The organism is Ideonella sp. P3_A4, assembly GCF_056403075.1.
In genome coordinates this window covers 1-55,144 of record NZ_JBFUGE010000003.1, presented here as the reverse complement: position 1 = coordinate 55,144, position 55,144 = coordinate 1, and the positions used below count along the sequence as shown (strand labels likewise).

Below are 55,144 nucleotides of genomic sequence, written 5' to 3'. Positions count from 1 at the left end.
AGCGAGGCGACGACACGCAAGGTCTTCGAGCCCTTCTTCACCACCAAACCAGCCGGTGTCGGCAGCGGGCTCGGCCTGTCGATCGTCTACGGCTTCGTCAAACAAAGCGGGGGCGACATCACGCTGAACAGCCAACCCGGCGCCGGCACCTGCGTGACGCTGCGTTTCCCGGCCGCCCCGCGCCCGATCGAGACCCCCGACGCGGGAGACAGCGCCGTAGGCGGCCAGGCCGACCTGCGCGGCCACCGCGTGCTGCTCGTCGACGACGACGTCGCGCTGCGCCAGACGCTGACCGAAGAGCTCGAAGCCGCTGGCGCCGAAGTGCGCGGCGCCGGCAACGTGGCCGAGGCCGAGGCGCTGCTCGACGCCGGTCCGTGGGCCACCGTGTTGCTGTCGGACATCTGCCTCGGCGCGGGCCTGAGCGGTCTCGCGCTGGCTCAGGCAGTGGCCGCGAAACAAGACGGGCTGCGAGTCGTGCTGATGTCCGGCCTGCCGCCGGAGCTGTCTGCCACGTCGAGCCAGGGCTGGCCTGCCGGCGTGCCGTTCCTGCAGAAACCGTTTGCCGCGCCAGCGCTGCGCCAGGCGCTGGGTGATGTGCCGGCCGACGAGGCGCCACCCAGCGCCCCGCGTGTTTCATCGGTTGGTCAACATTCGTAATCGGCCGTTCATCCCGGCCGGGTGAGATGGCGACCAGTGCAAAGGCCGGGAGCATTCCTTGCCGCGCGCTTCGAACGAACGACGACACAAGGAGACCTCCCCCATGCGCACATCGGGCCACTGGATTCGAACCGGCATCGCCCTCGCGCTGGCCACCGCCGGCGCGACCGGCCATGCCGCATCGATCAAGATCTCGTGCGGCTCGGTCGGCCAGGAGCTGGAGCTATGCAAACGCTCGGCCGAGGCTTGGGCCAAGCAGACCGGGAACCAGGTGCAGGTCGTCGCGACGCCGAACGACGCCAGCGAGCGACTCGCGCTGTACCAGCAGGTGCTGGGTGCTGGCTCCGACAAGATCGACGTGTTCCAGATCGACGTCGTCTGGCCCGGCCTTTTGGCCAGCCACCTGCAGGACCTGAAGCCCGCCAGCCGCGGTGCCGAAGGCCAGCACTTCCCGGCCTTCGTCGCCAACAACACGRTCGGTGGCCGCCTGGTCGCGATGCCATGGTTCGTCAACGCCGGGCTGCTGTTCTATCGCAAGGACCTGCTCGACAAGCACAAGCTCGCGGTGCCGACGACCTGGACCGAGCTGACCACCAGCGCGCGCCGCATTCAAGACGCCGAGCGCGCCGCCGGCAACGACAGGATGTGGGGCTACGTCTGGCAGGGCCGCGCGTACGAAGGCCTGACCTGCAACGCGCTCGAATGGTCGGTCAGCCATGGCGGCGGCAGCATCGTCGAAAGCGACGGCCGCATCAGCGCACGCAACCCGAAACTGGCCGACGCGCTGAAGACCGCCGCCGGCTGGGTCGGCACCATCTCGCCGACCGCCGTGCTGAACTACGCCGAAGAAGAATCGCGCGGCGTGTTCCAGGCCGGCAACGCGGTCTTCATGCGCAACTGGCCGTACGCCTGGTCGCTGGCGCAGTCCGATGGCAGCACGATCAAAGGCAAGATCGGCGTCTCGCCGCTGCCGGCCGGCCCGGGCGGCAAGCCCGCGGCCACGCTGGGCGGCGAATCGCTGGCGGTGTCGAAGTACTCGCGCAACGCGGCGCTGGCGACCGAGCTGGTGCTGTACATGACCAGCGCCGCGGTGCAGAAGGAGCGCGCACTGACCGGCTCGTTCAACCCGACGCGGCCGGCGCTTTACGAAGACGCCGAGGTGCTGAAGGCCAACCCGTTCATGGGCGACCTGGTCGGCGCATTCACCAGCGCCGTCGCGCGGCCAACCGCCGCCACCGGCTCGCAGTACAACAAGGTCAGCAACGAGTTCTGGAATGCCACGCACGACGTGCTGGCCGGCAGCGCCAAGCCCGACGAAGCGCTGGTCAAGCTCGAAAGCAACCTGAAGCGCGCCAGCCGCGGTGGGCGATGGAACTGAAGCTGCGCTCGCGCACTGCGGCCGAAGCCGCGGCAGCCGCTGTGCCACGCCCACGCGGGCTGGCCCGCCAGCGCCGCCGCTGGGCGCTGTGGATGCTGGCGCCGCTGCTCGTCACACTGGCCGGCGTGGCCGGCTGGCCACTGGTGCGCACGATCTGGCTCAGCTTCACCGATGCGCGCCTGTCCGAGCCGACGCGCCGCTTCGTCGGCCTCGAAAACTACATCGGCGAATACGGTCTGTGGGGGGACCCGGATTGGTGGAGCGCCGTCGGCAACACGCTTGTCTTCGCGACCGCCTCGGTGACGCTCGAAACGCTGCTCGGCCTGGGCATCGCGCTGCTGATCAACCAGCCGTCGCGCATCCGCCTGCTGCTGCGCACTGCGATGCTGGTGCCGTGGGCCGTGCCGACGGTCGTCTCGGCCAAGATGTGGAGCTGGATGCTGCACGATCAGTTCGGTGTCGTGAACCACTACCTGCTGGCCGCCGGCCTGATCAGCGCGCCGCTGGCCTTCACCGCCGATCCGGCGCTGTCGCTGGCCACCGTCGTCGCGGTCGATGTGTGGAAGACCACGCCGTTCATGGCGCTGCTGATCCTGGCCTCGCTGCAGATGGTGCCGGGCGATTGCCTCGAAGCCGCGCGGGTCGACGGCGTGCCGCCCATCGCCACGTTCCGCCGCATCACGCTGCCGCTGATCCTGCCAGGTGTGATGGTCGCTGTTGTCTTCCGCATGCTGGACGCGCTGCGGGTCTTCGACGTGATCTACGTGATGACCTCGAACAGCCGCGACACGCGCAGCATGTCGGTCTTCGTGCGCGAACAGTTGATCGACTTCCAGCAGGTCGGCTACGGCTCGGCCGCGGCGACGACGCTGTTCTTCATCATCGCGCTGCTGACGATCGGCGCGATGGCGCTGATGCGCCGCCATGAAAGGCGGACGCAATGAGCCGTACCTTGAATCGTTGGCTGGGTCGCACCGGTTATGCGCTGGCCTCGGCGCTGCTGTTGTTCGTCACGCTGGCGCCGCTGGTGGTCGCCGTTTCCAGCTCGTTCAAGCAACGTGAAGGCTTGTTCTCGCCCCAGCTGTGGCCAGACAAACCGACGCTCGACAACTACCTGACGCTGTTCCGCGACCAACCGTTCGCACACAACCTGATGAACTCAGCGCTGGTCGCGATCGGTGTGGTCGGCTTGTCGATGCTGCTCGGGTTGATGGCCGCATGGGCGCTGGCGCGGGTCGACTTCCGCGGTCGTGGGCTGCTGCTGCTGACGATCCTGGCCGCGTCGATGTTTCCGCAGGTCGCGGTGCTGTCGGGCATGTTCGAACTGGTGCGCGTGCTTGGCCTGTACGACTCGCTCGGCGCGCTGCTGCTGGCCGACCTGATGCTGACCTTGCCGTTCACCGTGTGGGTGCTGGTCACCTTCACGCGCCAGCTGCCGCGCGAGCTGGAAGAGGCCGCGGCGATGGACGGCATCGGCCCGCTGACGCTGATCTTCCGCATCTTCGCGCCGTTGCTGGCACCGGCGATGGTCGCGACCGGGCTGCTCGCCTTCATCGCCGCGTGGAACGAGTTCCTGTTCGCGCTGACCTTCACCTTGTCGACCGAGCAGCGCACGATCCCGGTGGCGATCGCATTGATCAGCGCACCGAGCAAGTTCGAACTGCCGTGGGGCGCGCTGATGGCCGCTTCGGTGATCGTCACGCTGCCGTTGTTGTTGCTGGTGCTGGTGTTCCAGCGCCGCATCGTCTCTGGGCTGACCCAGGGTGCCGTCAAAGGCTAAGGAGAACCACATGAGCCGCATCGAACTGCGAGGCGTGCAAAAGCGCTTCGGCGACCAGCATGTGCTGCGCGACATCGACCTGGTGATCGAGCCGGGCGAGTTCTGCGTCTTCGTCGGGCCCTCGGGCTGCGGCAAGTCGACATTGCTGCGGCTGCTGGCCGGGCTGGACGAGCCGAGCGAGGGCGCGATCTCGATCGCCGGCCGGCGCGTCGAGCACACGCCGCCGGCCGAGCGCGATGTGGCGATGGTGTTCCAGAGCTACGCGCTGTACCCGCACATGACGGCCTACGAGAACATGGCCTTCGGCCTGCGTTACCGCAAGCTGGCCGAGGCCGAGATCCACCGCCGCGTGCGCGAAGCGGCGCGCATGCTCGACATGGAGAACCTGCTGCAGCGCAAGCCGCGCGACCTGTCCGGTGGCCAGCGCCAGCGGGTCGCGATCGGCCGCGCCGTCGTGCGCCAACCCAGCGTGTTCCTGTTCGACGAACCGCTGTCTAACCTCGATGCTGCACTGCGCGTTCGCACCCGCGTCGAGCTGGCGCGGCTGCACCGCGCGCTCGGCTCGGCCAGCATGGTCTACGTGACGCACGACCAGGTCGAGGCGATGACCTTGGCCGACAAGATCGTGCTGCTGCGGCCCGCCGCCGAGCGCGGCGAGTTGCCGAGCATCGCGCAGTGCGGCCACCCGCTCGAGCTGTACCACCACCCGGCCAACAGCTTCGTTGCCGGCTTCATCGGTTCGCCGGGCATGAACTTCCTGCCCGCCACCGTGCAGGCGCTGGCCGACAGCGGCGTGACGCTGCGCACCGCCGCGCAACCATGCGAAGCGCGTGTGGCCGCCGCTGGGCTGGCCGCGGGCGAGCCCGTGACGATCGGCATCCGCCCCGAGCATGTGCGGCTCGGCGAAGGCCCGGGCAGTGGCCGCGTCTCGCACGTCGAACAACTGGGCGAATACGCCTACGTCTACCTCGCCGGCCACGACGGGCCCTTGGCCAACGGCATCACGCCGAAGGGTGGGGCGCTGGCGCCGGAGCCCGCGCTGCTGGTGAAGACCACGCGCGACGACCTGCAAGTGGGTGACCGCCTGGCCTACACGCTGCCGCCCGAGGCGCTGCACCTGTTCCGCCAGGACGGCCGCGCGCAACCGCGGCTCGCCGCCGCGCACTGATCTTCTTCTCCCAACGCCGTACCGCGATGAACGCCGCCGACCCTGCCCTTGCGCCGCTGTGTGCCCCCGAACCCTGGGGCCTGACAGAAACCTCGTTCGACCCGCAGCGGGTGGCGCTGGCCGAGACGCTGTTCGCGCTCGGCAACGGCCGCATCGGCCTGCGCGGCGCGCACGACGAGCCGCTGCCGCCGGGCCGCAGCACATCGCAAGACGGCAACTTCCTCAACGGGCTGTACGAGCGTGAACCGATCCATTACCCGGAAGACGCGTTCGGCCTGGCGCGGCACAACGAGTTCCAGCTCAAGCTGCCGAACGGCAAGGCAATCGAGCTGACGCTGGGCGACGAGTGCGTCGACCTGACGCAGGGCCAGGTCGTGGCCTACGAGCGCCGGCTCGACTTTCGCCGTGGCGTGCTGACGCGCCATGTGCAGTGGCGCTCGCCGCGCGGCCGCGTGGTCGCGATCACCAGCGAGCGCATCGTCAGCTTCACCCGGCCAGACATCTACGCGGTGCGTTACCACGTGACCGCGCTCGACGCCGGCGGCCCCGTGCGGCTGTTGTCGACGCTCGACGCCTGCACCCCCAACGTCGGCGCAGCGAATGACCCGCGCGTCGGCGCCGCGCGCCCGTCGCCGCTGCTGTGGCAGGCCAGCCGCCAGGCCGGCAGCACGATGCTGCTGATGCAGCGCACCGAGCACAGCGGGCTGGCGCTGGTCAGTGCACTCGACCATGTCGTCGACAGTCCCGAAGGCTTCGACGCGCGGCCCGACATGCCGCGCGCCGGCGAGCGCTTGTCGCACCAGGTCTCCGGTGAGCTGCGGCTGGGCCAGAGCGTGACGCTGACCAAGTTCGGCTGCTACCTGCACGGCCCGCAGGCCGAGCAAGAGGCCTTGGCCGAGCTCGCGCTGGCGCAACTGGCCAACGCGCGCCGCGCGGGCTTCGACACGCTGTGCGAAGAGCAGGCGGCGTGGCTTGCCGACTACTGGCAGCACGCCGATGTCGAGGTCGGCGGCGACGATCGGGTGCAGCAGTCGCTGCGCTTCGGCCTGTTCCACCTGCTGCAAGCGGCCGGCCGCGACGGCGCGACCAACATTGCGGCCAAAGGCTTGACCGGTGAAGGCTACGAAGGCCACAGCTTTTGGGACACCGAGATCTACGTGCTGCCAGTGATGCTGTGGACGGCACCGGTGATCGCCCGCGCGCTACTCGAGTACCGCTGGCGTGCGCTGCCGGCGGCGCGCCAACGCGCCCGCGAGATGGCGCATGCCAAGGGCGCGCTGTTCCCGTGGCGCACGATCACCGGCGGTACCGAAAGCTCAGCCTACTTCCCGGCCGGCACCGCGCAGGCCCACATCAACGCCGACATCGCGCACGCAGTCAAGCAATACGCCCAGGCCACCGGCGACACGGCCTTCATGACGGCGATGGGCGCCGAGCTGGTGCTCGACACCGCGCGCATCTGGCTCGACCTGGGCCACCACGACCCGCGCCGCGGCGGCGCCTTCTGCATCCACGAGGTGACCGGACCCGACGAATACACCGCGATGGTGGACAACAACTTCTACACCAACGCGATGGCGCAGCAACACCTGGCCTACGCCGCCGAGCTGGCCGGCTGGCTGGCCGCCGAGCATCCGGTGGAGCACGCGCGCATCGCCGCGGTGATCGGCCTGGGCGCCGACGAGCCTGCGCGTTGGCGCGCTGCTGCCACACAGATGTACCTGCCGGTCGATGCCGCCACCGGTGTGCACCCGCAAGACGACGGTTTCCTGCACAAGCCGCGCTGGCCGTTTTCGAACGGCAACGCGGTCAGCGGAAATAACCGACCACTTCTGTTGCACTACCACCCGCTGGTGATCTACCGCCACCAGGTCTGCAAGCAGGCCGACGTGGTGCTGGCGCTGCTGCTGCGCGGCGAGCAGTTCACCTTCGAGCAGAAATGCCGCGATTTCGACTACTACGAGCCGCTGACCACGCACGACTCGTCGCTGTCGGCCTGTGTCTACGGCATCGTCGCGGCCGAGATCGGCCGCATCGACACCGCGTTCGACTACTTCATGCGCGGTGCTCGCACCGACCTGGACAACACCCATGGCAACACCCAGCACGGCGTGCACACCGCAGCGCTGGCTGGCGCCTGGCTCGGCCTGGCGCAAGGCTTTGGTGGCCTGCGACTGTTCGACGGGCGGCTGCACTTCGCGCCCTGCCTGCCGGCCGCGTGGACGCACTTCCGATTCCGCCTGCACTGGCAAGGCGCGCGACTGGAGGTCACGGTGCACCCCGACGCCGCCGAGTACCGCCTGACCGACGGCGCCGAAATCACGCTGTGGCACCACGGCCTGGGCGTGACCCTGTGTGCCGAAGCACCCAGCGTGCGTCTGCCATGGGCCGCGTCCAACTCTTTCATCTCCCCAGCGACCGACACCCCATGCCCCCCCCCGACCCCTGCCGCGCCGTCATCTTCGATCTCGACGGCGTCCTGACCGACACCGCGCACCTGCACTTCCTGGCCTGGCGCGCGCTGGCCGAATCACTCGGGCTGCCGTTCGACGAAGCGTTCAACGAGCGTTTGAAGGGCGTCGACCGAATGGGCTCGCTGGCGCTGATCCTCGCGCAGGACCCGACGCRCCGCTGGAACGAGACCGAGCGCATCGCGTTGGCCACGCGCAAGAACGCGCACTACCAGCGGCTGCTCGGTGGTCTCGGCCCCGGTGACCTGCTGCCGGGCGCGGCCGAAGCCCTCGCCACCTGCCGAGCAGCGGGGCTGCGCATCGCGCTGGCCTCGGTCAGCCACAACGCACCGACCGTGCTGCAGCGCCTGGGCATCACCGACCGCTTCGACCACGTCGTCGACGCACGAACCCTGCGCTGCAGCAAACCCGACCCCGAGATCTTCCTGCGCGCCGCCGCTGCGCTGGGCGTGCCGCCGGTCGAGTGCATCGGCGTCGAAGACGCGCAGGCTGGCATCGATGCGATCAAGGCGGCGGGGATGTATGCGATCGGCGTGGGAACGGCTGGCGTGCTCAAGAGAGCGGACGAGGTGATCGTCGATTTGCGGGCGTTGGACTTGGACGCTACGCGCAACGGAATTTCGCCAACGCTCGTGATTCAGTAGAAAGGGCAATGGCTGGGCACGGCTGAGCAGTCATCTAAGGTGCCTGCTCATGGTCAGCATCGACTGCCCTGGCGACGACGACCGCAACGTCGTCCTGCAACGATCCGTTCTTCAAGCGCGCTGACTCGATCAACGCCGCGGCGCAGCCTTGCAGTGACGAAGCTGCCAGCAATTCACGGATGCGGGCGGCGCTCACATAGTTTGTGAGTCCATCGCTTGCCAGCAAAAGCGTGCCCGTCAGTTCAATGGGGCCAAACTCGACGCCCACTGCGCCGTCTCCCACCATGGGCCTGCGGCCTTGGCCCATGGAGAGGTCTCTGACCGTGCCGCGGTCGACGAGCCAAGCCACAGAGTCGCCCGCGATGATCCCCCTGATCAAACCGGCAACAACCGTCACGATGACGACCGTCGTTCGCCCGCCCAATGCCGAGACCTTGCGATCGAGTTCGAGCAAGGCAGTTGCCAGCGTCCCGAACTCACCCTTTGAGAACGCGCATGCAACCTCTAGAGCAAGGTCCGCGGCCTGCCCCCCGCTGCCTGTGCCACCGGCACCATCCGCCAACACATAAAGCGTGCCCCCGCCATAGCGAAAAGACGCCGCACGGTCCTGGCCCTTCTCTTGAGCCTGACAGACCTCAACGGCGGCCTCAAGCTTCATGGGCACCCAACCCTGGACGCGTTATGACTTGCATGCTTTTCACACTTGATGGCAGCTCTGGCGACGTGTTCCGTTGCGCCCCTTCAGCTTGATCCTACTGTCGGCGCCCGTTTCCGTCGCCTGCTCGCGCTCAATCGACTTGCCCCGGCGGCGGCTGAGTCAACCGCCCGGCAGGCCACGGTCGCCACGAAGCCGCTGACCAGCAGCATCGCCGCACTGTGGACACCGACCGCGGCAACCGCCACGGCCAGTGAGCCCGTGGCCTGCCGGCCCGGCAAGCCAGAGGCGCAAAGTGGGATCAGCGCCGGCACCAGCATCAGCCCGGCGCCGTGGCCGGTGGACACGATGAACGACCACAGCGTCAGGCCGAGATGGCCCGTCGGCAGCCGGGGCCGCGCGCGGCCTCGTCCGGCCAGGTGCCGCCATCCGACGCCCACCAGCAACGCGCCCGCCAGCACCTGCAGCCACGTGCGATCAAGTTGCGCGCCGAGGGCCACCGCACCGGCCACGAGCCCTACCGACACGACGTGACCCAGCGCAATCGGCATCAGTGCTCGCCACGCGAACCTGCGATCGTGTGCCTGCACGCCCCATGCGGCGGCCAGCAGCCAACCGCCGGCGGGGTTCAGCCCGTGCAGCGCGCCGACCGCTGCCACGGCGAGCCACGGCCAAACGCTTTCCATGTCGCCACGCCAGTGCGTCGACGCAGAGGACCGCTCAGCCGCGCGCCGCGCAGCACGAGGCCGTCGGAGTCTTCTCGACCACCGTCGACTCGTAGCGGTCGTGGTGGCGAACCCACTCCATCGTGTAGCCCAGGCCGTCCTCGTCGCGCCCCTTTGGGGCGATGTCGAGGAAATCGTAGGTGCCCATCATCAGCTCGACGCCGCGGCCGTAGGTCGAGTAGGTGTGGAACACGCTGCCGTCGTCGCCGCGGTAGAACGCACTGACGCCGGGCGCCTCTTCGAGCGGGAAGGGCTGCCAGCCAAAGTTGTAGAAGACTTCGCCCTTGGCCCGCTCTTCGGCCGTGAAGCTGACGCCGAAGTCGTGGTTGAAGTCGGTGCCGTTCGACGAAACCCATGGGAACTGCCAGCCCATGCGCTGGCGAAAACGCTCGATGTCGGCCAGCGGTGCCCGCGAGACGGCGACGAACGTCACGTCGCGTTGCGCCAGGTGCAGCTTCGCACCGTCGACGTGGTCGGCCATGAACGAGCAGCTCTTGCAGCCAGCCTCCCAGCCCGGCGCAAACATGAAGTGCTGCACCACCAGCTGGCGGCGGCCGTCGAACAGCTCGGCCAGCGAGCGGCGGCCCTCGGGCGCGTCGAACACATAGGGCTTGTCGATGCGCACCCAGGGCAGTGCGCGGCGCTCGCTGGCGATCTGGTCGCGCAGGTGGGTCAGCTCCTTTTCGCGGGCCAGCAGCGCGCGGCGTTGTTCGAGCCAGCGGTCGGGCGTGACGACGGGGTGGTGGGTCAGGTCGGTGTGGGCGGTGTTCATGTGATGCTCCTTGGCTGCGAGAAAAGGGGTCAGGTGAGTCGAGGCGCCCACCGTGGGGCAGGCGCGGGTCTTCGGTCGGAAACCGAATCCGGTGAGTGATGGCAGGGGCGAGCGACAGCCGGCCTCGGGCGTTTCAGCCCGATGCAGCAGGTGTGCTCGGCGGGTGTGAGGCCGGACTTAGGACCCGGCGGCGCGGGTGTCTACGCCGCGGCGGTGGCCCGCTTCGGGCGTCGCACCGCGCGGACCTTGCCGCTCGATCCGCCGCCGCAGTAGAAAAGGCCGGCGCCGTCGGACTCGAGCCCGCTGACGCCCGTGCCGTGCGGCATCTCGAGCCGCTCGAGCACGGCGCCGCTCGCCGGGTCGATGCGGCGCAACTCGCTCTCTTCGCCTTCCCAGGTGCCGTGCCACAGGTCGCCATCGACCCAGGTCACGCCGGTGACGAAGCGGTTCGTTTCGATCGTGCGCAGCACCTGGCCGGTGGCCGGGTCGATCTGCAGGATCTGGCGGTCGCGGTACTGGCCGACCCACAGGCTGCCCTCGGCCCAGGCCAGGCCTGAGTCGCGGCCGTGGCCCGGCGCGGCGATCGTCGCGACCACCTTCCCGGTCGCGGGGTCGATCTTGTCGATGCGGGCTTCGGTGATCTGGTACAGGTGCGTGCCGTCGAAGGCCGTGCCAGCGTCGCCGGCACAGTCGATCGTGCGCGCCAGCTGCCCGCTGTCGGGGTCGATCGCAATTAGCTGCGCACCGACGGCGGCCCAGACGTTGTGGCCATCGTGGGTGACGCCATTGATCTTGTCGGCGCCGGCGAACGGGCCGTACTCGCGCACGATCTCGGCCGCATGGACGGCGGGGGCCTTTTCGCCGGAGGGGGTCTTGCTGTGTGTCATGTCGGTTCCTCGTGGTGTACCGGTTGTCGGTGCGATGGACCGCAATCTACCCAGGTGGCAGCGAAGCGGGGAGTAACAAGATCGTCGTGAATCCGGCCAGCGGCGGCGCCAGCCAGCGCATCGCGCGGGCCTTGCCGATCGAGCGCACCCGGCCATCGACTTCCAGCTCGGCCAGCGCGCGCTGCACGGTGCGCTGGTTGACGCCCAGTGCGAGCGCCAGCGCCGAGGTGGACCAGGCCGCACCATCGGCCAGCAGCGCCTGCAGCGACGCCTGCTCGCCATCGATCGGCGGCATCAGCACGGCGACCGCTTTCTCATCATGCGGCGTGAGCGCGAAGCCACGCGCAGTGGCTTCGATACGCGCGAACGGCGCGGCGAGCGAGCGCAAACGGCCGATCTCGACGCGCAGGCGCGCGCGGTGCGTCTCGTCAGGGCGACGGGTGCGAAAGGCGCGCGCGATCAGCGTGTGGCGATCGACATCGCCGGGCCACGCCTCGGCCAGCGCCTGCGCCAGCACGAACAGCACCGGCCGACGCGCCAGCGGCAGCCAAGCCTGGCCCGCGCGCAAGCCGCGGCGGCAGGCATCGAGCACCAGCGCACCCGAGGCCTGCAGCGCTTCGACCTCGTCCAGGCGCAGAGGCTGTTCGTGGCCGGCGTGGACGCGGCGCGCAGCGGGCCGATCGAACGCGGCACGGGCCTCTTCGACCTCGGCCGCGAGGGCCGGGATGCGCGCACGTTCGGCCGCCTCGCTGGCACGTGCCAACGCCGCGTGGGCGGTCGCCGTGCGCAGTGAACGCAGCGCCACTTCGGCCGCCGCCAGCTCGGCAACGGCTTGCAGCGAAGGCGGTGCACCGTGCGTGTCGAGACGCGCCAACTCGGTTGCCGCTTCGTCGATGCGACCGAGCAAGATCATTTGCCGAACAGCGATCAGGCGGGCCTGCAGCGCGTTCGCCCGATCGCCACGCGCTTCAAGCGTGGCTGCAGCGCTCGTCAACGTGCGCGGCTGGCCGCCAAGGTCTCGCAACGCGAGCGCGACCTCCGCCTCGGCGACGATGCAGCGCGCTCGCGCCAGATCCTCGTGGGCACCAAAGGCCTTGGCGGCGTTGCGCAACAGCTCGCGGGCTCTGGCGTGCTCGCCCAATTGCGCCATCGCGATCCCGCGCAGCGCCAGCGCCGGCGGGTCATCGCGCAGCGCGACGCGCTTGAGCGCACCAAGCGTGTCGCCAACGACCAGGGCTCGCGCGGCGGCGGCGATCAGGGAGTCCATGGCGACAGCGTACCGCGAGGTGGGCTGCATGGAGCCGTCCCAGGACGCCCGCCGGTCCGCCTTCGGTATGCTGCGGCCCCTGCTATCCCTGGCCAACACGCCCAACCCGTGCACGCACACCCATCGGCATGAGCCCTGACCTTTCTCCATTGCTGGACCGGTTCGACAGCACGGTCGACTGTTTACGCGCCGAACACGCGCCGGACGGACCGGGCTTCAGCGCGGCGCTGGTGGTCGACGGGCAGGCGCTGCGGCATGTGCACCACGGCATGGCGCAGCTGGAGTGGCGGCAACCGCTGGCCGGCGACACGCGCTACTACCTGGCTTCGGAGTCCAAGCCCTGGGTCGCCGCGCTGGTGCTGGACGCGATCGCCGACGGCCGGTTGGCCCTGGACACGGACCTGCGGCCACAGCTGCCGGCACTGGCGTCTTACGAGCAGCCCCTCTGCGTGGGCCATCTGCTGCGACACACCAGTGGCATCGCCGACTACCTGTTCCTGTGGGGTGCACAGCTCGGCCGCCATGACAACGATGTGGTCACGCAAGCGCAGGCGCTGGACCTGATCCGGCGGGCCGACGACGTCTCCTTCGCCCCCGGGTCGCGCCACGACTACAGCAACAGCAACTACGTCCTGTTGGCCGAGTGGCTGCAGCAAGACGCTGGATGCCGTCTCGACGAGCTGGCACGCCGCCGGTTCTTCGAACCCTGGGGCCTGCGCCACACCAGCTTCGAGGACCAGCCGTGGCGTGTGCTGCCTCGCCGCGCGCGCAGCTATGGCCGGGTAACGCCCGAGGCTGGTGAGTGGCACGAACTGCCGGTGCCATTGGCCACCTGGGGCGATGGTGGGCTGTGGTCGACGCTTGACGACCTGGTCCTGGCGGAAGGACGGTGGCTCGATGACTGGCGCCGTCACGGCGATCACAGCCTGCTGGCCCGCTGCTGCGCCGAGGACGCACGCTTTGGCTCTGTCGACGAACCGTATCGCTTCGGGCTGGAACTGATGCCTCATGCCGGCCGCCGGTTCATGTTCCACGGCGGCAGGTATGCCGGCTTCACCTCGCTGGTGTTGCGCTGTCCGGACCACGGACTTTCGCTGGTGCTGTTGAGCAATGCGCAGGGGTTCGATTCTTCCGCCGCGACCTGGGTCGATCGGCTGTGGGGCCCTGATCCGACGGCCATCGATGCAGGCGCGCAACCGCACGTATAGCGTCACGCCTCTTCAAATCCAATCTCATTGCCATGTCCCGTTTACGCGGCCTGCTCGCGCTGGCCTTGCTCACGCTCCTGCCCTTGGCTACCACCGCCGGCGAGCCGGCCCCCACGGCCTACGCGTTACCTGACACCGCCGTTCATGTGCTGCGCGCCACACGTCTGCAACGCGACTACGAGCTGTACGTCGCGCTGCCGAAGTCATATGAGAAGTCGCCGGGCCGCAGCTACCCGGTGGTCTTCGTCACCGATGCGCCGTATGCCTTCCCGCTCACACGCGCTATCGCTGCACGCGTCGGCGGGCACAGTGACGCACTGCCGGAGTTCATCCTGGTCGGGCTGGGGTATGCGAAGGGCGACACGCCCGAGTTCAGCCGCCGGCGCGACTACACGCCGACGCCGAACGGTGGCGCGAATGTCGTGTCCGACATGCCCGGCCGCACGCCGGTGTTCGGCGAGGCAGCAGGCTTTCGGCGCTTCATCGCCGACGAGGTGTTCGCGTTCATTGCCGCACACTACCGGGCCGATCTGTCGCGCAAGGTCTTTGCCGGCCATTCGTATGGCGCACTGCTCGGTGCCGACGTGCTGACCCATGAACCCGACCTGTTCCAGGGTTATGTGCTGGGCAGTCCGTCGCTGTGGTTCGACCACCGTGCCCTGTTCGCGCGCCAGAAGGAGTGGGCGGTTGATGCCAAGGCGCCGCTGCAGGCCGACGTCTACCTCGGGGTCGGTGAGTACGAAGGCCGCGCGCCGAAGGGTGCGCGAGATCCGGGCCGTTATGCCAGCGAGGGCGACATGGTGGCCGACGTCCGCGCGTTCGCTTCTGCACTGCAGGCACGGCAAGTGCGCGGGCTGCGCCTACGCGCCGACGTGATCGCGGGGGAAGACCACCTGACGGTTGCGCCGATCCTGATCACGCGCGGCCTGAAGTGGGCGTTGGGTCCGCGCTAGTACGGAGCGTCGGCTGAGGCATCGGCAAACGACGGCTCAGCCCATCCCATCGGCCGCCAAGGTCTGCTCGATCCACCTGGTAAGGGCCTGCACCTCGACCCGCTGTTCGGACCGTTCCGACACCAGCAGCAGGTAGTCCAACCCATTGGCCTGCACCTCGGGCAGCACCACCTGCAACTGCCCCGCGCGCAAACACGGCAGCACCAGCGGTGCGCGCCCGATGGCGATGCCGGCGCCTTCGATCGCGGCCTTGATCACGTGCTCGTACTGCGAGAACTGCAGCAGCGGCTGGTCGGCGCGCTGCGCCAGGCCGAGTTGGCTGAACCAGTGCGACCAGCTCATCCACGGGTGGCGCTGCACCGCGTGGTGAAACACCAGCAACGGCAGGCGCAACAGATCCTCTGCGCTGCGCACACGCGCAGCCAATGACGGCGCGGCGACGAGCATCAAGCGCTCTTGCGCCAAGCGTCGGCACAGCGGATCGGATTCAGCGCCCCCTTCGCCGGGCTGTGCCAAGCGCACGGCGATATCAAAACCTTCGCGCTCCAGCGCCAGGTTCGACTCTGCCGCATCAACGCGCACATCGATCGACGGGTGTTCGCGGTGGAACGCAGCGAGCCGGGGCGCCAGCCATAGCGACGCAAACGACGGCGTCACGGTGATCGACACAGTCTGCCGCTCGCGATTCACCAGCGGCTCCAACGCTTGCGCCAACTGCTGCAGCGCCGGGGCCACGCCGCTGTAGAGCGCGCGGCCTTCGGGCGTCAGGCTCAGACCACGGGCGCCGCGCACGAACAGCGTCTGGCCGATCGCTTCTTCGAGCGCCTTGATCTGCTTGCTGACAGCTGACTGGGTGAGGCATAACTCTTCGGCTGCGAACGTGAAATTCAAGCGGCGCGCGGCGACTTCGAAGCCGCGCAACGCATCGAGCGACAGCGTTCTGAGCAAGCGGGCGGCGGCACTGTCGGCGGGATGAGGCATGAGGCGGCGGAATGCCTGATGTGACGAAGATTCGCACCGCGGCAAGGGGTGCGTGCCGATGATGCCCGAACCGCCATTTGAAGCCACCCAGGAGCCCGCATGCCCCCACTCGTTCTCGCCGACCGCGACGGCCCGCACACGGTGCTAACACTGAACCGCCCGGCCAAGCTGAACGCGCTCAGCTATGCACTGATCGACGAGCTGATGGAGCAGCTCGCGCGCATCGAGGCCGACGACTCGGTGCGCGCCGTCGTGCTGACCGGCGCGGGCGCCCAAGCCTTCAGCGCCGGTGCCGACATCGACGGCTTTGCACCGGACCTCGCTGCATCACCTGAGGCCGCCTACCGCAACTTCGTCAGCCGCGGCCAAGGCATGACTCGGCGCATCGAGTCGTTCGCCAAGCCCATCATCGCCGCCGTCAACGGCCTGGCGTTCGGCGGTGGTTGCGAAACGATCGAGGCCTGCGCGCTGGCGCTGGCCGCGCCGCACGCCATGTTCGCGAAGCCCGAGATCAAGCTCGGCTTTCCGCCACCGTTCGGCGGCACGCAGCGGCTGCCGCGTCACATCGGCCGCAAGCGCGCGCTGGAGATGATCCTGACCGGCGAGGCGATCACCGCCGAGCGCGCCGCCACGCTGGGGCTGGTGAACCGCGTGGTCGACAGCGGCCGCCTGATCGACGAATGCCTCGCGCTGGCCCGCCTGATCACGCGCCATTCGGCGGTCGCGGTGACCACCTCGCTGCGCGCCGTGACGCGCGGCATCAACCTGCCGATCGACGAGGCGCTGCAGATCGAGGCCGCGCAGTTCATGATCGCCGCCGCGTCGGCCGAGGCACGTGAGGCGACGCAGGCGTTCGGGCGGAGAACGCGGACCGGCTGAACGCCTGCTTTGGCCGGAAGTGCGGGTTAGGGCAGCTGCGACCGACGAGCTTGCAGCGCATCCCACTGCGGCACGCGCGCCCGCATGCTGCGCTCGAAGGCTTGCCAGGTGAGTGCGCGCAGGCGCGGGACATCGGCAGCAGCTGCCGCAACACTGCGCGCGCGGAAGGCCGGCAACGCGGCCTCTTCTGCTGCCACTTGCGCATCGAGCTTCACCAGTGCGCGGGCCGTCAGCGGCAGCGCGGTGCCGAGCGCGAGACGCGAGTAGACGTCGTTGCGGTTGTCGTCGCCGCCGCCGGACTTGGCGAAGAAGGGCACGAAGACCGGGCCGATGCTGGTCAGGCCTTCGTAGTCGCCGACGAAGAGGCCGCCGGCAAAGGGCGCACGTGCCAAGTCAAATGGCGATGCGACGCGGCTCTCGCGCCAGGTGACGCCGTCGCGTGAACGGACGAGCCAGGTGTCGGTCGGCAGTGTGTTGGGGTCGGAGGTGTTGCTGCGCAGGTCGTAGTAGCTGACGCCGACGGTGCCGTCACGGCGCACGTGCACGCTCGGCGTGAAGGCCTGGACCGACAGCTCGCGGTTGATCTGCACCGGCTTGCTCCAGGTCAGGCCCCCGTCGCTCGACTGGCTGAGTGCAACGCCATCGATCACGCCGCCGGAGAACCGGCCGTCTTGCCAGACCGTGTAGATCGTGCCGCTTGGCGAGATCGCGAGTTGGGCCAGGATCGCGCCGTCGCGGATCGGCGTGCCGGTGTCAGGGTCTGACGCGCCGATCGGCAGCAGGTCTGCCACCATGATCGGGTCGGACCAGGTGTCGCCCTTGTCGGTTGAGCGGATCACGCGCAGCGTCAACGCGCCGGTGATGAAGTCGATGTGGGTGAACAGGTTGACCAGCGTGCCATCGGGCAGCACCTCGATGCGGTTGCCGATGGTCTGCGCGTCCAGACCAGGGTCGTAGATGATGCGCGTCGGTTCCCAGCTGACGCCGTTGTCGATGCTGCGGGCCAGCAACGTCGGGCCGGCGCCTTCACCCGGCACGGTGCTCAGGCGGTCCCAGACGCCGTAGACGTAGCGCGCGTCGGTCGGGTCGGCTGTGAGCGAGTTCTTGTCGTTGAAGCGCTCAGGCGTGTCKGCCTGCAGCGTGACGGCCTGACTCCAGGTGTGGCCACCATCGGTCGAGCGGCTGGCGAGCAGCGCGCTGCCGATCTCGCCATCACCGGCACTGAAACTGAGCGACAACACCATCTGATGCACGACGCCGTTGGGCGAGAAACTCACCCAGGGGTCGGAGCCGCGCTCGAAGTCGCCGCCGTTGGCCGGTGAGCCGCCGGCGCAGCGGGTGTAGGGCTGGAAGACGCGGTGCCAGTGGATGCCGCCGTCGAACGAGTAGGCGGTGCCCAGACCTTGTGAACCGCCGTTGGACCAGCGGTCTTGTTGCCAGACGCCGACCAGGTTCAGAGGGTTGCGCGGGTTGGCGGCGACGAACGGCTCGACTTCGGCGTTCGGGTAGAGCGTGCCGGTTTGCGGCACGCCATTGCAGTCGGGAAGGTAGGGCGTGGGGCCGGACGCGCGAAACGTCAACGCGTCGGCACGGGCGTCGACAGCGACGCCGAAGACCAGTACAGCCAGGCTTGCAGTCACAAGGGATCGAGGGATCATGACGAGCTCCTTGACGGTTGTTGCGGCAGAGTTGCCGCACGCGACCGTAGACGCTGGCACCGAAGCCCGGCATGACAAGGTGTGACGCCCGGTAACGCGGCACGACGCGCCAAGGTTGAAAACCATGGGCGGCACACCGCTTGCTGCTTGGTCTGATGATGCAAAGGACCACCATGCCCCATCTGAAAGAACGCCAGATCGCCACGCTGCAGGAACAATTGGCTGCGCGCGAGGCCGAGTTGCGCGCCGAAGTGCACACGATCGACGAAGAGAAGGAAGACACGCCGGGCAGGGTGCCGATGAGCCATGTCGACGACCTGGGCGCGCTGGGCGAGCAGCGCACGCGCGAGGCGATCCGGCATGCGGAGCAGGCACGCGACATTGAGGAGCTGCGCGAGATTGCTGCCGCGCAGGCTCGCATCGACAAGGGCCTGTACGGACAGTGCGCCGACTGCGGCGAAGACATTGCGCTGGCCCGGCTGCTGGCGCAGCCCGCAGCACTGCGTTGCATACCTTGCCAGGAGCGCTACGAAGCCTCGCACCGCAGCGTGTTGCGGGTCGACCTGCCGCCAGGCGAGTGAGCTCAGCCGGCTCGCCGCAGCGTCAGGTTGAAGCGGCAGCGTCCGGTCGCGGCGTGCTCGCCGTCGGCCAACGGCGACACGCCGTGGTACACCAGCCGAGAGGGGCCGCCCCAGACGACGACATCGCCGTGGATGAGCGGCATGCGCTGTGGGCGTTCGTTGCGCTTGGCCCCGCCGAACAAGAAGGTCGCGGGCAAGCCCAATGAAATCGAGACGATCGGCTGGCGCTTGTCGCGCTCGTCGCGGTCCTGGTGCAGCGTCAGGCGAGCGCCGGGTTCGTAGCGGTTGATCAAGCAGGCATCGGGTTCGAAGGCTTCGAAACCGGCCTGTGATGCGGCCTCGGCCGCCACGGCGCGGAACGATGCCGGCATCGCCGGCCAGGGCTGGCCGCTCAGCGGGTCGGTGGCGGTGTAGCGGTAGCCGCTCTCGTCGCTGACCCAGCCGAGCGGGCCGCAGTTGCTCATCGCCACCGACATGCGAAAGCCGCCGGGCGCGATGAGGTGGCGCAGCGGTGCGGCGCTGATCACTTGCGCGATGTCGGCCAGCAGTTGCGTGGCGTCGGCCAGCGCGAAGCCGTGCAGCAGCACCGCGCCGGGCGCCAGCGGCTGCCGCGCGGGGCGCTCGAAAAGGTCGAGGCTGTGCAGGTCAGGCGGCATCGTGGAAGACGATCCCCGCAGTGTGGCGCCGGCCCGAGTGCAGCCGGCTGACGCCGTGACGCAGGTTGACGCGGTAGCTGCCGCGCGTGCCCGGCACCGGGCGGTGGTGCACGGCGATCACGACCGCATCGCCCTGGCGTAGCGGCAACACCATCGGGCGCGACTGCATGCGTGGGCGCTGCTCGGTCATCACGAACTCGCCGCCTTCGAAGTCGCGCCCGGGCTCGGACAACAGCAGCACGACCTGCAGCGGGAAGACCTGATCGCCGTACAGATCCTGGTGCAGGCAGTTGTAGTCGCCTTCGCCGTACTGCAGCAGCAAGGGCGTGGGCCGCTGCTGGCCCGCCGCGTGGCAACGCGCCAGGAACTCGGCGTGCTGATCGGGGAAGCGTGTCGCGATGCCCATGGCCTCATGCCAGTCGTTGGCGATCGGCGCCAGCCGGGCATAGAGCGCCTCGCGCAGCCCGCCGATCAGCGGTGGCAGCGGGTACGCGAAGTACTTGTATTCGCCGCGGCCGAAGCCGTGGCGTGCCATCACGACGCGGCTGCGGAAGGTCGCCCCGTCATCGGCGTAGAGCGCAGCCAGCTCGGTGCACTCGGCGGGTGTCAGCAGACTTTGAATGCGCGCCCAGCCTTCGGCGTTCAACGCGCTCGCCATGGCCTGATCGTCGATGGCCGCGATGCGCGCGTCGATGCTGCCGGCGGGATGCGCCAATGGGGCCGCACGTTCGGGCGCGTTCATGCCTGGCCCTCGCGCTCGAGCAACGCTCGCTTGCGCTCGACGCCCCAGCGGTAGCCCGACAACGCGCCGTCGCTGCGCACGACGCGGTGGCAGGGGATCGCCACGGCCAGCGCGTTCGCACCGCACGCCTGCGCGACTGCGCGCACCGCTGTCGGAGCCCCGATGCGCTCGGCCAGCTCGGCATAACTCAGCGTCTGGCCGGCAGGGATCTGGCGCAGCGCCTGCCAGACACGTTGCTGGAAAGCGGTGCCGCGCACGTCCAGCGGCAGGTCCAGCCCGAGCTGCGGCGCTTCGACCAGGCCGACGACCTGCGCGACCAGGCGCTCGAACGATGCGTCGCCACCGATCAACCTGGCTTGCGGGAAACGGTCTTGCAGCTCGCGCCCCAGCACCTGCGGGTCGTCGCCCAGCGCGATCGCGCAGACGCCGCGTGGGCTGCGCGCCACGAGGATCGCGCCGAGCGAACACTGACCAATCGCGAAGTGAATCTCGGTGTCGACACCGCCGGCACGAAAGCGCGTCGGCGTCATGCCCAGCACCTGATCGGCCTGCTCGTAGAAGCGGCTGCCTGAGTTGTAGCCGGCGCCGTAGATGGCCTCGGTCACCGTGTCGGCGGCGGTCAGCTCGCGGCGCACACGCTCGGCCCGCTGGGCGCGGGCATAGGCACGCGGCGTGACGCCGGTGACGGCCTTGAACACGCGGTGCAGGTGGAAGGGGCTCAAGGCCACGCGCGCGGCCAGCTCATCCAGCGTCGGTGGCTGCTCGGCCTGTTCGATGTGGCGGCACAGGTCGGCCACCATCGCCGCTTGCTGCGCGGCGAGGCTGGGCTGGTCGGGCTTGCAACGGCGGCACGGGCGAAAGCCGGCGCGCTCAGCGTCGGCCATCGTGGCGTGGAAGGCCACGTTCTCGGGCCGCGGCGTGCGCGCACCGCAGCTCGGCTGGCAGAACACGCCCGTCGTGCGGACGGAGTAGAAGAACTGCCCATCGGCGTGCGCATCACGCGCTGCCACCGCGGCCCAGCGCGGGTCGGCCACGGTGGCCGCCGCCTGCAGCGCGCGCATTTCGGTCTTGGTGCTCATGGTCATCAGGGGCCTCGCATCGTTGGATTCGATGTGAGCAGCGTACGGATCGTGGCACAAGCGAGCACTCCGGCGCTTGCGGTCGAATTCGAACCCCTGCAGCCTCAAAGAGCCCCCAATGAAAAGGGCCCTGCGCCGATGAGCGGGCAGGGCCGTGAAACAAGCCGGTGGTACGTGCGGCTTGAGGAGACTCCCGTGCGTTCAGAACACGAAGCCGATCGACAACTCGTAGGCCGGGCCCATCAGCGGGCGGCCCATGAAGACACCGCTGTCGCTGACCCCCGTGCCGGCCAGGCGCGGGTTGCCTTCGGTGATGCCCAGCGTATTGGTCACGTTGGTGCCAGTCAGCCGCAGGTCGATGCCGTTGGCCAGATGGGCCACCGCGCCGAGGTCGAGCGTGTTGTACGACGGCAGGGTCTGCAGGTTGGCGTGGTCGCCATAGCGGTCGCCGACATGCGTCCAGGTCGCATAGACCTTGAAGTCGCCCATCTCGGTCGGGATCTTGTAGCTCGGCGTGAAGCGGAACTGGGCCTTGGGCTGACGCGAGACCGAGTTGCCGGTGTTGTCGCCGAAGTTCACGTACTTGGCGCGCTGCAAGTTGCCGGTCAGTGACAACTCGAGGTTCTGGATCGGCCGCAGCGCGGTTTCGAACTCGAGGCCGGTGGTGTCGGAGCCGCCGTGCGAGACCTCGTTGCCCTGGTTGGTGAAGACCTGGAACTGCGAGTTGCGCAGCTTGTTGGTGTAGACKGTGACGAAGGCGGTGTACAGCGGGGTCGCGGTCTTCAGGCCGACCTCGTACTGGTCGATGTGCTCGGTGCCGTCCTTGCCGTCGCGCAGGTCGTCGAAGCTGGGGAACTTGTGGCCCGAGTTGGCGCGCACGAAGGCGCTCAGCGTGCGGCTGAAGTTGTAGTTGCCGCCCAGCGTCCACGAGGTCGCGTCGCCCTTGTAGTGCAGCTGGCGGTAGCTGCCGTTGAAGTACGACAGGTTGTTGTCGTAGAAGGTCAGCGGGTTGCCGTCGAGGTCGCCGGCGCTGGTGTTTTCCAGCGTGCCGTCGATGCGCTGGCTTTCGTGGCGCACGCCGGCGTCGATGCTCAGCGCGTCGCTCAGCTTCCACTCATCAGCCAGGAACAGCGCCTGGTTGCGGCCGTTGTAGTCGGCGTTGACGTAATACGTCCACGGCGGCGCAACGTAGCCGTGGCGCGAGGCCAGCACGCCGTTGTCCAACGCTACATCGACCAGGCGCGCATGGTGCTCGGCCGTCATCAACACGGTGTGGTTCAGGTACCAGAGGTCGTGCGACGAGTAGTCAGCCATGTAGAGGCCGCCGGTCAGCGTGTTGCCCTTGAACAGGTCGCGCGACAGGCGCGTCTCGTTGCTGAAGGACTTGAGCTTCTTGTCGACCGTCCACAGGCCGGCGGTGATCACCGCACGGTCCATGTCGGTGAGCGCCTGGCCACCGTTGACGAAGCTGGCGCTGCCGCCGGTGGCCGGGCCGCCGGCCGCGGCCACAACCGCCGGGCTGGCGTTCGCTGCGGTGACCTGGCTGGTGATGAACTCGCCCAGCGCCTGCGGGTTGCCGCCGGTGAAGAGGGCGTAGGTCGGTGCATCGGCGCTGGTGACGTGGAGCTTGTTCGACAGCGTCCATTCGTCGAAGCGCTTGTCGATCGATGCGCCCAGCATCGTGGCGCGCGCACCGCGGCCGTCGGCCAGGTCGCGCTTCACGTAGCCGTTGTCGCCCTTGCCGTCGTTCGGCGCCACTTCGAGCGAGATGCCGCGCAGCTCGTTGCTGTAGAAGGTGCCGGTGCCGGGGTCGAAGCCGGGGTAGGCCGAGAGCTTCTTGCCGCCATCGCTGGACAGCAGCGGCACGCCGGTGAAGAAGGCGTTCTTGTCGTCGAGGATGCGGGCCGAGAAGCTGATCTCGCCATCGTCGAGCTTGCGCGTCAGCAGTGCGCTCAACTGGCCACCGCGGTCGGCCGGGAACTCGGTGTCGCGCACGCCGTTGGCGCTGCGGTAGAAGCCACCGACGCTCAGGTACCACTTGTCGGCCAGCTTGCCGGCGAAGAAGCCGTCGACGCGGCGCAGCGCGCCGGTGCCGGTGGTCAGGCGCAGGCCGCCTTCGGCCGTGTCACCGCCTTTCTTCTGGATGAAGTTGACGGTGATGCCGGGCTGGCCGCTGCCGTAGATCGGGCTGGAGCCGCCGCGCAGCACTTCGACGCGGTCAATCGTGTCGTCGAGCCGGAACAGGCCCGAGTTGTCGAAGAAGCTCAGCGTGGGCACCGGGTAGACCGGCGCGCCGTTGAGCTGGATCGTCGTGTACGGCGCGTCGCCGTCCATCGGGAAGCCGCGCACGCGGATGTTGGCGCCGCCGCCGTTGCCGCCGGTGGTTTCGGCGAACACGCCGGGCACGATCTTCAGCAGGTCGGCGGCGGTCGACGGAGCGGCTTCCTTGATCTGCTCTTCGCTCGCAGTGGTGATCGACATCGGCGCTTCGAGCTTGCGTTTGCCCGAGCGGTTGGCGGTGCCGGTGACGACGATGGTGTCGACTTGGGTGTTATCGACAGCCGGCTTGGCCTCGGCCGCTTCGGCGGGTGGCGGCGCACTGGCCGCGGGGGCAGGCGCCGGCGCGGCGTCCTGCGCCCAGGTGGCCGTCGGGTTCATGATCGCCGCGAGCGCGGCCAGGGCCAGCAGGGTCTTGCCGGGTCGTGTCGGGTGACGGTTCATGGCGTGTTGCCCCATCCTCGTTGTGTGGACCATGGCACCGCTCTTGGAGAGCGGCCACCTCGGTTTGCCTCCGGTCAGGCCGGCTGCCAGCATCGCCGCACGCCCACCTGCCCACCAGGCCGGTGGGGCTTGTCGCCGCACCGGTTGAGCGCAATGTAGGAAGCCGCCACGAATTGGCGATTTTGAAGATGACGCGGCCGCTGAAACCTGCGGCCGGCGAGTCTGGAAAGTTGCAACAGTTGAAATCTGCTGCGGCGCGGCGAGTGACCTTCGCCCTGCCGCGGGTGCGGTATTTAGTTGACGTTCAAGTTAACTATTAACAGAATCGGACCATCGGCTCAGGCGTGGTCAACGTGTTGATCCACGCGCCTCGGCCCCACGAAAGGAACGAGACCACGATGATGAACCCGCAGCAAAACGTCGAGCGCCGGCAGGCCGTCGTCTGGGGCCCCGGCGAGGGCCGCCACTACGCGATGGGCGGCATGAGTGCCGTCTTCAAGGCCGATGGCGACGAGACCCAGGGCAGCTGCTCGATCTCCGAGTGGTGGCTGGAGCCGATGGCCAAGGGGCCCGGCCCGCACTCGCACGCGGAAGACGATGTGTTCTACGTCATCGAGGGCACGGTGTCGGTGCTGGTCGATGACCACTGGGTCGATGCGCCGCGAGGTGCGTTCGTGCTGGTGCCCGGCGGCGTCACGCACGACTTCGAGAACCGCACGCCGGCGCGCGCCGGGCTGCTGAATGTCTCGACCCCCGGCAACTTCGAGAAAGACATGCCGAGCATCGTCGAGTGGTTCCGCGTCCATGGCCATGGCCACGGCTGAACCCGCCACCTCACATCCAATCCACCCCGCCCGAGGAGGCTGCATGAAACCCACCCCCGCCGATTGGCCCCGCATCTCGTCGGGCCTGAGTTACCGCGACGCGGCGAAAGCGATCGACTGGCTGTGCGAGGCCTTTGGCTTCGAGGTGCGGTTGAAGGTCGAAGGCGAAGGCGGTCGGATCGAGCACAGCGAGCTGACCTATGGTGAAGGCTTGATCATGGTCGGCCAGGAGCGCGACGAGATCGCGCGCTTCGGGACCAAGATGCTGAGCCCGCTGACCGCCGGTGGCGTGACGCAGTCGCTGATGATCTATGTCGACGATGTCGACGCGCATTGCGAGCGCGCGCGCAAGGCCGGCGCAAAGATCGTCAGCGAGCCGGCGGTGCACGACTACGGCGACGACTACTGGGCCGACCGCAGCTACGGCGCGCTCGACCTGGAAGGCCACATGTGGTGGGTCAGCCAGCGCATCCGCGGATGAGCGGCGACATCGACGCAGCACTCAGCGCGCTGGCCGACCCGACGCGGCGCGCGGTGGTCGAGCTGCTGCGTGCTGGCCCGCACCGCGCCGGCGAGCTGGCCGATGCGCTGGCGATGACGCCGCCGGCGCTGAGCCGCCACCTGCGCGTGCTGCGCCGCTCCGGCCTGATCACCGACGACGAGCCCGACCATGACGCGCGGGTGCGCCTGTACCGACTGGAGCCGACCGGTTTTGCGCCGCTGCGCGACTGGCTGCAGGAGCTGGAGGCTTTCTGGGACGACCAGCTGCTGGCGTTCAAGGCGCATGCCGAAGCGGTGGCGGCAGCGCCCGCGCCGAAAACCGCACCGAAGACCGGACCACGCCGCCGCACGGCGGCAGTGAAAGGACGGCGATGAGTGCCACGCAGGTGTCGCCACCCGGCGATCGGGCCCGTGCAATGGTGGGCGTCGCAGTTGCGCCCGAGGCCGCGTTTCGCCTGTTCACAGAACAGATGGACCTGTGGTGGCGGCGCGGCCGGCGCTTTCGCATCGCACCCGGAGACCGGGGCCTGATGGCGATGGAGCCGGGCGTCGGCGGCCGCGTCTTCGAGTCGTGGCATGACGAACAGGGCACCGAGCGCGTGCACGAGATCGGCCGCGTGCAGGTCTGGGAGCCGCCGCGCCGGTTGGTCTTCAGCTGGCGTGGGATCAACTTCGCGGCCGAAGAGATAACCGAGGTCGAGGTGTTGTTCGCGCGCACCGAATCGGGCCACACGCAGGTCAGCGTCGAGCACCGCGGCTGGGCCGCGCTGCGACCTGACCATCCGGTGCGCCATGGCCAGGAGGTGCCGGCGTTCATCCGCATGATGGGCCTGTGGTGGGGCGACCAGCTGACGTCGCTGCGCGTTCGGGGGACGAAGCCCCCGGGCTGAAACGTCTTCTTCTGAAGGCCAAAGCGTCGGCGACGCGCAGACGGCCGTCGATGCGTGCACACTGGGGTGATGCCAGCTTCTGCCCCCACCGTCCGCCTCAAGCTCGAAATCGAGCTCAACTACCACGTGGGTGAGCACGGCGCTGATTTCATCTGGAACATCCACGCCGCGCCCACGCCGTGCCAGACCGTGTCGGCCGAACGGCTGTACCTCAGCCAGCCGGTGATGTCGCGGCTGGACACCGACCCTTTCTCGGGCAACCGCTATCTGCGGCTGCATGCGATGCCCGGCCCCTTGTCGCTGGTCTATGGCGCCACGGTGGACCTGGCGCACCACCGTGCCGATCCGGCGACACTGGGCGAGGTGGCGGTACAGCATCTGCCGCCCGAGGTGCTGGGTTACCTGTACCCCAGCCGCTACTGCCAGTCGGACCGGCTGGTGCGCACGGCGATCGCCGAGTTCGGTGCGCTGTGGCAGGGCCACAGCCGGGTGCAGGCGATCATGCAGTGGGTGCAAAGCCGCGTCAGCTTCACGTCGAACACGTCGGACTCCAGCACCTCGGCGGTCGACACGCTGATCGCGCGCCAGGGCGTGTGCCGCGACTTTGCCCACCTGATGATCGCGCTGTGCCGCGCGGTCAACATCCCGGCCCGTTTTGCGACCGGCACCGACTACGGCGCCGACCCGGTGCTGGGCCCGCCGGACTTCCACGCCTATGTCGAGGTCTACCTGGGCGACCGCTGGTACATCTTCGACCCGTCGGGCACGGCGATCCCGATGGGTTTCGTGCGGCTGGGCACCGGGCGCGACGCCGCGGATGTGGCGATCGCGACGATCTTCGGCGCGGTCACCGCACAGCCGCCAGTGATCCGTACGTACCCGGAGGTCGACGCGGCGCGAGGCCTGGTCGAGCCGCAGCACTGCGAGTGGGCACTGTCGACCAGCTGAGCGATGGACGCTCGGCGGCTGGCGCTTACCCGCGCCGCGCAGGCGACAAGGCCCACGTGGCCACCTGAGCCGCTGGCATCGCCCCGCTGACACGCTCGACCTCGCGGCCGCCGTGCAGCTTGACCAGCGTCGGGATGCTGCGGATGGCGAACTGGGCCGACGTGCGCGGGTTGTCGTCGCTGTTGACCTTGACGAACAGCGCCCGGCCCTTGAGCTGCGTGGCGGCTTGCGCAAACTGCGGCGCCATCGTGCGGCAGGGGCCGCACCACGGGGCCCAGAAATCCACCACGACAGGCAGGCCGCTGGCGCGGGTCACACGCTCGAAGTTGGCATCCGTCAGCTCGATCGGCTGGCCGCTCAGCAGCTCGGCGCCGCAGCGGCCGCAGACCGGGTCATCGGCGAGGCGGGCACTGGGCACCCGGTTGGTCGCGCCGCAGGACGGGCAGGCGACATGGGTCAGGTCGGCGGGCGTGTTCATCTCGCCCAAATGAGGGCAAGTGGCGATCCGTCAAGTGGAGGGTCGCGGGCTCGACGCGCTCAGCTGCGCAAAAGCGCCGCAGCCGTCATAGCCCTCGAAGCCACGCTGCCAGGCGTCGTGCTTGCGGGCCCATTCACAGACCGATTCGCCGGTGACCCGTGGCGCGTGGTCTTGCCGGAGGTAGGGGTTGGAATGCCAGGGCTGGCCGGCGGCAGCGGCTTGCGCTCCGCAGGCGGCCAACGCGTTGTCAGATTCCTTGGGCAAGGGCATCAGCACCGTCTCTTCAGTCCATGGGCGCTGACGGCGTCAACGCGGCCGGTACATCGCCATCGGGCGACGACGGCAGCGGGCAAACTGCACCGACCACGGCAACGTCAGGTGGTGGTCCAGTGCTGGACTTGTTGCCGGGTCACGTTTTCGCCGGTGAGGGTCAGACGCAAGGTGCCGCCGTGCCACTCGAGCCAGTTCAACGCGACGTAGTCATCGATGTCGTTGGTCGGGATCTCGCCGGCGCGGCGGCGCTGCAGCAGGCCGGCGTTTTCGGCCAGCGACCGTCTTAGCACATCGATTCGAGCGGGGGGAAGACGAGAGCCCAACATGGCGTTCCTTGGCAATGCGCCCGGACAAGCAGCTTGGAAGAGGGCGAGACTCCAAGGAGAGTGGCGGCGTCAGGCGCAACCGTCGAACGCCACATGCATCAGGCCGGAGCCTGCCGACGCATCGTACTCGCCTGCCGGGGGGCCGGGTGAAAGCAAATTTTGCGCTTCGCTCAGCTCGTAGCCGTCGCCTGCAGCCAGGCCAGGCCTTGCTCGGTGGCGTACTGGCGGGCGCCGGCACGGGTCTGGAACTGAGGCACGAAGCGGAAGATGCGGTCGTGGGTGGCACTGCCGCTGCCGCTGCGGATCGAGACCGAGGCGGCGTATTCGCCGTTGTCGGTGCGACTCGTCAGCGGCGAGAGCAGGTATTTGCCAATCGAGAGGGTTTTTTCGCGGGTGATCATCATGAGAAGGCGCCGCCAACTAAGCGCGCGCAGTGAAAGTGGGGTGCCGCCGGAAGGCGAGCGTCAAGGAGGTCGGGCGCACCGTCAATGGTGCGCGTCAACACGAGGGGAGGAAGGATCGACCGCGGCGAACAAAGCGCCGAGCGGGTCGAACAAGCATGACCGCCGGTGGGTGGCGATAGTCACGCCCAAGTCAAACCTGAATCCGGCTTTGCCAGCGGGGCGTGCGGTCAGGTGGTGCGCGCGTCGGTTGGAGCGAGGCGCCAGCGTAGTGTAGTCGATCGGCGCAGAGGGGTTCTGTCAAGCGCCTACCTGGCCTTGAAATTCAAAGGCTTAGCGCCTGAAACTCAACCCCCGTAGAGGCGCAGCCGGGCCGCAATCTCGTCGCCCACATGCTGCATGAAGACCCGCACGCGCGCGGTGTCGCGCAGGTCCGGGTGGGTCAGCATCCAGACCGGCACGGTCATTTCGGGGATCACCTCGGACACCGCGATCAGCTCGGGGTGGCTGGCCTCCATGAAGCACGGCAGCACGCCCACGCCGATGCCGGTGCGCAGCATCGCCGCCACCGCATTGAAGATGTCGACCCGCACCTTCACGCGCGCCTGCGCCAGGTACTGGCGCATCCAGCGGTCGTAGACACGGGTGCGCGCATCGCGCTCGAAAGCGATCCAGGGAGCGTCTTTCAACAGCTCGGCCAGTGGCGTCACCGCCTGCGGCAGGTCGGGCGCGTCGCGCAGCGCGTAGACGCGGCAGGGCGCGTCGCCGAGCGGCCGGCCGACCAGGTGCTCGGCCACCGTGCTGGACAGGCGCAGTGCCACATCGGCCTGGCGCTGCGACCAGCTGGTCGACGACTCGGGCGTGCGGCGGGCCAGGTCGACCAGGAAGGCGTTTTCCAGCACCTCGACCTCGATGCCGGGGTAGGCGCGGGCAAAGCTGGCCAGAGGCGCGGGCAGCAGGTGCTCCATCACGACGAAGGCAGTCGTCAACCGCAACTGGCCGGTCAGCTCGCGGTCGCGGCCCTGCACCCGGCGCTCGATCTCGTCGACCTGGTCGGCCATGCGCCGGGCCTGTTCCAGCAGCAGCGCGCCGGCCTCGGTGGGGTGGTAACCCTGGCGCTGGCGCTCGAACAAGCGTGCGCCCAGGCGGGCCTCCAGCGCATCGAGCCGGCGCAGCACCGTCGTGTGGTTGACGCCCAGTTGGCGGGCTGCAGCCGCCAGCGAGCCCCCTTGGCCGATGGCCAGCGCGTAGCGCAAATCGCTCCAGTCGAGATCGGCCATCGCGGCAGTGTCGCCGATGGCTGCAAATTCGCAAACTGCTATTGCGCACGACCACATTGCAGGCGAATGTGCGGCGGTCTACATTGGGCTGGCCCCCTGCTTCTGCGGGTAAACACCCAATCTATGAACGCCACGCCCCGTCCCCTGCACAGCCTGGATGCCTGGCCCGGCGAAAGCCCGCGGCCGCCGCTGCGGCTGCTGGAAGCGCCGCAGGCCCGCGCCGGCAGCGGCGCCGCCAGCACCGGCCGCCCGCTGACCACCGGTTGGCTGCAGCGCCTGCGCCGCGCGTTGGCACGCTGAGCGGCGTCGCCACGCGTTCAATCGCCCGGTCCTGTTCTACGGGGCCGACAGGCCGGCGAAATGTGCGTTGAAAAGCGCGTTGAAGTGCGCGCCGGTCGAGCCTTTGCCGCGATCAGCACCGACGCAGACGGTGGGTCGCTGCTGGATGACCTCTGGCTCAGCGTCGTTCGCCGCGGAACGTTTCCATCGGCAAGGTGACCGAGTAGTCACTCGGAGCCGCGCCACCGCGCCCTGATGGCTGGGCGGATCCCGCCGGCGTGGACGCCGCCACCGGCGCTGCGCCGATGCTGCCGGGACGGGTGGAGCTGCCCCCACCGCCGCCGGCCAGCGAGCCGGGCCCGGAGTGGGTCGAGCGCCGACCGTCCTGGCGTGCCCGCTCGATCTCGGTTTCCAGCGCCTTGATCTGCTCAGCGTGCGCTTTGTTGAGCCCGTCGACCTGCTCGACCAGCGTGTTCATCAGGTGAGACAGCTCACCGGCATGGGCCTGGCGCAATTCTTCGAGCTCACGTTCCTGGCGCAGGCGGTCGCTCTGGCGTTCCTGCTCACGCTCCTGCGCTTGGCGCGAGTTCGATTCGGCCAGCGATTTCTGCTGCGTGTTCAGACGCAGGTTTTCCGCCCGCAACCTTTCGAGCAGCCGCTGCTGCGGCGTCGAATCACGCCCGCCTTCGCCCGCGGCGTGGGCCGGCAGGGCCGACATCGGCCCATGGTCCTGCCCGCCAGAGTCGCGCACGGCCGCATGGCCCGGCCTGCGCCCACGCTGGCGCATGGCGCCGAGCACCACGCCCGCCGCCAACCCAATCACCACGGCCACAAGGGGCCAGATCCATCCCGCCATATCGTTCATCATATTGAGACTCCGTCGCCAAGATGTGCGAACTTGCACGTCCAGCGGTGGAAATTGACCAGTCCATTGTGAGGCCAATAAACAGCCGGCGCCATCCTCGTGATACAGGAGGTGGCGCCCAAGAAACGAAGGGCGCTCGGGAGCCGCTCCTAGAATCGCGGCCCATGCCTTCGTCCCCCTCGCCGGGCCCGCGCCCGCACCCGCTCGGCGTGTTGCACCGCCTGGTCGTCATCACGCTGCTGGGGTTTGCCTCGGGGTTGCCGCTGGCCTTGACCGGCCAGGCGATGCAGGCCTGGCTCAGCCTGGACGGACTGGACCTGAAGACGATCGGCTTTCTGAGCCTGGTCGGCCTGCCCTACACCTTCAAGTTCCTTTGGGCGCCGTTGATGGACCGCTTCGACCTGCCGGTCCTCGGCCGGCGGCGCGGCTGGCTGGTGCTGACGCAGCTGGCGCTGGCGGGCGCGCTGTGGCTGATGGCCGAGGTCTCGCCGCGCACTGAGCTGGCGCTGTTCGGGCTGGTGGCCGTGGCGGTGGCCTTCTTGTCGGCGTCGCAGGACGCCGTCTACGACGCCTACCGCAGCGACCTGCTGCCACCGCGCGAACGTGGCATGGGCGCGTCACTGAACACGATGGGCTACCGGATGGCGATGGTGGTCTCCGGCGGCGTCGCGATGATCTGGACCGATCCGCTGCAAGGCAATGGCTGGACCTGGCCGCAGGTCTACCAGCTGATGGCCGGCTTGATGGCCGGCGCTGCGGTGCTGAGCGCCTTCGCACTGCCGCGCCTGGCGATGCCACMGGTGGCGCCGACGCCGATGCGGCGCGACCTGCTGGGTTTTTTGGCGGTGGCGGTGGCCGTGGCCGCGGGTTATCTGCTGACCAACCGCCTGTTTGCCGTAGCCCACAGCGCCTTGGCAGGGCCGTTGACCGCGCATCCGGGCGCCCGCGGCTGGCTGGACCTGGGGCTGTTGCTGGTCGGCATCGGGATCACCTTGCCGCTGGCCGCGTGGGCGGCGCGCAAGGCCCGCTTCGAGACCCTGCTGTCGAGCCTGTCGAACTACTTCTCGCAACCGGGTGCCGCTGCGCTGCTGGTGCTGATCGTGCTCTACAAGCTCGGCGACGCGTTTGCCAGCTCGCTGATGACGCCGTTCCTGCTGCAGAGCATGGCCTACACCCCGGCTGAGGTCGGTGTCGTCAACAAGGTGCTCGGGCTGTGGCTGACGGTGTTGGGCGCGCTGCTGGGTGGCGCGCTGATGCTGCGCCTGGGGCTGTGGCGCGCGCTGCTGATCTTCGGTGTGCTGCAGATGCTGAGCAACCTCGGCTTCTGGTGGCTGGCGGTGAACGGGCAGGGCGCGCTGCCGGGTTTGACACTGCCGGCGTTCGACCTGGGCTTCGTCAAACTGGCGCAGCCCACGCCTGTCGACGGCGGGTTGCTGCTGGTGATCGCGCTCGAGAACCTCACTGGTGGCATGGGCACCGCGGCCTTCGTTGCGTTCCTGATGAGCCTGACCAACCAGCGCTTCTCGGCCACCCAGTACGCGCTGCTGTCGGCCTTTGCCTCGGTCGGTCGGGTCTGGGTCGGGCCATTGGCGGGTGTGCTGGCCAGCTCGATCGGTTGGCCGACCTTCTTCATCATCTCGACGGTCTTCGCGCTGCCGGCGCTGGTGATGCTGTGGGTGATGCGGGCCAGCGTGAAGGCGCTGGAGGTGGACCCGGCCACCGTCGGCGCCACGGACGACTGACGCCACCGCGTCGCCCGCGACGAGCGGGTTCAAGCCGATCGCGGAGGGCGCGGCAGCGGCTCACAATGGTCTGGTCCGTCTTTTCGAGCCGCCCATGCCGTACGACCTGCCGCTTGACTTGCCGCCGCTCGCCCTGCATGACACAGGCTGCGCTTGCTGGCGGCACCAGCGCCGGCGCGTCGGCGGGTGGCTGCTGGCGGGCACCGCGTTGCTGCCRGCGCTGAGCCAAGCCCAGGACGGCGTGCGTGCCGACGTCGGCCGCGAATCGCGCTTCACCCGCTTCATCTCGGCCGACCAGATCGAGCAATCGGCCACGCAGCAGTACGGCTACCTCAAGCGCGAGGCCAACGGCAAGGCGGTGCTGGCCGGTGATGACGAGCCGCAGCTGGTCCGGCTGCGTGCGATCGCGCAGCGCATCATCCCCTTCGCCTCGTCGTGGAACAGCCGCGCGGCGCAGTGGCGCTGGGAGGTCAACCTGTTCCACAAGAAAGACCTCAACGCCTTCTGCATGCCGGGCGGCAAGATCGCCTTCTACGACGGCCTGTTGCTACGGCTGCAGCTGAGCGACGACGAGGTCGCGATGATCATGGGCCACGAGATGGCCCACGCACTGCGCGAGCACGCCCGCGAGCGCGTGGGCAAGACGGTCGCCACGCGCGTCGGCGCCGGCCTGATCAGCTCGCTGTTCGGCCTGGGCGACCTGGGCGACGCCGCGCTGAACGTCGGCGCGCAGCTGCTGACCTTGCGTTTTTCCCGCGAGGACGAATCCGAGGCCGACCTGATCGGGCTCGACCTGGCATCACGTGCCGGCTACGACCCCAAGGCCGGCGTGACGCTGTGGCAGAAGATGATGAAAGCCGCCGAAAGCGCCCCACCCGAGTTCATCTCCACCCACCCAGCAGGCCCGACACGCGTGCGCGACATGGAAGCCGCGTTGCCGAAAGTGCAGCCGCTGTATGCCGCCGCCCCTCGGCCGCCCAAGGTCTACGGCCCTCCTCCCGCCACCACGCCGAATTGACGGCGCTCCGCAGGAGCCGCCGCCTTCAAGTGGCGTGCGCGGATCTGGCTTTGCCAGTCCGCTGCGCGAGCCCCCTTTGGGGGGCAGGCCCCGGAAGGGGCCGTGGGGGCCAACATTCACCAGCGCATGGGTAAGCGGCTCTTCAGCCGCAGTCCCTTGCCCTCGACGCTCACGTGGCCGCCGTCCTGCAGGTCTTTCATCAAGCGGCTGACCATCTCGCGCGAGCAGCCCAAGTAGTGGGCCATCTGCTGGTGGGTCAGCCGTTCGGCGATCCACAGGCTGCCGTCGGGCTGCGGCACGGCGCTGCCTTCCAGCAGCAGCTTGAGCCGGCCGTAGACATCGTTCAGGGCCAGCTGCTTGGCCGACACGGTGGCGGCGCGGGCGCRGCGGATGACCTTGGACAACAGCTCGAAAGCGAAGGTTGGCTCGTCGGCGATGTGGCGCTCGAGCGTCGCGCGGGTGACCACGGCGCAGACCGTGGCTTCGAGGGTTTCGACGCTGGCCGAGCGCGGCCCGCCGTCCAGGCTCATCTCGCCGATGAACTCGCCTTCGCCATAAGAGCCGTAGGTGATCTCGCGCCCGTTGTCGCCTTGGGCAAACGCGCGCAGCCGGCCTTGCAAGACGATGTAGAGCGTGTCGCCCTGGTCACCTTCCTGGATCAGCAGCATGCCCTTGCGATAACGCCGCACCTCGCCGCGCGCCGCCAGCGCGGCCACGCTGGGCGAGACCGCCGCCAGCCGGGCCAGCAACTCGTCAGCCCCGTCAGGGGAAGCGGAAGGCGACGCCATGGCCGCGATGCTAGCAAGCACCCTGAGGCGGCCGCGTCATCGATGACGCTATGCCGCCGAAATAGCGCGCTAGATGGCAGGCCGGCGTGGCCCGCACACCACGCGGGCCGACGCGCCCCGGGGGCCGCCCCGGGGCGCGCCGCCGCTCAGGCGGTCATCAGGCTCGCGCCAAAGCCCGAGCCGAGTGTCGGCACCTCGGYCTGGCGCCGCAGCGCACCGACCATCGGCGGCAGCACCGCCACCTGCTGCACCAGCTCGCGGATGCTGTCGGCGCCGGTCTTGGCGCGGATGTTGGCGATCTGCGTGCGCACGGTGGCGATCTTCACGCCATGCCGCTCGGCGATCTCGTTCGGGCAGCAGCCTTCGCACAGCGCGCTCAGCACCTGGGCCTCGCTTGGCGACAGCCGGTACTCGCGGGCGAAGCCCTGCACCGACAAACCGCCGCAGACCTCGCGCCGGCCCAGCACCAACAAGGTCGCCGGCACCGTCGGCGCCGCCGCGGCGTGATGACCCGGCGTGGCCAGCAGCGGCACGATCGCGATGCCGGCGCGCTGGGCGCCTTCACCGACCGTCATCAGCTTGCGCAGGCCGCGGCTGGCGGCCGCATGCAGCGCCTGGTGCAAGGGCGCCGCGTCCTTTTGCAGCCGGGTGCGCAGCTCGTGGCCCTGCAACTGCAGCGGGTGCAGCGGCGCGCCCAGGCTGGTACGAGCTGCATGGTTGGCATGCAGCACGCGACCGCCGTCACCCAGCAGCAGCAAGCCGTAGTCGATCTCGTCCAGCATCAAGGTCATCAGCCGGGTCAGCAGCGCAGCACCACCGCGCCGCYCGGGCCCGTGGTAACCCAATGCCTGGCCGAGGGCCGAGATGCTGGAGCCCAAGACGGCGGCGCTGGCCCGGGCGATGCCGTCTTCTTTGGCGAGAGCCGGGCGAACTGCTGCCAGGCCGGGAGCGGAAAGGGCCGGTGAAACGCAAAGTTCCATGGTCAACCTCCTTGCACACCGGAGTTCGTGACTTGGGGCCCGCGACCGCGGGGGCGACACGTGGTTCCAGTGAGGTCTGAAGCTTAGGCACGTGCCTTGCTCCTGTGCGGCCACTTTGAGTGTCACTGTTTGTGACAAATTCACCACCAACGTTGGGGGGTTAGCAGGCGCCCCCAGGGCCCAACTGGACGCCGCCAGCAGCGGCGGCGGCTCAGGTGCCGGCGACGAAGGGGTTGCTGCGGCGCTCGTGGCCGAAGCTGCTTTCCGGGCCGTGGCCGGGGATGAAGACAGTCTCGTCACCCATCGGCCACAGGCGCTGGGTGATGCTGGCAATCAAGGTCGCGTGGTCGCCGCCGGGGAAATCGGTGCGGCCGATCGAGCCGGCGAACAGCACGTCGCCGACGAAACAGCGCTGCGCCTCGGCACTGTGGAAGACGACATGGCCCGGCGTGTGGCCCGGGCAGTGGCGCACGGCCAGCGTGCTGCGACCCAGCGTCACGGTGTCGCCGTCGTCGAGCCAACGGGTCGGCGCGAAGGGCTCGGCGGCCGGGAAGCCGAACATCTTGCTTTGCTGCGGCAGCCCGTCGATCCAGAACTGGTCACCCGGGTGCGGGCCGATGATCGGCAGGCCCAGCTCGCGCGCCAGCGTGCCGGTGCCACCGGCGTGGTCGATGTGCGCATGGGTCAACCACAGCGCAACCAGCTTCAGCTGGCGTTCGGCCACCGCAGCCTTCAGCCGTTCGACCTCGCCGCCGGGGTCGATCAGCGCGGCCTCATGGGTCTGGTCGCACCAGACGAGCGAACAGTTTTGCTGGAAGGGGGTGACGGGGACGGTGTGGTAACGCAGCACGCCACGATGTTCGCATGGCGCTCGCCGACGCCCGGGCGGCTCAGAGCCTGAGAGTTTTTCGGGCGCGTCCGAGCAGGGCGCCAGGGCGCCCCCGGTTTAGGCGCAAAGCACAGTCATAGCTCGTGCTATGGCGAGCATTTGCAACAACAACCGGGGGGTGTTCTGGCGTGATGAGCGGGCGTGGCTGAAAGGCTCTCAGGCTCTTAGGCCTGGCGGACCGTGGCGCGGCCTTCGCGCTTGGCGGCGTACATCGCCTCGTCGGCGCGGGCGATCAGCTCTTCGGCGCTGGCTTCACCGGTGCCGAACTCGACCACCCCGATGCTGGCGCTGACGCCCGATTCACCACCCGGCACGGGCACCGGCGCGGCCAAGGCCTGCAACAGCTTTTGCGCCACCGCCTGCGCCGCGTCGTCCGGGCCGATCACCGGCAGCAGCACGATGAATTCGTCACCACCAACGCGCGACACGGTGTCGCTCGCCCGCACCGCGCCCTGCATGCGCTGCGCGGCGGCCAGCAGCACCGCGTCGCCCGTGGCATGCCCGTACAGGTCGTTGATCTGCTTGAAGCGGTCGAGGTCGATGAAGAGCAGGGCGCCGCGGCTGCCCGCGCGGTCGGTCGCGTTCAGCGCCATGCGCAGCCGGTCCAGCAGCAGCGCGCGCGTGGGCAGGCCGGTGAGGTGGTCGTGCATCGCGCGCTGGATCAGCTTCTGCTCGACGCGTTTGCGGTGGGCCGCGTACTGCAGCGCACGCCGCAGCAGGCCAGCATCGAAGCGGCCCTTGACCAGGTAGTCCTGCGCGCCGTTGACCACGGCAGACAGGCCGACCTCCTCGTCGTCGTTGCCCGACAGCACGATGATCGGCACCTGCTCGGTCTGGTCGCGCAACATCGCCAGGGCTTCGACGCCGGCGCAGTCAGGCAGGCCCAGGTCGAGCAACACCGCCGCACAGCCCGGCTCGCGGCTCAGGCGCTCACTGGCAGCGCGCACGGTCTGGTCCCAGCGCAGCTCGGGCAGGGTGCCCGGCGAAGCGTCTTCGAACATCGTGCGAACGAGCCGGGCGTCGCCCGGGTTGTCTTCGACCAGCAGAACGTAGGAAGCATCAGCCATCAGAACAACAAGGTGGCAGATTTACGGCGAAGCGGGTTCGGTCGGGGCGGCGAGGGTGAAGAAGAAACTGGTTCGCTGGCCGGGCTGGCTTTCGGCCCAGACGCGGCCACCGTGCCGCTCGACGATGCGCCGAACCGTCGCCAAGCCGACACCGGTGCCCTCGAAACCCTCGCTGGAGGCGAGTCGCTGGAATGGCTGGAACAGCTTGGCGCTGGCCCGCATGTCGAATCCTACGCCGTTGTCCTGCACCACGAACACGGTCTCGCGCCCGTCGGCCAGTGCCAGGCCGACATGCAGCCAGGGCTGGGCGCAACGGCCGGTGTACTTCCAGGCATTGCCGAGCAGGTTGGCCAGCACATCGCGCACCAGCGCCGGGTCACCCTCGGCCTGCAGGCCAGGGTCGATCACGACCTCGACCCGGCGCCCGGGCTCGGTCATCTGCAACTGCTCGATGACCGACCGGGCCTGCGCCGACAGGTCCAGCGCCACCCGCCGCGCCGGCGCATGGTCCAGTTGCGACAGCGACAGCAGGCCGCCCACCAGTTCGTCCATGTCCTGCGCGCTGCCCTTGAGGACTTGCAGATGCTGCTGCCCCGTGGGCGAGAGCTTGGCCCCCTCCTCGTGCGCCAGCAACGAGGCGTAGCCGACGACCGCGTTCAAGGGCGTGCGCAGGTCGTGCGCAATGGCGTGGTTGAACAGCGTCAACTCGGCGTTGGCGGCCTCCAGCTGCGCGGTGCGCTGGGCCACGCGCTCTTCGAGCCCGCGCGCCAGGCGGGCCAGGTCCTGCTCGGCCAGCATGCGGCCGGTGACGTCGCTGAGCATCACGACCAGGCCGTAGGCCTCGCTGCCGAAGGCGTGGACCGAGCCCGCGGCCATCAAGGCCCAGCGCGGGGCTCCGTCGTCGCGCCGGAACCTGACCTCCATCGTGCGCCGCTCGCCCATCGCGCACAGCGCCAGCAGCTTGATCGCCGCCTCGGCCTGGCTGGGGTCGACCAGCTCCTCGAAGCGCCGGCCCAGCAACTGGTCGGGCGGGCGCGAGATCATGCTCGCCATGCGGCTGTTGACGAAGCAGATGGTGCGGCGCTCGTCGAGCTGCAGGATGCCCTCTTCAGCGGTCTCGACGATGGTGCGGTACAGCGCCTCGCTTTCACGCAAGGCTTTCTCGACCCTTCGCCGCTCGACCGCGTGGCGCATGCTGCGGGCCAGTGCCACACCGTCGGCGTGCTGTTTGGCGAGATAGTCTTCGGCACCGGCGCGGACGGCGTCGAGCGCGAGTTCGTCATCGTCGTGCCCGCTCAGGATCACGACCGGCGTGCCGGGGGCGTGCGCATGGATCGAGAAGAAGGTCTCCAGGCCCTGGCTGTCGGGCAGCGACAAGTCGAGCAGGATCAGGTCGGCGGTCTGCGTGTTGAGCCAGCGCAGGCCGCTGTCCAGCGAATCGGCCTGGTGCAGGCGGCAGGCGTCGCCGAAACGGTCGCTCAGGTGTTCGCGCACCAGGCGTGCATCGCCCGGGTTGTCTTCGATCAGCAGCACGGAGGCGAGGCCTTGGCTCATGGTCATCAACCCGCGCGCGAGGGCAACAGCACGGCGCCACCCAGCCAATAGGCCTGGATGCGGTCGACCAGCTCGAGGTAGTCCTCGAAGTCAGCCGGCTTGACCATGTAGGCGTTGCCGTGGGCGCGGTAGGTGTCGAGCACGTCCTGGCGCGCCGACGACGAGGTCAGGACCACCACCGGGATGCTGCTCAGCCGGGGGTCGCGCTTGATCTCGCTGAGCACCTCTTTGCCGCCGATGCCGGGCAGGTTCAGGTCCAGCAGCACCAGGTCGGGCACCGGGGCTTTTTCGTGGCCACCGCTGCGGTGCAGGAAATCCAGCGCCGCGCTGCCATCGGTCACCCAGTGCAAGGCAACAGGTGCCTCGCACTCGGTCATGGCTTCTCGCACCAGGCGCATGTCGGCCGGGTTGTCTTCGACGAGCAGGATGTTCATGACCTGGTGTCGAGTGCACGGTGCATGTCCGGCACTTCTGCCTCCGCTGCAGCGATGGTAAAGAAAAAGGTCGAACCCTGGCCAACTATCGACTCGACGCCGATGCGCCCGCCGTGGCGTTCGACCACCTTCTTGCAGATGGCCAGCCCGATGCCGGTGCCGGGGATCTCGGCCCGGTGCAGGCGCTGGAAGATCGTGAAGATCTGCTCGTGGAAGCGCGGCTCGATGCCGATGCCGTTGTCGGTCACGTCGATGCGCCACGCGCCATCGGCTTCACGCCGGGCCGACAGGTGCACGRCCAGCGGCACGCCCGGCCGGCGGAACTTGATCGCGTTGTCGATGAGGTTCTGCAACAGCTGCAGCAGTTGCGCGCGGTCGCCCAGCACCCAGGGCAAGGCCTCGCTGCTGAGTTCGGCCTGGCTGTCCTGCAGAGCGGTGGCCAGCAGGCGGCGGGCCTCGTCGAGCACCTCCTGCAGCGGCACCGGGCTCAGCGGCCCGGCACTGCTGTCGAGCCGGGCCAGGCTCAGCAGGTCCGACACCAGCGCCTGGGCCCGCTTGGCACCTTCGCCGATGAGCTGGACGAACTCCTGCCCTTCGGGGCTCAGCTGGGCCTGGTGGCGGCGCGACAACAGCTGGCTGTAGCTGGCCACGGTGCGCAGCGGCTCCTTCAGGTCGTGCGAGGCGACGTAGGCGAACTGCGCCAGCTCGGCATTCGAACGCTGCAAGGCTTCGGTCTTGGCCTTCAGCTCGGTGTCGGCCGCCACCCGCTGGCTGATGTCGCGGATGATGCCGCTGTAGAAGCGCCCGCCGGCGCTGTCCCACCCGGCCAGCGACAGCTCGATCGGGAACTCGTGCCCGTCGGCGCGCAGGCCCGTCAGCTGCACCGTCTGGCCCCATGCAGGCGTGGGGCCGCCGGCCTGCACCCGCGCCAGGCCGGCGCGGTACTCCGCGCGAAAACGCTCGGGCATCAGGCGGATCAGGCTCTTGCCCAGAATCTCGGCCTCCGTGTGGCCGAAGATGGCCGCCGCGGCGCGGTTCCACGAGCGCACCCGGCCATCGGCATCGGCAATCACGATCGCCTCGCTGGCTGATTCGGCCAATGAGCGGAACTGGGCCTGCGAATCGCGCACCGCGGCGTTCATGTCCTCGGCCAGCAGCAGTGCACGCTCACGCGTCAGGGTCAGCGCCCGCACCAGGGCAAACAGCAGCAGGCTCAGGCCCACGCCGGCGATCAGCACGATCTGGGCCTTCTGCAGATCGATCTGGGCTTCGAACTGCGGCAGCCCTTGCACCAGCAGCGTCCACTCCTGGCCGGACAGCGACAGTGTGCTGCCGCTGCGAAAGACGGTGCTGCCCGTCGGCTGGCCCGCGGCGCTGTCAAACATCAGCCGTTCTGGGTCGCTGGTCGAGCGGCCGCCGTACAGCCGCACCGCCACGCCTTCCAGCTCGGCCACTGGGCCCAGGGCGCCGCGCATCAGGTTGTCCAGCCGCAAGGCGATGCAGACGAAGCCGCGCAGTTGGGCACGACGGCGCTCCACCGTGTCGACCGCCTGGCCGCGCTGGAAGACCGGCAAGCACATCAGCGCGCCGACCTGGACGTCGACGCCGTTTTCCTGCACCAGCGCGACCTTGCCGGACAGCGTCGGCTCATCGGTGTCGCGCGCCCGCTCCAACGCGGCGCGGCGCACCGCTTCGCTGAAGATGTCGAAGCCGACGGCGCGCCGGTTGCGTTCATCGAACGGTTCGATGTAGGCCACCGGGCTGTGGCCGGCGCGCTCACCCGGCGGGTGCACCACATAGTCCGCCAGACCCTCCGCCCGCACCGCTTGCTGATGGGCGACGAGTTCGTCCGGCCGCAGCCACGGCGCAAAGCTGACCCCCTGGATGCCCGGATAGTGGCGCGCCAGCTCCAGCTGCTGCACATAGGCTCGCCACTGATCGCGCCGGACCTCGTTCGCGGCGGCGAACAGACCGGCCGCGCCGCGCAAGACCTGTTCGTTGGCGACCATCCGGGTGGCCACACGGTCGCGGATGTCGGCGGCGACGAAGCCGAAGCGCTCGTGCGCCCGTCGTTCGGTGTCCGAGGCCATCAGGTGCCAGCCGACCACCGCCACGCCCAGGCAACCCAGCAGCACGGCCCAGGGCACCGCCAGGTCGCGCGTGACCGCTCCCTGGCGCCCCAATTGCTGCCGTTCGCGCCGGTCGGCGGCCAGCACCAGGCCGGTCACGGCGGCCAGACCGACAAAGGTCTGCAGCACGATCAGCGCATCGTTCAGGTGGCCGTGAGAGAACGGGCCCAGCCCGCGCGTGGTGCCCCAGACCGCCAGGCTGGCCGTCAGCAAGGTGGCCGCGGCCACGCCGAGCGGGCCGTGGCGGTAGGCCGCCCAGGCGATGCAAGGCATGAACAGCCAGACCATCCGGCGATCGGCGGTCGGGGCGCTGGCCGGGAAAGCGAACACCAGCGTACCCAGCACGGCCACCACGCTAAGCCAGCCCAAGGCCGGCAGCATCGCTTTCAGCGACCAGCCCGGGGTGGTGCTGCGGCCCAAGGCGATGACCAACGGGGCGACGACCAGGATGCCGGTGGTGTCGCCTGTCCACCAGGTCCACGCGACGGTGGCGGTGGCAGCTGAGGGGATGACGCCGCCGACAAGCAAGGTGGCGGTGCCGATCGCCGCGCTGGTGACGCTGGCCAGCGCGGCGACGATGATGAACTTGGCCACATCCGCCAGGCGTTCGAACGGACTGGGCTTGCCGACCCATTTGCGCAGCAGCGTGGCCCCAAGCCACGCTTCGAGTGAATTGCCAACGGTGATCGCCAGCGAGGCGCCCAGCACAACTGGCCACGCGGCGCCGTTGGCGGCGAAGACCACAGCATTGGCGGCGAAGGCGCCCACGGCCACACCGGGCAGCAGGCGCCGGCCGCCCCAGACCAGCGCCGCCAGCGCGATGCCCGACGGCGGCCACACCGGTGACGCGTTGCTGCCTTCGAAGGCCAGCAGCAGCCCCAGGCGCCCAGCGGCGTAATAGACCAAAGCCAGCCCCAGCACCGACAGCCACCAGCTGCGACGCCGCGAAAGCGTCATGGCGCAGACTCCAGCGTCAGGTCGCCACTGCCGCTCACCTCATCTGCCACGGCGCTCAGCGTGAACCAGAAGGTCGACCCGCGACCCGGCGCGGCGTCGACCCCGATCTGCCCACCGTGGCGCTCGACCACCTTCTTGCAGATCGCCAGGCCGATGCCGGTGCCGGGGTACTCGTCGCGCAGATGCAGGCGCTGGAACATCGCGAACACCCGCTGGTGGAACTTGGGCTCGATGCCGATGCCGTTGTCGGCCACGCTGATGCGCCAGCGCCCGTCGGGCTCGCGTCGCGCGCCCACATGCACCCGCGGCGGCTCGATGCTGCGGAACTTCAGCGCGTTGGCCAGCAGGTTCTGCATCAGCTGGCCGAGCTGGCGCTTGTCGGCCCAGACGGTGGGCAGCGCGTCGTCATGCGTGACCTGCGCCTGGCTGTCCTGGATCAACAGACGCAGACCCCACAGCACCTCGTCGAGCACCGTCTGCAGCGGCACCGCGGCCATCGGCTTGCCCTGGCTGTTGACCCGAGCCAGGCTGAGCAGATCGCCGATCAGGGCCTGGGCGCGCTTGCCGCCATCCTCGACGAAAGCCATGAACTCGCGCGCCTCGGTCGGCAACTGCTCACCGTGGCGCCGCAGGATCAGCTGGGTGTAGCTGGTGACCATGCGCAGCGGCTCTTGCAGGTCGTGCGAGGCGACGTAGGCAAACTGCTCCAGCTCGGCGTTCGAGCGCGCCAGCTCCTGGCTGCGGGCGGCCAGTTCGGCGTCGAGCTGGCGGCGGGCAGTGATGTCCTCGACGGTGCCGATGTAGCCGATGACCCGATGGCCTTCGCGCAAGGCCACGCCGTGCGCGCGCACCCACACCTCATGACCGTCAGGGCGCAAGTAGCGGTGTTCGGAGGCGATCACGCCGTGGCCGTCGCGCGCCTGGCGAAAGGTCTCTTCCACCTGGGCCCGGTGCTCCGGGTGGATGCTGCGGGCCCAGCCGTCGCCCAGGCTTTGCTCCAGGCTCATGCCGGCGATCTTCAACCAGGCCGGGTTGACATACAGACAGCGCCCCGCTGCATCGGCGTGGAACATGCCCAGGGGCGACGATTCCATCACCGCGCGCAGCTGACGCTCGCTCTGGCGCAGCGCGGTCAGGTCGTTGCCCAGCACATAGATTCCGACCGTGCGGCCTTGCGCGTCGAGCTGCGGGATGTAGTTCATGTGCATCGACCAGCTGCGCCCGCGCCGCAGCACGTCGGCGTCGAATTCGACCGCCTCGCCGGCGAAGGCGCGCGCCAGATGCGGCGCGAACAAGGCCAGGCTGTCGGCGTCCTCGAGGGCGTCGGGACGCTGGCCGACGATCTTCGCCAGCGGCAGCTGATGCCAGGCTTCGTAGGCCTTGTTGACCATCGCGTAGCGACCGTCGGCCCCGATGTAGCCGATCAGCGCCGGCATGTTGTCGGTCACCAGCCGCAAATGGCGTTCCGAGGCGCGCAGCGCATCGGTCTGTTCGGCCAGCGCACCGGCCATCGAGTCGACCGCCCGCGCGGTGTCGCCGAGTTCGTCCACCGCCTCGACATGGCAGCGAGCCGACAGGTCACCGGCGCGGATGGCGGTCACCGCCGTTTCGATCTGGGCCAGTGGCCGCAACACGCGCCGCCACACCATCAGGCCCAGGGCCACCAGCAGCACCAGCAGCAGGCCGGGGGTGACCAGCACCAGCAGGTGGAAGCGGCGCTGGTCATCGGCCAGCCGCAGGGCGACGCCATGGCCCCAGCGGTGGTCGCTCTCGATCACCTCCTGCGTCTCGGTCAGCAGGCGCTCGACCAGCAGCTCGTGGCGTCGCTGCTCCAGGGCCGAGGGCGGCGCCAGCGACTGCTGGACCAGCTTCTCGAACAAGGGCGGCAGGTTGTCGATGTTGCGCCGCAGCTCCAGCAGCGCCGGCGACGCCGGGGACGAACGTTCGATCGCGCGGTCGACGGTGGCCACCAGTTGCTGGTGGCGCAAGCGCCATTGCGCAGCGGCCCGCTCGCCAGCGTAGGTCGCGAACTCGTTGGTCAATGTCAGCAGGCTGCCCACGTCGCGGGCGACGTCCTGCGCGTCGACCTGTTGCTGCAAGCCCTCCTGGTTGACGCGGATGGCCTGCAGCAATCCCAGCAGCAGTGCGCCGGTCATCACCACCGCGATCAGCGCCGAGACGGTCAGCTGGTGGCGAATGCGCATGGCGTCAGGGCAGCGGCAAGCTGACCGCCTGCGGCGCCACCTTTCGCAGCGGCGCGGAATCGATCGCCCCCAGCAGCGTGCCGACCCGTTGCCCGGGCTCGACCAGGTGCTCGCGGATGGCCCAGCGGGCCTGGCTGTCCATCGTGCTCAGCAGCGCCGGCGTCAGGCTGAGCCGGAATTCGTGCTCCCCCAGCGTGGCCTTGACCTGGCCCAGGTCCAATTGCAGCCGGCTGGCCAGGATCTCGGCCGCTTCGGCCGGGCGCTCGGCGATCAGTTGCTCGGCGCGCAACAGCGCTCGCAGCAGTCGCTGCACATCGGTCTCGCGCACGGCCAGCAAGGCGCGAGCGGCCGCCAGCACGAAATGCTGGTTGTAGACGCGAGGCGCCGGCAGCGGCGCCAGGTCGCGCCCGAGTTGCGCCTGCGCCTGCGCCGCCACAGGCTCCCAGATCGCCACCGCGTCGACACGGCGCGCCGCCAGCGCGTCGACGAGCTGGTCGACCCCGAGCGGGACGACGCGAACATCGGCCACGTCGATCTCGTGGTACAGCAGCCAGCTGTCGAGGAAGAACTGGGCCGAGGTGCGGGCCACGGTGCCGATCCGCTTGCCGCGCAGGTCGGCCGGCACGGCAATACCCGCGCTCTGGCGCGCGACCAGCCTGATCTGCTGCGCCGAGCTGCTCAAGGTCGCCACGATGGTCGCGTTGGACGACTTCAGGCTGTCGAGCGCGATGATCAACTCGGCCGCCGTCGCCAGGTCGGCCTGTCCTTCTTCGAGCTGCGCGAAACACTGCCGGCCGCTGTGGCATTCGATCAGCCGCACGCCCACACCCTCGGCACTGAAGTAGCCCTTGGCATCGGCCACATACAAGGGCAGCGACACCGGGCCACGCGACACCGCGAGCCGCAGATCTGCGCCGACCGCGGCGTCGAGCAAGGCCAAGCCGGCCAGCCAGCCCACGGCCAGCTGGCGCAGCCGCCGACCCCAGCGGGGGCGCAAGCGCTGTCCGCTCATCGAAGAATCGACGCGTTGTCCGGCAGCGCCTTGCGCAGCGGGCCGGGGTCGACAAAACGCAGGTAGTTGGGCACCCGCTGGCCGGCCGGCACATGGCCCTCGCGCAGCGCCCAGCGGGCCTCGGCTTCGAGCGTGGTGATCAGCGACTGATCCAGCCCGAGGCGGTAGTCCAGGTCCTTCCAGACCCAGTCGACGAAGGCCTGGTCCAGCCCCAGGCGCTGCTTCAGCTCCGCCTGCGCGTCGCGCGGCCGCTCGGCAATGAAGCGCTGGGCCCGCGCCAGTGCGCGCAGCACACGCACCACGTCTTCGGTGCGTTCGGCCAGCACGCGCCGGCTGGCCACCAGGTTGAACGACTCGGTGTAGATGCGCGGGCTGGGCAGCACGATCGCATCGGCGCCCACCGCGCGCACCGCCAGCCAGCCATCGGGTTCCCACACCGCCAGCGCGTCGACGTCACGCTTTTCCAATGCCGCGGCCATCTGCTCCGGCGCCAGGCCGATGATCTTGACGCCCTGCGGGTCGACATCGTTGAAGAGCAGGAAGGCGTCGAGAAAGTAGTGTGCGCTGGTGCCCTTGACGGTGCCCACGCGTTTGCCGCTCAGCTGCGCAGCGGCCGATATGCCGGCGCTGCGGCGCGCGATCAACTTCAAGTCGTTCGAGGCGGTGACGAAGGTCGCGACGACCGCGTAGTCGTCGCGCGTGAAGCTGTTGAACATCACCGGCAGGTCGGAGCTGGTGGCCAGCTCGGCGGCGCCTTCGAACATCTGGCGCAGGCAACGCTGGCCGCTGATGCATTCGGTGGTGCGAACTGTCACGCCTTCGGCCGCGAAGAAGCCTTGCGACTCGGCCACGCGGATCGGCAGCGACAGCGAGGTGCGGGCGGTGGCCAACACCAGCTCGGCTGTGCGCGCCGTGAGCGAACCGCCGGCCAGTGCCACACCGGCCAGCAGCGCCGCCGCGAACCGCCGGGCTCGAACCCCACCTGTCGCGCGGCCGAAGTGCATGGCATTCCCTGTGTGCATGGCTCGGTGCAGTGCCACCGTGCTTCGCTGCACGGTGCCGACGGGGCCGCTGCCGGCCCGATCGCCCAGGCCATCTTCGGCCCCGATCGGCAGGCTGTCCAGTCCGCTGCGCGGTCTTGTTGGCAATGCGCTGCGGCTATGCTGGCCGGCTTTGTCATCCATCAAAACATCAACATGAAACGCTGGCAGGCCGACGGGCTTCTCCTGGCCGTGGCCGCCATCTGGGGCTTGGCCTTCGTGCCGCAGTCCTGGGGCATGGACAGCATGCAGCCGATGGGCTTCACCGGGCTGCGCTTTGCCCTGGGCGCGCTGGTGGTCGCGCCGCTGGCTTGGCGCGAGCGGGGCCGCGCGGCGCCGCCACAACCCGCGGGTGGTCCGCCGCGCTGGCTGCTGTTGCTGGGCCTGGGCACGCTGATCTTCCTCGGCGCGGCACTGCAGCAGGTCGGCATGCTGACGACCAGCGTCACCAACGCCAGCTTCCTGACCGCGCTGTATGTACCGGCGGTGCCTTTGCTGGCCTGGGCCCTGTTTGGYCACCGGCCGCATTGGGTCGCCTGGCCGGCAGCGCTGGGCTGTGTGGTGGGCACCTGGCTGCTGACCGGGGGCCAGGCCGTGCACATGGTGGTCGGCGACTGGTGGGTCATCGCGAGCGTCTTGCCATGGGCGCTGCACGTGGTACTGGTCGGCTGGGCCGCTGGGCGGCTCGGCGCGCCTTACACGGTGGCCTGCGTGCAGTTCGCGGTCTGCAGCGTGCTCAGCCTGGTGGCGGCCGCAGCGCTGGAGAGCATGAGCTGGGACGGGGTTCGCGCCGCCGCCGGCGCGATCGCCTACACCGGGCTGATCTCGGTCGGCATCGGCTACACCGCGCAGGTGGTGGCCCAACGCCACACCCATGCGGCGGACGCAGCGCTGGTGCTGTCGAGCGAAGCGGTGTTCGCCGCGATCTTCGGTGCGCTGCTGGTCGGCGATCGGCTGAGCCCCAGCGGCTGGGCCGGCTGCGCGGTGATCCTGAGCTGCATCCTGCTGGCGCAGCTGCCGCTGTTGGCGGCAACGGTGCTCAAACGCTGATCGTTAGATGCGGTAGGCCATTCCGCATCGTTGCGGGTGTCGTGGAGGCTGCAGCCCGTATCAGGTCTTTCGAAAGATGCCGAGCTTGCCGAGGATGAAGATCAGCAGCACCGCGCCGCCGAATGCAATCACGAAGCTGAGCAGGCCGCCGACCGGCCCGATGCCCAGCAGCCCGGCGATCCACGAGCCCAGCAGCGAGCCGACCACGCCCACCAGCACGTTGGCGATCAAGCCCATCTGGGCGTTCGTCTTCATGACGATGCTGGCCAGCCAGCCGACGACGCCGCCAATGATCAACGTGACGATCCAGCCCATGTCCGTACCCCTCGATAGGTGTGTGTGGTGTTGACCCGCCCTGCGGGCCGGCTCAGTCCAGCAGCTCTTTGGGCACGTTGCCGCCGTTGGCCGCGATCTGTGCCAACACGTTCTTGTGCAGCCACATGTTCATCTTGGCCGAATCGCCCATCAGGTCATCCGGGCAGCGCAATTCGACGGCCAGCTCCTTGCGCGCCGCGAAGCTGCTGTCGATGTCCAGGAGCTTGAGCAGATCGACGATCGAGGTGCGCCAATTCAGCTTCTGGGGGTTCGCGGCCGCGCGCTTCTCGAGCTGGGCCACGACGTCGACCAGGGCGATCGGGTTGACCACCGGGGCCGAGGCAACGACGCTCGGGCTGGCCGGTGCGGCTGCCGGTGGTGGGGCAGCGTGGTCGGCAGCCGCCGCCTCACCGCCGATGCCGAGCTTCTCGAGTATCTTGCTGAAGAATCCCATGCCCCGCTCCTGATGAGGGTGCCAAGACGGCGCAGCAAGACGGGATGGCAGGCCGCGCAGCCTTCGACCACCGGCGCATGGTACGGACAAGCGGGAACGGGGTCGAGCAGCGCAGTCGGGCGCAGGGAGATGTCAGCCCGACCCTCGGGCCGCGCTCAAAGGCTGAAGTCGTAGTCGATCGTCAGCGGCGCGTGGTCTGAAAAGCGCGGCTCGAGGTGGATCTGCTCGCGGTGGGCGTGCGCGGCGAGCGCCGGCGTGGCCAGGTGGTAGTCCAGCCGCCAGCCGACGTTCTTGGCCCAGGCCTGGCCGCGGTTGCTCCACCAGGTGTACTGCTCGGGCTTGTCGTTCAGGCGCCGGAACACGTCGACCAGGCCGGCCTCTTCGAGCAGCCGCGTCATCCACGCCCGCTCTTCGGGCAGGAAGCCGGAGTTCTTCTGGTTGCCCTTCCAGTTCTTCAGGTCGATCTCCTTGTGGGCGATGTTGACATCGCCGACCAGGATGAATTCGCGCTGGCCCTTCAGCGACATCAGATGCGGGTAGATCACCTCGAGAAAGCGGTATTTCGCCAACTGCCGCTCTTCACCCGACGAGCCGCTGGGAAAGTAACAGCTGATGATGCTCAGCTTGCGGCCGGGCTTGTCGAAGCGGACTTCCACATAACGGCCTTCGTCGTCGAACTGACGCTCGCCCAGGCCGGTGATCACCTCGCTGGGCTCATGGCGGGTGTACAGGCCGACGCCCGAATAACCCTTCTTCTGGGCATAGTGGAAGTGGCCGCTCATGCCCGCCACCTGTTCGAAGCGGCCGGCCACGTCCGGCGCCTGGGCCTTGACCTCCTGCACCCCCATACAATCGGCTTGACTTTGCTCAGCCCACTGGACAAATCCTTTGTTGGCGGCCGAACGAATGCCGTTCAGGTTGAGCGTGACCAGGCGAAAACCCATGGGTGTTGTCCTCGATGTCGAACATGGCCTCCACTGACCCGCTGGCGCAGGCATTCGTGAAGTTCTCGGTGGAAGCCGGGGTGCTGCGCTTCGGCGACTTCAAGACCAAAGCTGGTCGACAGTCGCCTTACTTCTTCAACACCGGTCTGTTCGACGACGGTGCCAAGCTCGCGCGCTTGGGCGAATTCTATGCACGCCGGCTGATCGCCTCGGGCCTCGAGTTCGATATGCTGTTCGGCCCGGCCTACAAGGGCATCACGCTGGCCGCAGCKGTCGCGATCGGGCTGGCGAAAGAGGGCAAGAGCGTGCCCTACGCCTACAACCGCAAGGAAGCCAAGGACCACGGAGAGGGTGGCACCTTGGTCGGCGCGCCGGTCAAGGGCCGGGTGCTGATCATCGATGACGTGATCACCGACGGCGCCTCCAAGCGCGAGGCCGCCGACATGATCCGCGCCGCCGGCGCGACGCCAGTCGGGGTGGCCATCACGATGGACCGGCAAGAACGCGCGAGCGACAACTCGGCGGACAACCGATCGGGTGTTCAATACGTTGAGCAGGACCTGGGACTTCGGGTCCTGTCCATTGCCACCCTCGCCGACCTGATGCAGTTCCTGGCTGAAACCGACGACCCCGTGCTGAAGGCGAACACCGGCCGCGTCGAGGCCTACCGCCAGCGCTACGGGGTGTGAGCCGCACCATGCGCAACACCTGGGCCGGTCTGCTGGTGGTGTTGACCGCAGCGGCGGGGGCTGCAACGCCGCCGCCCAAACCGTCCAAGCCCAACGACGCGCCGGCGACGTCGATCTACACCTGCATCGACGCGCAAGGCCACCGGCTCAGTTCGGACCGGCCGATTCCCGAGTGCGTCGCGCAGGAACAGCGCATGCTCAACCGCGACGGCAGCCCCAAAGGGGTGTTGCCGCCGGCGCAAAGCCCGGAGGAAAAAGCCCGGACCGAGAAGGTGCGGCGTGACGCCGAACAGGCGCGCGTGGCGCGCGAAGCCGAGGCCCGGCGCGACCGCGCGCTGCTGACGCGCTACCCCGACCTGCTCCGGCATGACGCAGCGCGCACCCGGGCGCAGGAACCGGTGGACAAGCAGATCGAGACCGCACAGCGCCGCCTGGCCGAATTGGAAGAGGAAAGACAGGTTCTGCAGAGCGAACGAGAGGCCGTTGGCAAGAAGGTTTTGCCGCAGGCGCTGCGCGCCCGCATCGCCGCCAACGAAGGCGCGATCGAAGCCCAGGACATCATCCTGCGCGACCAGGAAGCCGAACGCGAGCGCCTGACCAAACAATTCGACGCCGAGCTGGTGCGGCTGCGCGCCCTGTGGGCCGGCGCTGCGCCCGGCGGCATGGGGCCGATCCCAACGCCGTCATCGGCACCGGCCAGCCGCAACCCCTCGTCCCCTTGATTCCCCACTTTCCGGAAGCGCCCGATGACTGCCATGCCGACCCAGCCTTTCACCCGCCACCCCGCCCGCCTGTGGCTGCTCGCCGGCGTGATGGCCTTGGGCGGCACGGCGGCGATCGCCGGCCCGGCCGACTACCAATGTGATGGCGGCACCACGCTGAGGGGCGACTTCTCGCCCCGCGGCGCGCAGGTGCGCTACGAAGGTGAGAACTGGACGCTGCAGCGCGTGCGCGACTCGCGCGAGGCCCGCTACACGTCGCCCAAGGCCGGCGTCACGATCACGATGGTCAAACGCGACGCGGTGCTGGAACGCAAGGGCCAGGACAAGCTGTCGTGCAAGCTGGTCGTGCAGGCACTGCGGCCCGAGGCCCTGGGCCTGGCGCCGCCGGCCAGCGCCAGCACGCCGTCGCGCTGAGATCGCCCGGCAGCAGCGGCGCTCGGTCACGCGCAGGCCCGCTTCGTTCCGCCACGCGCCGGCCTCGTCACAGGCGCTGACACGGTGTCATCGGCCGGCGTTAAGCTGCGGCCATGCGACTGCCCTTGATGTCCCCCCGGTCGACTTTGTCTACCCGGCCATTCAGCAGGTCGACCCTGCTGAGTGCCGCCTGCTGCGGCGTGTTCGCCTTGCTGGTCACGGCCTGCGGCGGCGGGGGTGGCGACGGGGGCGGCAGCGATGTCGAGCTGGCCTATGACGACCCGGTGAGCTACAGCGGCGCCGCTGGCGCCTCGCTGAGCAGTGCCACCGAAGCTGCGGCGGTCACACCGCACACGCTGAAGCTCGGCGGCAGCACGCTGGCCTACACCGCGACCGCCGGCCATTTGACGGCCCGCGCGCTGGTCGGCGATTCGGCCCTGGCCAGCATGTTCTACGTCGCCTACACCAAGGACGGCGCCGACCCGGCCACGCGGCCGGTGACCTTTTTCTACAACGGCGGCCCGGGCTCGGCCAGCGTCTGGCTGCACCTGGGCTCGTTCGGCCCGAAGCGGCTGGTGACCGGCGCACCCAGCACCACGCCGACCAAGCCCTTTGCACTGGTTGACAACGCCGAGTCGCTGCTCGACCAGTCGGACCTGGTGTTCATCGACGCGGTCGGCACCGGCCTGTCCGAAGCGATCAGCCCGTACATGAACCGCAGCTTCTGGGGCGTGGACGCCGACGCGGACCTGTTCCGCGACAGCATCCGGCGCTGGCTGGCGTTGAACGGCCGTGCGGCCTCGCCGTTGTTCCTGTTCGGCGAAAGCTACGGCACGCTGCGCAGCGCCGTGCTGGCCGAGAGGCTCGAATCGGCGGGCGTGCCGCTGGCCGGCGTGATGCTGCAGTCGTCGATCCTCGACTACAACAGCAACTGTGCGATCTTCGCGCCCGACACCGCCGACTGCACCGGCTACCTGCCCAGCTACTCGGCCGTGGGCGCCTGGTTCGAACTGACGAACCCGGTGCCTGCCGACCTCGGCGCCTTCCTTGGCGAGATGCGCAGCTTCGCTGAGCTGAGCTACCACCCGGTGGTCGAGGACTACCTGGCCGGCACGGGTACACCGAGCAACGAGCTGTACAACCAGCTGGTCGACAACACCGGCGCGGGCTTGAGCCTGTGGCAAAGCGAGTTCAGCCTCGGGCCCGACCGCTTCCAGCGCCAGCTGATCGCAGGCCAGCTGACCGGCCGCTACGACGCGCGCATGGCGGTGCCGATCGGCAGTCCGCTGGCCGCCGAAGGCGACCCCTCATCGACAGTCATCAGCAGCGAGTTCGGCGACGCCATCCGCGCCTATCTGCCCAATGTGCTGGGCTACGGGACGAAGACGCGCTATGCCACCGTCGTCAACGCGATCGACTACTGGGACTTCTCGCACGACGGCAACTTCGTGCCCGACGGCATCCCCGATCTGGCCGCAGCGATGACGCTGAACCCGTCGCTGCAGGTGCTGTCGCTGGCCGGCGTGGACGACCTGGCGACACCGTTCTACCAGACCGAGCGCGACCTGCAGCGGCTGCCTGCGCTGGCGCCGCGTTTCACGGTGCGCACCTATGTCGGCGGCCACATGACCTACCTCGACGACGACTCGCGGCGGGTCGAGAAGGCCGACCTCGCGGCGTTCTACCAAGGCGCGCTGGCAGCGGCCCGCGCATCGAACCAGGGGGTGGCGAAATGAAGCATTTGCAACGCCGAGCCCTTGCCGCAGCAGCGGCCCTGCTGGCCACGTTCTGCGCCAATGCCGCCACGCCAGTGCTGCGAGACCCCGCGCTGCCCGAAGCGCTGCGCCACACCCGGCCCGCGCCAGCCAGCGAGGGCGCGGCGCTGCAGGCGCAAGTCGATGCCAAGCTGCGTGGCCGCTTCGAGGCGGCCGACACCTCGGGCCAAGGCCACATCAGCCGCGCCCAGGCCGAGGCCGCGGGGCTGGGCTTTGTCGCGCGCCATTTCGACGCGATCGACAGCAGTGGCCACGGCAGCGTCAGCTGGGCTCAGGTGCAGGCTTATCTCGCTCTGCGGGCCGCCGCGAGATAACGCAGGCACCTGCAACGCAGAGCGGCCACCCGCTTGGCGGATGGCGTGCCGTTCAACCGTCAGGTCAGACGTGCCTTCAGCAGCTCACCGGCTTGCGCCGGGTTGGCCTTGCCCTTGCTGGCCTTCATCACCTGGCCGACCAGCGCATTGAAGGCTTTGTCCTTGCCGGCCTTGTATTCCTCGACCGATTTGGCGTTGGCAGCGATCACGTCGTCGACGATCTTTTCCAGCGCGCCGCTGTCGTTCATCTGCTTCAAGCCCTTGGCCTCGATGACTGCGTCGACGTCCGTGCCTTCACCGGTCCACAGGACTTCGAAGACCTGCTTGGCCGCGTTGTTCGAGACCGTGCCGTCCTGGATGCGCGCAATCAGCGCGGCCAAAGTTGCCGGCGCCACCGGCACGTCCGCAATCTCTCGGTCTTCGGTGTTCAGCCGCTTGCTGACCTCGCCCATCAGCCAGTTCGCGACCAGCTTCGGCGCCTTGCTCGCATCGCGGGCCGCTTCGTAGTAGCGGGCGAACGCCAAGCTCTGCGCCATCATCGACGCGTCGTACTCGGCCAGGCCGTCGGCGGTGACGAAGCGCTCGGCCATCGCACCGGGCAACTCGGGCATCGCAGCCTTGACCTCGGCGATCCACTCAGGCGCGATCACCAGCGGCGGCAGGTCGGGATCGGGGAAGTAGCGGTAGTCGTGCGCGTCTTCCTTGGTCCGCATCGAGCGCGTCGCGCCGCGGCCGCCGTTGGCGTCCGGGTTGAACAGCACGGTGGCTTGCTGGACGGCGCGGCCGTCCTCGATCTCGTCGATCTGCCACTGCACCTCGGCGTCGATCGCCATCTGCAGGAAGCGGAAGCTGTTCAGGTTCTTGATCTCGCGCCGCGTGCCATAGGGCGCGCCGGGCTTGCGCACCGAGACGTTGGCGTCGCAGCGGAATGAGCCTTCCTGCATGTTGCCGTCGCAGATGCCGAGCCACACCACCAGCGTGTGCAAGGTCTTGGCATAGGCCACGGCTTCGGCGGCCGAGCGCATGTCGGGCTCGGTGACGATCTCCAGCAGCGGCGTGCCGGCGCGGTTCAGGTCGATGCCCGAGCAGCCTGGCGTCTCCAGCCCCTCGTGCATCGACTTGCCGGCGTCTTCTTCAAGGTGGGCACGGGTCAGGTGCACCGTCTTGGCCTGGTCGCCGACGAAGTAGTGCACCCTGCCGCCTTGCACCACCGGCGTCTCGTACTGGCTGATCTGGTAGCCCTTGGGCAGGTCAGGGTAGAAGTAGTTCTTGCGGGCAAAGATCGACAGCGGCGCGACCTTCGCACCCACCGCCAGGCCGAAGCGGATCGCCCGCTCCACCGCGCCGCGGTTGATCACCGGCAGCGTGCCAGGCAGCGCCAGGTCGACCGGGCAGGCCTGGGTGTTCGGCTCGGCGCCGAACTGGGTCGACGCACCGGAGAAGATCTTCGACGCGGTCGACAGCTGGGCGTGGGTTTCGAGGCCGATCACGACCTCGTAACCACGGATGAGTTGCGGGATGCTGCTCATGGTTGGCGGGTGTGGAAGTCAGTGGCTTGCTGGAAGGCGTGCGCCGCGTGCAGCAGCTGGCCTTCGGCGAAGTAGTTGCCGAGCAGCTGCAGGCCCACCGGCATGCCGCCTTCGCCGAAGCCCGCCGGCACGCTCATGCCGGGCAGGCCGGCCAAGCTGCCGGGCAGCGTGAAGATGTCGGCCAGGTAGGCCTGGAT

Annotated in this window: 57 protein-coding genes (1 of these 57 cut by a window edge); 25 read left to right on the top strand and 32 right to left on the bottom strand. The window is 68.9% G+C overall.

Features of this window, described 5'->3' with window-relative positions; translation table 11 throughout:
• From AC1DYI_RS01140 to pgmB, 7 genes are all read left to right on the top strand, one after another.
• Window positions 1-657, top strand: the 3' end of a protein-coding gene (locus AC1DYI_RS01140; RefSeq protein WP_477202238.1) for an ATP-binding protein. It extends 1,986 nt beyond the left edge of the window; 657 of the gene's 2,643 nt are visible here — the last part of the coding sequence; its start codon lies off the left edge, out of view; it ends in the stop codon at window positions 655-657.
• Between the two features lie 103 nt (window positions 658-760).
• Window positions 761-2,035 carry an ABC transporter substrate-binding protein gene (locus AC1DYI_RS01135; protein WP_477202237.1) on the top strand — a complete coding sequence of 425 codons (1,275 nt, stop codon included), beginning with the start codon at window positions 761-763 and terminating at the stop codon, window positions 2,033-2,035.
• Window positions 2,026-2,979 (top strand): carbohydrate ABC transporter permease, encoded by a 954-nt coding sequence (locus tag AC1DYI_RS01130; RefSeq protein WP_477202236.1) that lies wholly within the window; start codon window positions 2,026-2,028, stop codon window positions 2,977-2,979. The genes AC1DYI_RS01135 and AC1DYI_RS01130 overlap by 10 nt, the downstream gene beginning before the upstream one ends.
• Complete coding sequence (locus tag AC1DYI_RS01125) at window positions 2,976-3,815, top strand: carbohydrate ABC transporter permease (RefSeq protein WP_477202235.1); 840 nt, start codon at window positions 2,976-2,978, stop codon at window positions 3,813-3,815. Before AC1DYI_RS01130 ends, AC1DYI_RS01125 begins: the two co-directional genes overlap by 4 nt.
• Window positions 3,816-3,825: 10 nt before the next feature.
• Window positions 3,826-4,983, top strand: coding sequence for an ABC transporter ATP-binding protein (locus tag AC1DYI_RS01120; protein ID WP_477202234.1), 1,158 nt, complete (start codon window positions 3,826-3,828; stop codon window positions 4,981-4,983).
• Window positions 4,984-5,009: 26 nt separating this feature from the next.
• Window positions 5,010-7,466, top strand: a complete 2,457-nt coding sequence (locus tag AC1DYI_RS01115) for a glycoside hydrolase family 65 protein (RefSeq protein WP_477202233.1) — start codon at window positions 5,010-5,012, stop codon at window positions 7,464-7,466.
• Window positions 7,412-8,098: a beta-phosphoglucomutase gene (gene pgmB / locus AC1DYI_RS01110; RefSeq protein WP_477202232.1), complete on the top strand. Its 687-nt coding sequence runs from the start codon at window positions 7,412-7,414 to the stop codon at window positions 8,096-8,098. The genes AC1DYI_RS01115 and pgmB overlap by 55 nt, the downstream gene beginning before the upstream one ends.
• Window positions 8,099-8,132: 34 nt before the next feature.
• Here the strand turns inward: pgmB and AC1DYI_RS01105 are convergent, their stop codons facing one another.
• The 5 genes from AC1DYI_RS01105 to AC1DYI_RS01085 form a co-directional block, all read right to left on the bottom strand.
• The gene (locus AC1DYI_RS01105) at window positions 8,133-8,756 is read right to left on the bottom strand and encodes a hypothetical protein (protein ID WP_477202231.1); all 624 of its coding nucleotides are present in this window, start codon (window positions 8,754-8,756) and stop codon (window positions 8,133-8,135) included.
• Between the two features lie 83 nt (window positions 8,757-8,839).
• Window positions 8,840-9,412 (bottom strand): hypothetical protein, encoded by a 573-nt coding sequence (locus AC1DYI_RS01100; RefSeq protein WP_477202230.1) that lies wholly within the window; start codon window positions 9,410-9,412, stop codon window positions 8,840-8,842.
• Window positions 9,413-9,473: 61 nt separating this feature from the next.
• Window positions 9,474-10,250 carry a DUF899 domain-containing protein gene (locus tag AC1DYI_RS01095; RefSeq protein ID WP_477202229.1) on the bottom strand — a complete coding sequence of 259 codons (777 nt, stop codon included), beginning with the start codon at window positions 10,248-10,250 and terminating at the stop codon, window positions 9,474-9,476.
• A 200-nt stretch (window positions 10,251-10,450) separates the two neighbouring features.
• Window positions 10,451-11,137 (bottom strand): Vgb family protein, encoded by a 687-nt coding sequence (locus tag AC1DYI_RS01090; protein ID WP_477202228.1) that lies wholly within the window; start codon window positions 11,135-11,137, stop codon window positions 10,451-10,453.
• Between the two features lie 46 nt (window positions 11,138-11,183).
• Window positions 11,184-12,404 (bottom strand): helix-turn-helix domain-containing protein, encoded by a 1,221-nt coding sequence (locus AC1DYI_RS01085; protein ID WP_477202227.1) that lies wholly within the window; start codon window positions 12,402-12,404, stop codon window positions 11,184-11,186.
• Window positions 12,405-12,532: 128 nt separating this feature from the next.
• Between AC1DYI_RS01085 and AC1DYI_RS01080 the strand changes: the two genes are divergently transcribed.
• A complete protein-coding gene (locus AC1DYI_RS01080) occupies window positions 12,533-13,612 on the top strand; it encodes a serine hydrolase domain-containing protein (RefSeq protein ID WP_477202226.1) in 1,080 nt (359 codons plus the stop codon).
• Window positions 13,613-13,644: 32 nt separating this feature from the next.
• Window positions 13,645-14,565 carry an alpha/beta hydrolase gene (locus AC1DYI_RS01075; RefSeq protein ID WP_477202225.1) on the top strand — a complete coding sequence of 307 codons (921 nt, stop codon included), beginning with the start codon at window positions 13,645-13,647 and terminating at the stop codon, window positions 14,563-14,565.
• Window positions 14,566-14,601: 36 nt separating this feature from the next.
• On the opposite strand, the gene AC1DYI_RS01070 is transcribed toward AC1DYI_RS01075, so the two are convergent.
• On the bottom strand, window positions 14,602-15,546 hold the full coding sequence (locus AC1DYI_RS01070; RefSeq protein WP_477202224.1) for a LysR substrate-binding domain-containing protein: 945 nt from the start codon (window positions 15,544-15,546) through the stop codon (window positions 14,602-14,604).
• A gap of 99 nt (window positions 15,547-15,645) precedes the next feature.
• Between AC1DYI_RS01070 and AC1DYI_RS01065 the strand changes: the two genes are divergently transcribed.
• Window positions 15,646-16,425 (top strand): crotonase/enoyl-CoA hydratase family protein, encoded by a 780-nt coding sequence (locus tag AC1DYI_RS01065; protein WP_477202223.1) that lies wholly within the window; start codon window positions 15,646-15,648, stop codon window positions 16,423-16,425.
• 26 nt (window positions 16,426-16,451) lie between these two features.
• Here AC1DYI_RS01065 and AC1DYI_RS01060 read toward each other — a convergent pair whose 3' ends face one another.
• Window positions 16,452-18,083, bottom strand: a complete 1,632-nt coding sequence (locus AC1DYI_RS01060) for a sialidase family protein (RefSeq protein WP_477202222.1) — start codon at window positions 18,081-18,083, stop codon at window positions 16,452-16,454.
• Between the two features lie 173 nt (window positions 18,084-18,256).
• Between AC1DYI_RS01060 and AC1DYI_RS01055 the strand changes: the two genes are divergently transcribed.
• Window positions 18,257-18,664: a TraR/DksA family transcriptional regulator gene (locus AC1DYI_RS01055; RefSeq protein ID WP_477202221.1), complete on the top strand. Its 408-nt coding sequence runs from the start codon at window positions 18,257-18,259 to the stop codon at window positions 18,662-18,664.
• Window positions 18,665-18,666: 2 nt separating this feature from the next.
• On the opposite strand, the gene alkB is transcribed toward AC1DYI_RS01055, so the two are convergent.
• From alkB to AC1DYI_RS01035, 4 genes are all read right to left on the bottom strand, one after another.
• The gene (gene alkB / locus AC1DYI_RS01050; RefSeq protein ID WP_477202220.1) at window positions 18,667-19,320 is read right to left on the bottom strand and encodes a DNA oxidative demethylase AlkB; all 654 of its coding nucleotides are present in this window, start codon (window positions 19,318-19,320) and stop codon (window positions 18,667-18,669) included.
• Window positions 19,310-20,062: a 2OG-Fe(II) oxygenase gene (locus tag AC1DYI_RS01045; protein ID WP_477202219.1), complete on the bottom strand. Its 753-nt coding sequence runs from the start codon at window positions 20,060-20,062 to the stop codon at window positions 19,310-19,312. Before AC1DYI_RS01045 ends, alkB begins: the two co-directional genes overlap by 11 nt.
• A complete protein-coding gene (ada, locus tag AC1DYI_RS01040) occupies window positions 20,059-21,147 on the bottom strand; it encodes a bifunctional DNA-binding transcriptional regulator/O6-methylguanine-DNA methyltransferase Ada (protein ID WP_477202218.1) in 1,089 nt (362 codons plus the stop codon). The genes AC1DYI_RS01045 and ada overlap by 4 nt, the downstream gene beginning before the upstream one ends.
• 195 nt (window positions 21,148-21,342) lie before the next feature.
• Window positions 21,343-23,862: a TonB-dependent receptor gene (locus tag AC1DYI_RS01035; protein ID WP_477202217.1), complete on the bottom strand. Its 2,520-nt coding sequence runs from the start codon at window positions 23,860-23,862 to the stop codon at window positions 21,343-21,345.
• 398 nt (window positions 23,863-24,260) lie between these two features.
• Here AC1DYI_RS01035 and AC1DYI_RS01030 point away from each other — a divergent pair, with 398 nt between their 5' ends.
• The 5 genes from AC1DYI_RS01030 (at window position 24,261) to AC1DYI_RS01010 (ending at window position 27,025) form a co-directional block, all read left to right on the top strand.
• The gene (locus AC1DYI_RS01030) at window positions 24,261-24,686 is read left to right on the top strand and encodes a cupin domain-containing protein (RefSeq protein WP_477202216.1); all 426 of its coding nucleotides are present in this window, start codon (window positions 24,261-24,263) and stop codon (window positions 24,684-24,686) included.
• Window positions 24,687-24,729: 43 nt separating this feature from the next.
• Complete coding sequence (locus AC1DYI_RS01025) at window positions 24,730-25,167, top strand: VOC family protein (RefSeq protein ID WP_477202215.1); 438 nt, start codon at window positions 24,730-24,732, stop codon at window positions 25,165-25,167.
• Window positions 25,164-25,562, top strand: coding sequence for an ArsR/SmtB family transcription factor (locus AC1DYI_RS01020; RefSeq protein WP_477202214.1), 399 nt, complete (start codon window positions 25,164-25,166; stop codon window positions 25,560-25,562). The genes AC1DYI_RS01025 and AC1DYI_RS01020 overlap by 4 nt, the downstream gene beginning before the upstream one ends.
• Window positions 25,559-26,077 (top strand): SRPBCC domain-containing protein, encoded by a 519-nt coding sequence (locus tag AC1DYI_RS01015; RefSeq protein WP_477202213.1) that lies wholly within the window; start codon window positions 25,559-25,561, stop codon window positions 26,075-26,077. The genes AC1DYI_RS01020 and AC1DYI_RS01015 overlap by 4 nt, the downstream gene beginning before the upstream one ends.
• 69 nt (window positions 26,078-26,146) lie before the next feature.
• Window positions 26,147-27,025, top strand: coding sequence for a transglutaminase-like domain-containing protein (locus AC1DYI_RS01010; protein WP_477202212.1), 879 nt, complete (start codon window positions 26,147-26,149; stop codon window positions 27,023-27,025).
• 25 nt (window positions 27,026-27,050) lie between these two features.
• Here AC1DYI_RS01010 and trxC read toward each other — a convergent pair whose 3' ends face one another.
• The 5 genes from trxC to AC1DYI_RS00985 form a co-directional block, all read right to left on the bottom strand.
• Window positions 27,051-27,503 (bottom strand): thioredoxin TrxC, encoded by a 453-nt coding sequence (gene trxC, locus AC1DYI_RS01005; protein WP_477202211.1) that lies wholly within the window; start codon window positions 27,501-27,503, stop codon window positions 27,051-27,053.
• Between the two features lie 30 nt (window positions 27,504-27,533).
• The gene (locus tag AC1DYI_RS01000) at window positions 27,534-27,773 is read right to left on the bottom strand and encodes a CrpP-related protein (RefSeq protein WP_477202210.1); all 240 of its coding nucleotides are present in this window, start codon (window positions 27,771-27,773) and stop codon (window positions 27,534-27,536) included.
• Between the two features lie 104 nt (window positions 27,774-27,877).
• On the bottom strand, window positions 27,878-28,066 hold the full coding sequence (locus tag AC1DYI_RS00995; RefSeq protein WP_477202209.1) for a hypothetical protein: 189 nt from the start codon (window positions 28,064-28,066) through the stop codon (window positions 27,878-27,880).
• Between the two features lie 206 nt (window positions 28,067-28,272).
• Window positions 28,273-28,506, bottom strand: a complete 234-nt coding sequence (locus AC1DYI_RS00990; protein ID WP_477202208.1) for a hypothetical protein — start codon at window positions 28,504-28,506, stop codon at window positions 28,273-28,275.
• Between the two features lie 344 nt (window positions 28,507-28,850).
• The gene (locus tag AC1DYI_RS00985) at window positions 28,851-29,783 is read right to left on the bottom strand and encodes a LysR family transcriptional regulator (protein WP_477202207.1); all 933 of its coding nucleotides are present in this window, start codon (window positions 29,781-29,783) and stop codon (window positions 28,851-28,853) included.
• Window positions 29,784-29,906: 123 nt separating this feature from the next.
• On the opposite strand from AC1DYI_RS00985, the gene AC1DYI_RS00980 reads away from it, so the two are divergent.
• On the top strand, window positions 29,907-30,083 hold the full coding sequence (locus tag AC1DYI_RS00980) for a hypothetical protein (RefSeq protein ID WP_477202206.1): 177 nt from the start codon (window positions 29,907-29,909) through the stop codon (window positions 30,081-30,083).
• A gap of 157 nt (window positions 30,084-30,240) precedes the next feature.
• On the opposite strand, the gene AC1DYI_RS00975 is transcribed toward AC1DYI_RS00980, so the two are convergent.
• Window positions 30,241-30,930: a hypothetical protein gene (locus AC1DYI_RS00975; protein ID WP_477202205.1), complete on the bottom strand. Its 690-nt coding sequence runs from the start codon at window positions 30,928-30,930 to the stop codon at window positions 30,241-30,243.
• Window positions 30,931-31,091: 161 nt separating this feature from the next.
• On the opposite strand from AC1DYI_RS00975, the gene AC1DYI_RS00970 reads away from it, so the two are divergent.
• Window positions 31,092-32,669 (top strand): AmpG family muropeptide MFS transporter, encoded by a 1,578-nt coding sequence (locus AC1DYI_RS00970; protein WP_477202204.1) that lies wholly within the window; start codon window positions 31,092-31,094, stop codon window positions 32,667-32,669.
• Window positions 32,670-32,763: 94 nt separating this feature from the next.
• Window positions 32,764-33,687, top strand: coding sequence for a M48 family metallopeptidase (locus AC1DYI_RS00965; protein WP_477202203.1), 924 nt, complete (start codon window positions 32,764-32,766; stop codon window positions 33,685-33,687).
• 116 nt (window positions 33,688-33,803) lie between these two features.
• Here AC1DYI_RS00965 and AC1DYI_RS00960 read toward each other — a convergent pair whose 3' ends face one another.
• The 10 genes from AC1DYI_RS00960 to AC1DYI_RS00915 form a co-directional block, all read right to left on the bottom strand.
• The gene (locus AC1DYI_RS00960; RefSeq protein WP_477202202.1) at window positions 33,804-34,475 is read right to left on the bottom strand and encodes a Crp/Fnr family transcriptional regulator; all 672 of its coding nucleotides are present in this window, start codon (window positions 34,473-34,475) and stop codon (window positions 33,804-33,806) included.
• A 146-nt stretch (window positions 34,476-34,621) separates the two neighbouring features.
• Window positions 34,622-35,455: a helix-turn-helix transcriptional regulator gene (locus AC1DYI_RS00955; RefSeq protein WP_477202201.1), complete on the bottom strand. Its 834-nt coding sequence runs from the start codon at window positions 35,453-35,455 to the stop codon at window positions 34,622-34,624.
• A 211-nt stretch (window positions 35,456-35,666) separates the two neighbouring features.
• Window positions 35,667-36,305 (bottom strand): MBL fold metallo-hydrolase, encoded by a 639-nt coding sequence (locus AC1DYI_RS00950; protein ID WP_477202200.1) that lies wholly within the window; start codon window positions 36,303-36,305, stop codon window positions 35,667-35,669.
• 203 nt (window positions 36,306-36,508) lie between these two features.
• Entirely contained in the window at window positions 36,509-37,411 is a 903-nt protein-coding gene (locus AC1DYI_RS00945; protein WP_477202199.1) for a diguanylate cyclase domain-containing protein, read from the bottom strand.
• Window positions 37,412-37,432: 21 nt separating this feature from the next.
• Window positions 37,433-38,965, bottom strand: a complete 1,533-nt coding sequence (locus AC1DYI_RS00940) for a sensor histidine kinase (protein WP_477202198.1) — start codon at window positions 38,963-38,965, stop codon at window positions 37,433-37,435.
• A gap of 5 nt (window positions 38,966-38,970) precedes the next feature.
• Window positions 38,971-39,399, bottom strand: coding sequence for a response regulator (locus AC1DYI_RS00935; protein ID WP_477202197.1), 429 nt, complete (start codon window positions 39,397-39,399; stop codon window positions 38,971-38,973).
• On the bottom strand, window positions 39,396-42,485 hold the full coding sequence (locus tag AC1DYI_RS00930) for a CHASE domain-containing protein (RefSeq protein ID WP_477202196.1): 3,090 nt from the start codon (window positions 42,483-42,485) through the stop codon (window positions 39,396-39,398). Before AC1DYI_RS00930 ends, AC1DYI_RS00935 begins: the two co-directional genes overlap by 4 nt.
• Window positions 42,482-44,689, bottom strand: coding sequence for a PAS domain S-box protein (locus tag AC1DYI_RS00925; protein WP_477202195.1), 2,208 nt, complete (start codon window positions 44,687-44,689; stop codon window positions 42,482-42,484). Before AC1DYI_RS00925 ends, AC1DYI_RS00930 begins: the two co-directional genes overlap by 4 nt.
• Window positions 44,690-44,693: 4 nt before the next feature.
• A complete protein-coding gene (locus AC1DYI_RS00920; protein ID WP_477202194.1) occupies window positions 44,694-45,701 on the bottom strand; it encodes an ABC transporter substrate-binding protein in 1,008 nt (335 codons plus the stop codon).
• On the bottom strand, window positions 45,698-46,885 hold the full coding sequence (locus tag AC1DYI_RS00915; RefSeq protein WP_477202193.1) for an ABC transporter substrate-binding protein: 1,188 nt from the start codon (window positions 46,883-46,885) through the stop codon (window positions 45,698-45,700). Before AC1DYI_RS00915 ends, AC1DYI_RS00920 begins: the two co-directional genes overlap by 4 nt.
• Before the next feature lie 12 nt (window positions 46,886-46,897).
• On the opposite strand from AC1DYI_RS00915, the gene AC1DYI_RS00910 reads away from it, so the two are divergent.
• Entirely contained in the window at window positions 46,898-47,791 is an 894-nt protein-coding gene (locus AC1DYI_RS00910) for a DMT family transporter (protein ID WP_477202192.1), read from the top strand.
• Between the two features lie 60 nt (window positions 47,792-47,851).
• On the opposite strand, the gene AC1DYI_RS00905 is transcribed toward AC1DYI_RS00910, so the two are convergent.
• From AC1DYI_RS00905 to AC1DYI_RS00895, 3 genes are all read right to left on the bottom strand, one after another.
• On the bottom strand, window positions 47,852-48,106 hold the full coding sequence (locus AC1DYI_RS00905) for a GlsB/YeaQ/YmgE family stress response membrane protein (RefSeq protein WP_477202191.1): 255 nt from the start codon (window positions 48,104-48,106) through the stop codon (window positions 47,852-47,854).
• Between the two features lie 52 nt (window positions 48,107-48,158).
• Complete coding sequence (locus AC1DYI_RS00900; RefSeq protein WP_477202190.1) at window positions 48,159-48,560, bottom strand: DUF3597 domain-containing protein; 402 nt, start codon at window positions 48,558-48,560, stop codon at window positions 48,159-48,161.
• Between the two features lie 155 nt (window positions 48,561-48,715).
• Window positions 48,716-49,504 carry an exodeoxyribonuclease III gene (locus AC1DYI_RS00895; RefSeq protein WP_477202189.1) on the bottom strand — a complete coding sequence of 263 codons (789 nt, stop codon included), beginning with the start codon at window positions 49,502-49,504 and terminating at the stop codon, window positions 48,716-48,718.
• Window positions 49,505-49,527: 23 nt separating this feature from the next.
• On the opposite strand from AC1DYI_RS00895, the gene pyrE reads away from it, so the two are divergent.
• From pyrE to AC1DYI_RS00870, 5 genes are all read left to right on the top strand, one after another.
• On the top strand, window positions 49,528-50,193 hold the full coding sequence (gene pyrE / locus AC1DYI_RS00890; protein ID WP_477202188.1) for an orotate phosphoribosyltransferase: 666 nt from the start codon (window positions 49,528-49,530) through the stop codon (window positions 50,191-50,193).
• Window positions 50,194-50,201: 8 nt separating this feature from the next.
• The gene (locus AC1DYI_RS00885) at window positions 50,202-50,915 is read left to right on the top strand and encodes a hypothetical protein (protein ID WP_477202187.1); all 714 of its coding nucleotides are present in this window, start codon (window positions 50,202-50,204) and stop codon (window positions 50,913-50,915) included.
• Window positions 50,916-50,948: 33 nt separating this feature from the next.
• Entirely contained in the window at window positions 50,949-51,329 is a 381-nt protein-coding gene (locus tag AC1DYI_RS00880) for an MliC family protein (RefSeq protein ID WP_477202186.1), read from the top strand.
• 128 nt (window positions 51,330-51,457) lie between these two features.
• Complete coding sequence (locus tag AC1DYI_RS00875; RefSeq protein WP_477202185.1) at window positions 51,458-53,065, top strand: S10 family peptidase; 1,608 nt, start codon at window positions 51,458-51,460, stop codon at window positions 53,063-53,065.
• Window positions 53,062-53,418, top strand: a complete 357-nt coding sequence (locus AC1DYI_RS00870) for an EF-hand domain-containing protein (protein ID WP_477202184.1) — start codon at window positions 53,062-53,064, stop codon at window positions 53,416-53,418. Before AC1DYI_RS00875 ends, AC1DYI_RS00870 begins: the two co-directional genes overlap by 4 nt.
• A gap of 59 nt (window positions 53,419-53,477) precedes the next feature.
• Here the strand turns inward: AC1DYI_RS00870 and gatB are convergent, their stop codons facing one another.
• A complete protein-coding gene (gene gatB / locus AC1DYI_RS00865) occupies window positions 53,478-54,947 on the bottom strand; it encodes an Asp-tRNA(Asn)/Glu-tRNA(Gln) amidotransferase subunit GatB (protein WP_477202183.1) in 1,470 nt (489 codons plus the stop codon).
• Window positions 54,944-55,144, bottom strand: a 201-nt coding sequence (locus tag AC1DYI_RS00860; protein WP_477202182.1) for an amidase family protein, incomplete at its 5' end; no start/stop codon positions are given. The genes AC1DYI_RS00860 and gatB, both read right to left, overlap by 4 nt.

What these genes read in the sequence shown, in the direction of transcription:
- AC1DYI_RS01070 (WP_477202224.1), bottom strand. Translation starts at nt 15,546, where the DNA reads ATGCCTCATCCCGCCGACAGTGCCGCCGCCCGCTTGCTCAGAACGCTG.
- AC1DYI_RS00920 (WP_477202194.1), bottom strand. Translation starts at nt 45,701, where the DNA reads ATGAGCGGACAGCGCTTGCGCCCCCGCTGGGGTCGGCGGCTGCGCCAG.
- ada (WP_477202218.1), bottom strand. Translation starts at nt 21,147, where the DNA reads ATGACCATGAGCACCAAGACCGAAATGCGCGCGCTGCAGGCGGCGGCC.
- AC1DYI_RS01025 (WP_477202215.1), top strand. Translation starts at nt 24,730, where the DNA reads ATGAAACCCACCCCCGCCGATTGGCCCCGCATCTCGTCGGGCCTGAGT.
- AC1DYI_RS01045 (WP_477202219.1), bottom strand. Translation starts at nt 20,062, where the DNA reads ATGAACGCGCCCGAACGTGCGGCCCCATTGGCGCATCCCGCCGGCAGC.
- alkB (WP_477202220.1), bottom strand. Translation starts at nt 19,320, where the DNA reads ATGCCGCCTGACCTGCACAGCCTCGACCTTTTCGAGCGCCCCGCGCGG.
- AC1DYI_RS01010 (WP_477202212.1), top strand. Translation starts at nt 26,147, where the DNA reads ATGCCAGCTTCTGCCCCCACCGTCCGCCTCAAGCTCGAAATCGAGCTC.
- AC1DYI_RS00885 (WP_477202187.1), top strand. Translation starts at nt 50,202, where the DNA reads ATGCGCAACACCTGGGCCGGTCTGCTGGTGGTGTTGACCGCAGCGGCG.
- gatB (WP_477202183.1), bottom strand. Translation starts at nt 54,947, where the DNA reads ATGAGCAGCATCCCGCAACTCATCCGTGGTTACGAGGTCGTGATCGGC.
- AC1DYI_RS01065 (WP_477202223.1), top strand. Translation starts at nt 15,646, where the DNA reads ATGCCCCCACTCGTTCTCGCCGACCGCGACGGCCCGCACACGGTGCTA.
- AC1DYI_RS00980 (WP_477202206.1), top strand. Translation starts at nt 29,907, where the DNA reads ATGAACGCCACGCCCCGTCCCCTGCACAGCCTGGATGCCTGGCCCGGC.
- AC1DYI_RS00925 (WP_477202195.1), bottom strand. Translation starts at nt 44,689, where the DNA reads ATGCGCATTCGCCACCAGCTGACCGTCTCGGCGCTGATCGCGGTGGTG.
- AC1DYI_RS00990 (WP_477202208.1), bottom strand. Translation starts at nt 28,506, where the DNA reads ATGATGATCACCCGCGAAAAAACCCTCTCGATTGGCAAATACCTGCTC.
- AC1DYI_RS00985 (WP_477202207.1), bottom strand. Translation starts at nt 29,783, where the DNA reads ATGGCCGATCTCGACTGGAGCGATTTGCGCTACGCGCTGGCCATCGGC.
- AC1DYI_RS01075 (WP_477202225.1), top strand. Translation starts at nt 13,645, where the DNA reads ATGTCCCGTTTACGCGGCCTGCTCGCGCTGGCCTTGCTCACGCTCCTG.
- AC1DYI_RS00880 (WP_477202186.1), top strand. Translation starts at nt 50,949, where the DNA reads ATGCCGACCCAGCCTTTCACCCGCCACCCCGCCCGCCTGTGGCTGCTC.
- AC1DYI_RS00875 (WP_477202185.1), top strand. Translation starts at nt 51,458, where the DNA reads ATGTCCCCCCGGTCGACTTTGTCTACCCGGCCATTCAGCAGGTCGACC.
- AC1DYI_RS01095 (WP_477202229.1), bottom strand. Translation starts at nt 10,250, where the DNA reads ATGAACACCGCCCACACCGACCTGACCCACCACCCCGTCGTCACGCCC.
- AC1DYI_RS00935 (WP_477202197.1), bottom strand. Translation starts at nt 39,399, where the DNA reads ATGAACATCCTGCTCGTCGAAGACAACCCGGCCGACATGCGCCTGGTG.
- AC1DYI_RS01030 (WP_477202216.1), top strand. Translation starts at nt 24,261, where the DNA reads ATGATGAACCCGCAGCAAAACGTCGAGCGCCGGCAGGCCGTCGTCTGG.
- AC1DYI_RS01015 (WP_477202213.1), top strand. Translation starts at nt 25,559, where the DNA reads ATGAGTGCCACGCAGGTGTCGCCACCCGGCGATCGGGCCCGTGCAATG.
- AC1DYI_RS00945 (WP_477202199.1), bottom strand. Translation starts at nt 37,411, where the DNA reads ATGGCTGATGCTTCCTACGTTCTGCTGGTCGAAGACAACCCGGGCGAC.
- AC1DYI_RS00975 (WP_477202205.1), bottom strand. Translation starts at nt 30,930, where the DNA reads ATGATGAACGATATGGCGGGATGGATCTGGCCCCTTGTGGCCGTGGTG.
- AC1DYI_RS01115 (WP_477202233.1), top strand. Translation starts at nt 5,010, where the DNA reads ATGAACGCCGCCGACCCTGCCCTTGCGCCGCTGTGTGCCCCCGAACCC.
- AC1DYI_RS01085 (WP_477202227.1), bottom strand. Translation starts at nt 12,404, where the DNA reads ATGGACTCCCTGATCGCCGCCGCCGCGCGAGCCCTGGTCGTTGGCGAC.
- AC1DYI_RS00900 (WP_477202190.1), bottom strand. Translation starts at nt 48,560, where the DNA reads ATGGGATTCTTCAGCAAGATACTCGAGAAGCTCGGCATCGGCGGTGAG.
- AC1DYI_RS00870 (WP_477202184.1), top strand. Translation starts at nt 53,062, where the DNA reads ATGAAGCATTTGCAACGCCGAGCCCTTGCCGCAGCAGCGGCCCTGCTG.
- AC1DYI_RS01055 (WP_477202221.1), top strand. Translation starts at nt 18,257, where the DNA reads ATGCCCCATCTGAAAGAACGCCAGATCGCCACGCTGCAGGAACAATTG.
- AC1DYI_RS00940 (WP_477202198.1), bottom strand. Translation starts at nt 38,965, where the DNA reads ATGAGCCAAGGCCTCGCCTCCGTGCTGCTGATCGAAGACAACCCGGGC.
- AC1DYI_RS01125 (WP_477202235.1), top strand. Translation starts at nt 2,976, where the DNA reads ATGAGCCGTACCTTGAATCGTTGGCTGGGTCGCACCGGTTATGCGCTG.
- AC1DYI_RS01090 (WP_477202228.1), bottom strand. Translation starts at nt 11,137, where the DNA reads ATGACACACAGCAAGACCCCCTCCGGCGAAAAGGCCCCCGCCGTCCAT.
- AC1DYI_RS01120 (WP_477202234.1), top strand. Translation starts at nt 3,826, where the DNA reads ATGAGCCGCATCGAACTGCGAGGCGTGCAAAAGCGCTTCGGCGACCAG.
- AC1DYI_RS01130 (WP_477202236.1), top strand. Translation starts at nt 2,026, where the DNA reads ATGGAACTGAAGCTGCGCTCGCGCACTGCGGCCGAAGCCGCGGCAGCC.
- AC1DYI_RS01105 (WP_477202231.1), bottom strand. Translation starts at nt 8,756, where the DNA reads ATGAAGCTTGAGGCCGCCGTTGAGGTCTGTCAGGCTCAAGAGAAGGGC.
- trxC (WP_477202211.1), bottom strand. Translation starts at nt 27,503, where the DNA reads ATGAACACGCCCGCCGACCTGACCCATGTCGCCTGCCCGTCCTGCGGC.
- AC1DYI_RS01080 (WP_477202226.1), top strand. Translation starts at nt 12,533, where the DNA reads ATGAGCCCTGACCTTTCTCCATTGCTGGACCGGTTCGACAGCACGGTC.
- AC1DYI_RS00905 (WP_477202191.1), bottom strand. Translation starts at nt 48,106, where the DNA reads ATGGGCTGGATCGTCACGTTGATCATTGGCGGCGTCGTCGGCTGGCTG.
- AC1DYI_RS01020 (WP_477202214.1), top strand. Translation starts at nt 25,164, where the DNA reads ATGAGCGGCGACATCGACGCAGCACTCAGCGCGCTGGCCGACCCGACG.
- AC1DYI_RS01000 (WP_477202210.1), bottom strand. Translation starts at nt 27,773, where the DNA reads ATGCCCTTGCCCAAGGAATCTGACAACGCGTTGGCCGCCTGCGGAGCG.
- AC1DYI_RS00915 (WP_477202193.1), bottom strand. Translation starts at nt 46,885, where the DNA reads ATGGATGACAAAGCCGGCCAGCATAGCCGCAGCGCATTGCCAACAAGA.
- AC1DYI_RS00895 (WP_477202189.1), bottom strand. Translation starts at nt 49,504, where the DNA reads ATGGGTTTTCGCCTGGTCACGCTCAACCTGAACGGCATTCGTTCGGCC.